The organism is Micromonospora sp. bgisy143 (assembly GCF_057708145.1).
Window position 1 is genome coordinate 509,355 of sequence record NZ_JBYIRN010000001.1, and the last position, 57,671, is coordinate 567,025.

A 57,671-nucleotide genomic window follows, 5' to 3' on the forward strand; every position below is an offset into this window, starting at 1 on the left:
GCGCGGGTCGTCCTCGGGGATGCCCTGCTCGACCTTGCCGACCAGGTCGGCGCCGACGTCGGCGGCCTTGGTGAAGATGCCGCCGCCGACCCGCATGAACATCGCCAGCAGGGCGGCGCCGAAGCCGAAGCCCTCCAGCACCGTCGGCGCGTCACCCCGGTAGACCAGGACGACGAGCGCGGCACCGAAGAGGCCGAGACCGACGGTGAGGAAGCCGACCACGCCACCGGTCCGGAAGGCGATCTTCATGGCCGCCTCGCGGCCACCCTGTCGCTCCCGGGCGGCGGCGGCCACCCGCAGGTTGGCGCGGGTCGCCAGCCACATGCCGGCACCACCGATGGACGCGCTGAACACGGCGCCCACCACGAAGAAGAGCGAGCGGCCGAGCTTCACGGCCATCTCGCTGCCGTCGGTGTCGTGCACCGGCAGCAGGAAGAGCAGCACCACGGCGACGACGACGAAGATCGCCAAGGTGCGGAACTGGCGGAGCAGGTAGGCCGAGGCGCCCTCCTGGACCGCCCCCGAGATCTCCTGCATGTTGGTGGTGCCCTTGCCGGCTGCCAGCACGGCCTTCGTCAAAGCGGCGGCGAAGACGAGCGCCACCAGCGCGATGACCGCGGCGATGACGACGTACGTGACATTGCTTCCGGTAAGGGAAAGCCCGCCGCCATCGGCGGCCAAGGTCTCGGACATCTGTGTCCTCCTGTTACCGAACACTCGCGTCGACGGGTGGAGACGCACCGGTCGACGCCTGGATGCGGACTCGCAAGCGCGCGCCAACCCACCCCAGCGGACCAGCGATGACCACCCATACCCGCTGGCTGCGGGTTGGATCACTTGCTGACAACCCGGGTACTGTAGCCCTCCACAGTGTTCGAGGTCACACGGAGGGGGCACCGTGTCTCGATGATCTTCGTCGCTGTGTTATGAAACGAAATCTGATATAGGGCCCGATCCATGACGACAAGGCCGCATCCCCGGCGGGACACGGCCTTGCTCTTATTCGGTTCGGCGGCCCTGACGGGTCAGCGGCCGACCGGCCACACCATCCGCACCTCGGTGCCGATGCCCTCGTCGACCGGTCGCACCTGGAGGTCCTCCACGAAGCCCGCGAGCAGGGCGAACCCGACACCGGTGGTGAGCGCCTCGTCGGTCAGCGACTCGTTCGCCAACTCGTCCGGCGGCAGCGCCGCCAGTCCGATGCCGGCCTCGATCGGCGCGCGGTCCACCACCCGCACCGCGTACGTGCCGCCGTCGGACATCTCCACCAGCACCGGGTCGGCCAGGCCGTACTGGCGGTGCAGGGCGACCGCCCGGGTGCACGCCTCACCGATGGCCAGGCGCACCTCGTCCAGCAGGTCCTCGCGGACACCGGCCCGCCGGGCGACGGCCACGCCGACCAGCCGGGCGGTACGCACGTGCACCGGGGCCGGAGAGAAGGAGAGCCGGACCGTCGCCATCACGCGTTGGCGCCGCTCGGGCCCGCGCCGGCCGCCGCCTCGACCGTGGCGTGCAGCGGGAACACCTGGTCCAGCGCCGTGATCCGGAAGATCTTGAGCAGCGGCTCCTTGTCGCAGACCAGGGCGAACGAGCCGCCGGCCGTCCGCAGCCGCTTGTGCGCGCCCACCAGCACGCCCAGCCCGGTGGAGTCGAGGAAGTCCACCCGCCCGAGATCGACGATCACGTGCCGGGCGCCACCGTCGATCAACTCGAGGAGGCGTTCGCGGAGCCGGGGCGCGGTGTAGACGTCCACCTCACCGCCGACCTCGAGCACCGTGTGCTCGCCCACGGTGCGCGTCGCCAGCGACAGCTCCATCGGTCCTCCTCGCCAGAGCCGTAAACTCTCCTGGGCATCTAACCACTACCGCCGGGACACCCTGCGGTCACCGGCGGCGGCTTTCCCTTACCCCCGGGCCCGGCTTTTCATCTCCGAACACCAGTGCGAGAGTGCAGGACGTGACTTCCTCCCCGCCGGTCGACCTGCTGCGCCGGCTGCGCGCCCGGGGCGCGGGCGACCCGGTCACCCACGTCGAGCGGGTGCCCGCCCGCGTCGGGGTGCCGGCACCGTGGCCGGCGTGGGCGCCACCGGAGCTACCGGCGGCGTTCGCCCGCCGCGGCGTGGTCGCGCCCTGGCAGCACCAGGCCGAGGCGGCCACCCTGGCGTACGAGGGCGGCCACGTGATCGTCGCCACCGGCACCGCGTCCGGCAAGTCGCTGGCGTACCAACTCCCGGCGCTTGCCACGCTGCTCGCCGACCCCCGGGCCACCGTGCTCTACCTGGCACCGACCAAGGCCCTCGCCGCCGACCAGCTCCGGGCCGTCGCCGGCCTGGAGCTGGAGGGGGTACGCCCCGCCTGCTACGACGGGGACACGCCACGCGCGGAACGGGAGTGGATCCGCCGGCACTCCCGCTTCGTGCTGACGAACCCGGACATGCTGCACCACGGCATCCTGCCCGGCCACGCCCAGTGGTCCGGTTTCCTGCGCCGACTGGCGTACGTGGTGATCGACGAGTGCCACACCTACCGGGGTGTGTTCGGCTCGCACGTGGCGCACGTGCTGCGCAGGTTGCGCCGGCAGTGCGCACGCTTCGGCGCCAGTCCGGTGTTCGTCCTCGCCTCGGCCACGTCCGGCGACCCGGCGACCGCCGCCACCCGCCTCACCGGCCTGCCGGTGACCGCGGTCACCGAGGACACCTCGCCCCGCGGCGGGGTGACCTTCGCGCTCTGGGAACCGCCGCTGCTGCCACCCGACTCGGGCTCCTCTTCCCCGGTTCCTCCGCAGCCGACAGGTGACCACGACGACCTCCGTCAGGTCCGCCGGTCGGCGCTGCGGGAGACGGCGGACCTGCTCGCCGACACGGTCGCCGAGGGGGTACGCACACTCGCGTTCGTCCGCTCCCGCAAGGGCGCCGAGGTGGTGGCGGCCAACGCGCGCCGGGCGCTCGACGACGCCGTGCCCGGGCTCGGCGACCGGGTGGCCGCCTACCGGGGCGGCTACCTGCGCGAGGAGCGGCGTGAGCTGGAACGGGCGCTGCTGCACGGTGACCTGCTCGGCCTGGCGTCCACCAACGCGCTGGAGCTGGGCGTGGACCTGGTCGGGCTGGACGCGGTGCTGATCTGCGGCTACCCGGGCACCCGGGCGTCGCTATGGCAGCAGGCGGGCCGCGCCGGACGTTCCGGTCAGGAGGCCCTCGCGGTGCTGGTGGCCCGGGACGACCCGCTGGACACCTACCTGGTGCACCACCCGGAGGCGATCTTCGGTGCCCCGGTGGAGGCGACGGTCCTCGACCCGGCCAACCCGTATGTGCTGGCCCCGCAGTTGGCCTGCGCCGCCGCCGAAGCCCCGCTGACCCCCGCCGACCTGGCGCTCTTCGGCGACGGGGCGAAGGAGGCCGTGGACGAGCTGGTGGCGACCGGGGCGCTGCGACAGCGGCCCACCGGCTGGTACTGGCGGCACCGCGAGCGTCCCGAGGTGGACCTGCGCGGCGAGGGCGGCGCGCCGGTGTGCGTGGTGGAGTCGGCCACCGGTCGGCTGCTCGGCACGGTCGACGGCGGCTCGTCCCACTTCCTGCTGCACCCCGGCGCGGTCTACCTGCACCAGGGTGTCTCGTACGTGGTCGACGAGTTGGACCTCGCCGACGGCTGCGCGCTGGTGCACGTCGAGGAGCCGGACTGGTCCACCCACGCCCGGGACGTCACGGACCTGTCCGTGGTGTCGGTGCGCTCCTACGTCGACGCCGGGCCGGTCGGGATGTTCCTCGGCGAGGTGGACGTCACCAGCCAGGTGGTGTCGTACCAGCGACGGCGGATCGCCACCGGCGAGGTGATCGACACCCGGCCGCTGGACCTGCCCGCCCGGGAGCTGCGCACGGTGGCGGTGTGGTTCACGCTGTCCGAACGGTCGCTGACGTCCGCCGGGGTGCAGTCGGCCGACGTGCCGGGTGCGCTGCACGCCGCCGAGCATGCCGCGATCGGCCTGCTTCCGCTGATGGCGACCTGTGACCGGTGGGACATCGGTGGCCTCTCCACCGCCCTGCACCCGGACACCGAGGCGCCGACGGTCTTCGTCTACGACGGGCACCCGGGCGGCGCGGGCTTCGCGGAGCGCGCCTACGGGACGGCGTCGGCGTGGCTGCGGGCCACCCGCGACGCGATCGCGGAGTGCGGCTGCGAGACCGGCTGCCCGTCCTGCGTGCAGTCACCGAAGTGCGGCAACGGCAACAACCCGCTCTCGAAGCCGGACGCGATCCGGGTCCTCGACGTGGTGCTGCGGAATCTGCCCTCCTGAGTCACCTTGCATGAATCCCGGTTGCACTGGGCACAATGGTGTGGGAGCGCTTCCATCGATGCTTGTGTTGTAGTTCGCCCCCGTGCCCGAGGAGAAGTTGTGGCCGACACGATCGCCGAGACCGTCGACCTGCTCTACACCATCGACCAGGACCATCTCACCCTCGACCAGCAGATCGCGCTCGGGAGCGCGCTGGCCGCGTTGGCTCAGGCCGAACGGCTGGAGCAGATCAACGAGCGGCTGCGCAGCATTCATCAGGTGCTCAATACCTGGTCGCTGCGCTCGACGGTGGACGGTCGCTGAATCCGCGTGACCGGTCCGGCGGGGCGGACCGGTCAGGCTGGACCGGCGCAGGTGAGTCGGTGAGCCTCGGCCCCTGGGCGTGGGCTGCTCGGGGTGAACCGGCCTGAGTGGCACGGGCCGGTCGGGGTGGCCGGGTGGGGTTGGTCGGTGTGGCCGGGCTGGCGTCGGTCGGTCGGGGTGGCCGGGTGGCGTTGGTCGGTCGGGGTGGCCGGGTGGCGTTGGCCGGTCGGGGTGGCCGGTCGGGGTGGCCGGTCGGGGTGGCCGGTCGGGGTGGCCGGTCGGGGTGGCCGGTCGGGGTGGCCGGGTGGCGTTGGTCGGTCGGGCACGGGCCGACGGGGGTTGCCCGGCTGTGCGAGACTCCGGCGCGACACCCCCTGAGGAGACCAGATGCAGCTCGACAACTTGCAGACCCTGCAGCAGTTCCACATCCGCCAGCGCCTGCGGATGATGGTCAACCAGTACGAGGTCCGGGCGGTCGCCCCGGACGGCAGCGAGGGCGAGCTGCTTGCCTTCGCGCAGCAGAAGCGCCTCGCCTTCAAGGAGCAGGTGACGATCTACACCGACGACTCCAAGCAGCAGCCCCTGCTCGGCTTCAAGGCCCGCCAGCGCATCGACCTCGGTGCCACGTACGACGTCACCGACGCTGCCGGCAACCCGATCGGCCTGTTCCGCAAGGACTTCGCGCAGTCGCTGCTCCGCTCCACCTGGCACGTCGAGCAGGCCGGCCTGCCGCAGGTGACGGGTCAGGAGCGCAGCCTGCCGGTGGCGCTGCTGCGCCGGTTCGTCGACTCGCTGTCCTGGCTGCCCTACCACTTCGACTTCACCGCCGGCGGCCAGCCCGTCTTCTCGGTGGTCAAGAAGTGGGGCCTGCGCGACAAGTACGTCGTCGAGGTGCAGAACCCGCAGATCGACCGCCGCCTCGTCATCGCCATGGCCGTCGCCCTCGACGCGCTCCAGGCCCGCTGACGTCCCGGCTGGCGTTTCGCCACCCCGCCCGCGATCTTGCACTTTGTGCGCCGGCATAGGCCACGAAAGCCACATCTCGTCGACACAAAGTGCAAGATCGGCGGTGCTGCCCCCTCAAGCCCGGCGCGCGGGGGCAGGGCGCAAAGCCCTGCCCCACCGCCCAGCGCTGCCCGGTCCAACCCGCCCAGGCTCGGCCGGGTTCTGTCGTTCAGCCGCGTACCGGGCCGGCGCGGGCCGTCGACGTCGCTACCCGGGTCAGCCCTGGAATCGGCGTGAACGTCACCTCGACGGTCACCAGCACGTCCAGCCCGTCGACGACGCAGCCCACCACCCGGCCGGCGTTGTCCCGCACGATGTCTGCGGCGAACGCGCACGCCGCCGGATCACCGTCGAGCACCCGGGCAGCCCCGGCCAGCGCGCCGAGATCAGCGGCCACCGCCGCCCGCTGGGCCGCCACCCCGGTTGCGGCGACGGCGGCACCGAATGTCCCGACCAGCACGAACACCAGCCCCAGCGCGAGCAGCAGGACGGTCGCACCACCCCGCTGCGGATCTGCTCGGCCGTCCCGGTCTCGCGCGATGTCAGGTCTGCGGCTACGGAACCGACCATGGCCCGGACCGATGCCATGGCTGCCGCTGTCACCGTCAGGTCTGCGGCTACGGAACCGACCATGGCCCCGACCGATCTCATTGCTGCCGCTGTCACCGCGTGGCCGTACCGTCGGTCGGGGCATCACCGGCTCACCTCCTGAGCGCCTGGTTCGACGGCGGCGACAGCGGTGGCTACCACCGTGATCCGTGGTAGCCGGCCGCCCAGCGCCCGGACGGGCGCACGGACCGTCGCCCGCGCCCGATCACCGTCGATCGACACGGATACCTCCGCCCCCGGCGGCGCGCCCGGTTCACCGTCCGCGTTGCTGGCACCCCGGGCGGCGGCGAGCGCGGCCTCCCGGGCGGTGTGCAGGCAACTCGCCTGCGTGCTGACGGTGTTAACCGCCGTCAGACCGGCGAGCAGGAGCAGGAGGAGCGCCGGCAGGCCGGCCGCGAGTTCGGCGGTGAAGGAGCCCCGCTCGCCGGCGACGGCGTGCACCCGCCGGCCGCCGACGGAGGCGCGCACGGGAGCGTCCGTGTTCCGCGTACGGTCGACCTGCCGGCGCCCGATCACTTGAGTGCCCGGTCGATGACCGCGGTCAGCGCCGACTGGACGTTGCCGGAGGTCAGCACCTTCAGCAGGATCCCGGCGAAGGCCACCGCGGCGAGCGTGCCGACGGCGTACTCGGCGGTGTTCATCCCGTCGTCGCCGTGCAGTCGGGCGATGAGTTTGCGCATGAATCTTCCCTTCCTCGATGGGTCAGAGCACGTCGCCGAGAACGGCGACGATCACCGGCACCAGGCCGGCGAGAATGAACGCGGGCAGGAAGCAGAGCCCCAGTGGCAGCACGATGAGTACGCCCGCCCGACGGGCCGACGCCTCGGCGGCGGTGGCCCGGTCGGCCCGCAGGTCGTCGGCGAGACGGGTCAGCGCACCGGCCAGCGCCGCGCCGCTGTTGGCTGAGCGGAACGCCGCCGCGGCCATCCGATCGGCTCCCGGCACACCGTCCAACGCCGACCATGCCTCTGCCTGGCCACCGCCGAGGAGCAGTGTGCGGCCGACCCGGGCCAGTCGAGTGGCCAGCGGGCCGTCCAACGCCTCGGCGACCGCCAGGACAGAGCGGTCCATCGGCGCACCGGCACGCATCGCGGCCGCCAGGAGATCGGCGGCGAGCGGCAGATCAGCAGCCTCCCGGAGCCGCTGGTGACGGACGGCAGGAGTTTCGATCCGCCGCAGCAGCAGATCCAGCAGGACGGCGACCGGAACCGCTCCCAGCACACCGAACCAGCCCCCGACGACCACTGCCACGGCCAGCCCGGCCAGACCAGCGGCGATCCGGATCGCATCCGGACGACGACGTAGGCCCGCGGCCCAGCCGACAGGCAACGCCGGAGGCATCAGGCCGCCCGCCCGGGCCCAGCGCCCAGCCGCTCGGCCCAGAACAGGCCGACGACCTGCAGGGCGACCGCGAGAACCGCGCACACCCCACCGACCGTGCTGTGCAGGAGCACCGCCAAGGGATCGACGCCGATCCCGTACCCGAGCCCGATCCCGCCCATCGGCAGAGCCGCCAGCAGCCAGGCAGTGGCCCGTGCGCCAGCCGCCTGTGCCGCTGCGGCGGCCAGCCCACGGTCGGTTGCCCGGGCGTCCGCCTCGATCCGCTCGATCAGCTCCGCGAGTGGCGCGCCGGTCCGATCCGCCAGCCGCACGGCGGCTGAGGTCAGGTCGCCAAGCCGGTCGACGCCGGCCGCCGAGGCTCCCGTGCCGGAGGCGACCTCCATGGTCGACGGGACGGGCAGACCCGCCCGGAGGTCCGCCGCCAGGCCGCACAGCAGGTCCAGGCCGCGCCGTCGGATCAGTTCAGCCTGCCGATTCGCCCTCCAACGCAGCAGCGCGCGGGCAGCGAGCGTGCCGTAGCCGGCGATCGCCACCGCCGCCACCGGCCCGCCGGACAGGGTGCCGACACCGGCTCCCGCCAAACCGACAAGCAGGAGTACCCGACGCGGTGACCGTCGGGCGCGTACCGCAGGGGTCGAGGACCGGCCGCCGACCCGGTGCTCCGCCGCGTTCGCCACCGGCCTGCCGGCATCGCGGTCCGACTGGTCCCCGAACAGCCCGCCGTGACCCGCCTGGTCAGCGAGCAGTCCGCCGTTTCCGCCGTGACCCGCCTGGTCGGTCAGCAGCTCGCCAGTCCCGTGACCCGCCGGTTCCGTGGAAAGCTCGCCGGCCGCGTGGTGCGGCGAGTCGACGGCCGCCCGGGTCGCGACCTCCGGCCCGGCGACGGCGGTGGGCCGGCGCGGGTCCCGGCGGGTCGGCGGACGTGCCGGGCCGGCGGGTCGGGTGGGCCCTGCCGCTCGGGTGGGCCCCGCCGGCCGGGTGGGCCCTACCGGGTGGGTAGGCCCTGCCGCTCGGGCGAGCCCCGCCGGCCGGATGGGCCCCGCTGTTCCATTGGTTGCCCTCGAACGACCGGGGTTGTCGTCCAGGTCCCGGGTGGACCAGGCGACGACCGCCCGCCCGCTGCCGGGCGTCGACTGCGCCAGCAGGCCCGGTTGGGCCGGGGCCGCCGCGCCGCCGAACTCGTCGGTCGGCCGGTCCGGCCCGCGAGCGAGGTCCCTGATCCACTCGACCAGGGCGTCGTCCGGGTCGACACCGACGGCGCGCCGGGCCGGCGTCAGCACCCGACGTCGGCGGTCCCGGACGCTCCTCACCCGCCAGATCACCAGGATCGCGGTGGCCAGCAGCAGCACCGCGACCAGCATCATCGTGAGGTTCATGCCGGACCTGCCGATCCGGGCCAGGGCTCGCTCAGGATCGGCGGGACCGGGACGCCCCGGTCCCGCAGCAGCGCGCCGAACGCACGGGCGGCCAGGCCCAACCCTCGTCCACGTACCCAGGCGGGCACCACGGTGGCCAGTCGCTCCGGACCTTCGGGGAGCAACAGACAGATCGATTCGAGGACACGGCCCTGATCACCGCGACGTACCTGGAGCAGCACCTGAAGCGCCGCGACCACCTGGGCGTGCAACGCGGCGCGGGGCAGTCCGCCGAGCAGGCCGAGCGCCTCCAGCCGGGCCGGCACGTCGGACGGGGTGTTGGCATGCAGCGTGCCGGCGCCGCCGTCGTGGCCGGTGTTCAACGCGGCCAGCAGGTCGACCACCTCGGCGCCCCGGCACTCCCCGACCACCAGGCGGTCCGGACGCATTCGCAGCGCCTGCCGAACCAGGTCGCCGAGGCTGACCACGCCCGTCCCCTCGACATTGGCGGTGCGGGCCTGGAGCCCGACCACGTGCGGATGCCCCGGCTGTAGCTCCGCCGCGTCCTCCACCAGGACGATCCGTTCGGTGGCCGGCACCAACCCGAGCAACGTGTTGAGCAGGGTGGTCTTGCCCGAGCCGGTGCCTCCCGTGACCAGGTACGCCAGCCGGGCCGCGACGACCGCGGTGAGCAGCGGTGCCACCGGTCGCGGCACCGTTCCCTGGCTCACCAGCTCGTCGAGGGTGTACGGGCGGTGCCGGAACGTCCGCAGGGACAGGTAGGGGCCATCGGTTGCCACCGGCGGCAGCACGGCGTGCAGGCGGGTGCCGTCGGGCAGTCGGGTGTCCGCGTACGGGGCGCCGTCGTCGAGCCGCCGACCCGCGCTGGCGATCAGGCGTTGCGCCAACCGGCGGACGTCCTCGACCGATCCCACCGGGATCGCCACCTGGCGCAGCCCCGCGCCCCGGTCCACCCAGACGCGAACGCCGTTGACCAGGACGTCGGTCACCTCCGGATCGGCCAGCAGCGGAGCGAGCGGCCCGGCGCCGACGAGGTCGTCGTGCACCCGGTCGGCGATCCGCAGGACGGCGGTGTCGCCCAACACCGCAGCGGTGGGCTCGGCGCGTACGGCGGACACGATCGCCGCCGGGGTGACCGGGTCGGTGGCGGCCACGATCCGCTGCCGCACCCGCGCGGCGAAGGAGGTGTCCCCCGGCCGGCCGCTCATGCCGCACCGGTCGCAGCGCCGGTGAGGTCCGCGACGATCCGCTGGCACAGGGCGGCGAGCGGACCCTTGCCGGCCGCCGCCGGAGCCTCGCCCCGTTCCAGGCCACGGCAGAGCCCCGGCTCGGGACGCAGCGTGCCGGCGAGCGGAAGACCCAGTGCCCGTGCCACCTCGGTCGCGCGCAGGCGACCCGGGGCGGGCCCGCGCACCACCACCGAGAGCGCGTCGCAGTGTGGTGCGGCCACGGCCACCACCCGGGCGGCGGCCGCGGTGGCACGCAACTCCGCCGGTACGACGACGAACGCCTGGTCGGCCGCCTGCAACGCGACCACGGCCGCATCGTCGAGCTGCCGGGGCAGGTCGATCACCACGAAGTCCCGGCCCCGGTGGGCGGCGTCGACGGTCGCCGCCATCGCGGCGGCGGGCAGGGCCAGCATCTCGCCGCGGTCCCAGGAGAGCACCACCAGGTCACCTCGACTGGGCAGGGCCTGGACCAGCGCGGGGGCGTCCACCCGCCCGTCCGCGCTGGTGAGCGACGGCCAGCGCAGCCCCTCCAACTGTTCCCAGCCGAGGACGAGGTCGAGCCCGCCACCGAGCGGATCGGCGTCGATGAGCAGGGTGCGCAGTCGGGCCCGCGCGGCGGTCACGGCGAGCCCGCCGGCGAGCACACTCGCCCCCGCACCACCCCGGCCCCCGAAGAGCGCGACGACCCGCGCGCCCGGGCCGTCCGGCTGGTCGGGGCCGTGCTCGGCCAGGCGGTCCACGAGCCACGGCTCGGCGGCGGGCAGCGCGGCGACGTGTTGGGCACCGATCAGCTCGGCGATCTGCCAGCCGGGGTCGATCTGACCGGCCCTGCCCACCAACACCAACCGGGGCCGTTTCGGTAGTCGGGCCCGCAGGCACGCCTGCGCCTGGTCGACACCGAGCAACACCAGCGGCGCGGCGGCCCACCGGGTGCGCGCGGCGGCCGGATCGGGGGCGAGTTCCACCTCGGTGCCACCGGCGGCGGCGAGCCGGAGCAGGTCGTCGAGCAGGTCGCCGTCCCCGGTGACGACCAGTGGGAGCCGTCGGATCGGCGGAACGGAGGTACGGGGTGCCATCGCGGCCTCCAGCGGTCGGGATCGGATGCACCGCCGACCCTGCTCGCCATGAGCCCGCGCCGCGCCCGGCAACGGGCCGCCTGTGGACAACTTCGGGGCCTGTGGACAACGCCCGCCGAGGCTCTCGATCTGCTATGCGCACGGGCATTCGTGCAGCTAGCGGCGCTGCCCTGAAATCGCGGTGGGGTCGATCCCGACAACCTGGTCGCAGAAAATCGTCGCCACACCGGCCCGACCCGCTCGGTCGATCACCGGTCGCCGGTCGCCGGTCACCGGTCGCCAACAAGCGACACCGACCAGGTGGATGGAGGCGGTCCCCCCGCCAGCGGGCCCGACGGTCAGGACGGCCGGCGAGCGGGACGTACGCTCCACCGCCCGGGCGCACGGCCGATCCGGTCCCACGCCCCGCACGACGGTCCGGCGGATAGCGCGATTTCTCCTCGTTCGACATTCCCGGCCGGTAGGGGATGTCGACAAGCATTTCCGATGCCCTTCGATGAGAACAAATTTTCGAGGCCGGGCCGGCGACCTTCGAGAACCAAGGGTGATCGCCAACGTCAGCGGAGGCCGCGCGGGAACTGTCCGAACATACTAAAACTGCGGGACGACGACGCCGATCTAAAGATGAGTCGATCGAAGGGGTCGATGAGGTCGGGACGGACTGCACTCTTCACCTGATGGACATGGGCGATCAGAACGGCATTTGGGCAGCCCAGACTGGTCATCGCCGAGATCGACAGACGCAGCAAACATTGGTCGCCGCAACGGCAAGCCCTGGGACGGCGCAGCCGACATATCTGAGTTTGAACGGTGCGAAGTAGCAGGAAGAAACGGCGTCGAGGTGCCGTTTCAGGATCGCTCCGGTCGACCTTCGAGCGCATTGCCGACGAGGTGCTTCGAATCACGCCCCTCGTCCATTCCGGCCGGAAGCTTACTCAATCTCGCCTCGTGAAATCGACGCGTTCGGCGAGCCGGGAGGGCGCTGGACGGGCCCCAGACGGTCCGGAGCCACCAACCCGGGAGCGCTCCCCAACAAAGGGACGACCCCCGTCGGGGGGAGACGGGGGTCGTCAACGGTTCGGCTCCGGGGGGGTCGAGCCGAACCACTCAGCGGTCACGGGGGGTGCAACCGCCGAGGGTCTGTCTGTTTCGGGATGTGAAAGCGTGTCGTGCGGACAAGTCTGCCTGAGCGGGCCCGTCACGTCGAGTGGTGTTCACTCCACTCAGCGCGAAAATCTCCTCGCCGAATGTGAGCACGGTCACGCTGAGCGGTGGTGGGGGTACCCGTCCGCAGGTCCAAGGGGTGGCCTGACCCCGGGCACCCGCCGACGATAGACCATCCGGCTAGACTTTCGCGCCGTGGGCCGAAGTGCCGCTTTCTTCGATCTGGACAAGACCGTCATCGCCAAGTCGAGCGCCCTGGCGTTCGGTCGGCCGTTCTACCGGGACGGGCTGATCACTCGGCGTGACGTGGTCAAGTCGGCGTACGCGCAGCTGATGTTCCGGCTGGGCGGCACCGACGAGCAGACCATGGCCCGAACACGGGACTACCTGGCCGCGCTCTGCAAGGGCTGGCAGGTGGAACAGGTCCGTCAGATCGTCGCGGAAACACTCCACGAGCTGATCAACCCCTATGTGTACGCCGAAGCCGCCGCCCTGATCGAGGAGCACCAGGCGGCCGGACGGGACGTGGTGCTGGTGTCGGCGTCCGGCGAGGAAATGGTCCGCCCGATCGGCGAGTTGCTCGGGGTCACCGACGTGATCGCCACCCGGATGACGGTGCGGGACGGCCGATACAGCGGTGAGGTCGAGTTCTACGCGGCCGGTCCGAGCAAGGTCGAGGCGGTCACCGAGTTGGCCGCCGTCCGGGACTACGACCTGGCCGACTCGTACGCCTACTCCGATTCGTACAGCGATCGTCCGCTGCTGGAGTGCGTGGGGCACCCGAGCGTGGTCAACCCGGATCGACAGCTACGCAAGCTGGCCTCGGAGAACGCCTGGCCGGTGCTGGAGTTCCGGCACCCGATTCCGCTGGGCCGCCGGTGGCGGGAGCGGCCGGCCGTCCCGGTGGCGGCGGCAGCTCTCGGGGTCGGCGTGGGGGTGGCCATCGGCATCGCCTGGTACGGCCGGCACCGCCGCACCCGGGCCGCCGCCACCACGGCCTGACCCACCTCCCGTCCGGAAACCGGACGACGACCGCCGCCGCCCGACGAGGCACAGCGGCACCCTGTCAGCCTCTCTGACGCTCACCCCGGACGACGACCGCCGCCGCTCCGACGACGCCCGTCGGGCGCCGCCCCCAGCAGCCGCAGCACCACGGCCCGCAACAGGCTGCGCACACCGGCATCCAGGCAGCCCCTTTCGCCGTCGCGCCCGCACGTCGAGTGGCTTCGAAGTTTGTCTATCACTATTTGACGATTATCCCCGCCTGCACGCGCTCTTGAGCGATCGCTCAAGAGCGCGTACCCTCCGCTTGAGCGATCGCTCAAACACGGGGGAGATCAGCATGACCGACGACGTTGAACCGACACCGCGCAGAACACGGGCGCACTGGACCCTGGCCGGCTTGATCACCGTCTTCGGGGCGATCGTCTTCGTCCTGGTGGTGCGGGAGGGCCGGGCCGACAGCGCGGTGCTCTTCGTGGCGCTCCCGGTGCTCCTCGCCGCCGCCCTCGCGCTCGCACCCCAGCGGACGGCCCACGGCAGGGTCTTCGCGATCACCACGGTGGCCCTGCTGGTGGCGTCGGTGGCCCTGCACGAGGGCGCGATCTGCGTTCTGCTGGCCGCCCCACTGGTCTATGGGGTGGCGCACGGCACCACCGCGCTGGTCCGCGCCCTGCGGGAGGCGAACCGCCCGTACGCCCTCGTGGCCGTACCCCTGCTGCTCCTGCCCGGCCTGGAGGGCAGCGGCATCGCCCCCCGGGTGGCGCCGGAGCAGACGGTCGAGGTGACCCGCGTCGTCGGACTCCCGGTGGACCAGGTGGCCGAACGTCTCACTGCCGGCCCCCGCCCGACCGACGTCCGGTCGGTGCCGCTGCGGGTCCTGGGGGTGCCCACGCCCGGGCAGGTCAGCGGCGACGGGCTCGACGTCGGTGACCGGTGGATGTTCGGTTACCACGGCAGCGCGCACGGACCGGGCGGCCACCTGCTCGCCACGGTGGAGAACGCCGCACCGGGACGGGTGGACTTCGGGTTCGTCGAGGACACCTCCATCACCGCGCGCTGGTTCACCTGGCGGCACGCCGAGCTGAGCTGGCGGGCGGTCGACCCCGGCCAGACCGAGATTCGGATCCGGGTTGACTACACGCGGGGCCTGGACCCGTCCTGGTACTTCGGCCCGGTCCAGCAGGTGCTGCTCGGCGCCGGGGTCGGGCACCTCCTCGACATGCTGGCCCTCGAATGACCGTCGCCCGCTGGCTGAGCCTGGTCGTGCCGTTGGCGGCCGTGCTGGCCGTCGGCGCGCGGGAGCGGGACCGGTCCGTCCGGGCCGCGGGGCTGCTGGCGTTCCTGGCCGCCGGGATCGGCATCGCCGCGCTGCACGAGGTCGCCCGCCGGACCGGCTGGTACGCCTTCGCTCCGGTCGACGGCGCGTACCGGGGCATGCCGGTGGACCTCTGGATCGGCTGGGCGGCCCTCTGGGGACCGTTGCCGGTGCTGCTCCGCCGGGCGCTGCCGCTGCCGGTCACGCTGGGCCTGCTGCTCTGGGTCGACGCGGTGGCGATGCCGGCGCTGCACCCGCTGGTCGACCTCGGTCCACACTGGCTCGTCGGGGAGATCGTCGGCCTGCTCACGGTGGCGCTGCCCGCCCAACTGCTCGGTCGCTGGTGCGCCGACCGCCGGCACCTGGGCGCCCGGGCGCTCCTCCAGGTGGGAGTCTTCGCGGCCCTGCTGCTCTGGCTCGTCCCCACCGTGGCGTTCGAGGCCGGCGACGGGTCGTGGGCCGGGCTGCTCGGGCTGGACCGCACCGGGATCCTGGTCGTCGCGCAGGTGGCGCTGCTGCTGGCCGTACCGGCGCTGGCCGCCGTCACGGAGTTCGCCGTACGGGGTGGCGGCACGCCCTACCCGTGGGATCCGCCGCGCCGGCTGGTCACCACCGGCCCGTACGCGTACCTGGCGAACCCGATGCAGCTCGCCGCCGTACTGCTGCTGCTGTTCACCGCGACGGTGACCGGAAGCGGCGCCCTGGCGCTGGGCGCGGTGTCGGCGACGGCGTTCGGCGTGGCGGTGGCCGGCCCACACGAGCACCACGACCTGCGCACGCGGTACGGCGACTCCTGGCGGTCCTACCGGCGGCAGGTACGCGACTGGTGGCCGCGCTGGCGGCCGTACCCCTCGGAACCGCCGGCGGTGCTGTGGCTGGACGACGACTGCGGACCCTGCGCGGCCATCTGGCGGGCGGTGGCCCGGCGGCATCCGGTCAGCCTGCGGATCCGGGCGGCCCGGGAGCACGAGCACGTGCTGTGGCGGGCGGAGTACGTGGGCGGCGACGGCCACACGGAACGGGGGGTGGCCGCCGTCGCCCGCTCGCTCGAACACGTCCATCTCGGCTGGGCCCTGGTCGGCTGGACACTACGGCTGCCCGGGGTCGCCTGGCTGGCACAACTGGTGACCGATGCGATGATCGCACCGCCGCATCCGGCCCGTCCGAGAGGAGAGCCATGTCCGACACCAAGCAGCGTCTCCTCGACGGCGCCATCGCCGCCATCCGGGAGCACGGCATCGCCGGCGTCTCCGCCCGTACCATCGCCGCCGCCGCCGGCGTGAACCAGGCGTTGGTCTTCTACCACTTCGGCACGGTGGACGACCTGCTGGCGGCGGCCTGCCGGGTCAGCACGGCCGAACGGGTCGCGCACTGGTCGGCACGGCTGGCCTCGACCGGTTCGCTGCGCGAACTGCTCGCGGTCGGGCGGGCGCTGCACGAGGAGGAGCGCCAACTCGGCAACGTCACCTTCCTGGCCCAGATGTTGGCGGGGGCACAGGCGGACCAGCGGATGGCCGCCCCCACCGCCGGCGCGCTCCAACTCTGGGTGGACGAGATCGAGCAGGTCCTGCGGAGACTGCTCGCCGGCTCCCCGTTCGCCGAGGTGGCCGACGTGCCCGGCCTGGCCCGCGCGGTCTCGGCCGCGTTCATCGGGCTGGAACTCTACGACGGGGTGGACCCTGCGGGCGCGGACCGGGCGATGGCCGCGCTCGACCAGCTCGCGCTCCTCATGGAGATCGTCGACGATCTCGGACCGATCGCCCGCCGCGCGCTACAGGCCAAGGTCAACCGGGCGACGCGTCGGGACTGACGCACCGCTCACGCGGCGGCGAGGATGTCGTCGCCGATGGTGGTGAGCTGGTCGGCGCCGACCTCGACGGCCGCCATGTAGTGCCGCAGCCAGGAGCGCAGCCCGTCCGGGGTGCCGGTGGCGAAGGCGCCGGCCGAGCCGACGTACTCGGGCTCGCGGTCGGCGTGCCCGACGTCCACGGCGAGCAGGCCGCGCGGGTCGAGACCGCTGGCGAGCAGTACCAACCGAGCGGCGCCCCGCGCCACCACGCCGGACGGCCCGGCGAACGGGCGCAGGTTGAGCAGTTCCCCGTGGACGACGGCGGCCAGGACCAGCGGGGACACCTTCGTCCCGCCGGCCACCAGGGCGGCCAGCCCGTCGAGGCGGGCCGCGACCACCGGGTCGGCGACCGGACGACCCAGCTCGGCCTCCGGCACGATGTCCCGGGCGGCGAGGACGTGCAGCCGGGCGAGGGCCTGCCGGGGCGCCTTCGGCCAGAGTTCGCTCAGGCCGGGCAGAGCACCGGCGACCCGCAGCGCCCCCTGGAGCACCGGCTCGGTCACCGTGCCGGCGCGTACCTCCTCGCGCTCGTGGACGGCCCCTTCCAGCGCGGCGCTGGCCACCGCCGAGCGCAGGCTGACCTCGGCCGCGACCTGGCCGCCGTGGCGGCGCAGGGCGCGGTGCCCGAGCGCACGGTCGAAGCGTTCGCGGGCCCGGTCGACGGCGGCGGCGATGTCGGCGAGCGCGAGCAGCGGGGCGAGCGGGTCGGTGGTCACCCCGCCACGCTAGCGAGCCGACCGGGCCGATCGGCCCACACCCGCCTGCAAGGCGACCCGGACCACGCGGCCACGGGCCAGGGGTCACGGGCTGGCCAGGGGCTGGCCACGCAAGATCGACACGACTTCACCGAAGTGGGGCTATCAGGCGGCCCGGATACCCCGACTGCGGCGATGTCGTGTCGATCAAGCGGCCGGCGCCCGCTCGCACCAACCCGCGCCCGCCCACACCGACCCGTGTTGGCGCGCACCCGGCCGCGCCGGGCCGTCGGGCGCGTGGCGGCGTCCGCTCGGCGCGATGAGGTGGGCAGCGGTCGCCTGCCGGTGGACCCGCGACTACCCTCGTGCCCATCGAGACGCAGGTCACCCCGAGGACGAGGAGTCACGGCATGAGCGAGGCATTGGCCAATCTGCTGAACGAGACGCGCCAGTTCCCCCCGCCGGCCGAACTCGCCGCGCACGCCAACGTCACCGTCGACGCGTACGCCGAGGCGCAGGCCGACCGGCTCGCCTTCTGGGCGAAGCAGGCCGACCGGCTGGCCTGGTCGAAGAAGTGGGACGAGGTGCTCGACTGGTCGAACCCGCCGTTCGCGAAGTGGTTCGTCGGTGGGCAGCTCAACGTGGCGTACAACTGTCTGGACCGGCACGTCGAGGCGGGCCGCAGCGACAAGGTGGCCATCCACTGGGAGGGCGAGCCGGGTGACACCCGAACCCTCACCTACGCCGACCTGCACGAGCTGACCTGCCGCGCGGCGAACGCGCTCACCGACCTGGGGGTGACCGCCGGCGACCGGGTGGCGATCTACCTGCCGATGATTCCGGAGGCGGCGGTTGCCATGCTGGCCTGCGCCCGGATCGGCGCGGCGCACAGCGTGGTGTTCGGCGGGTTCTCGGCCGACTCGTTGAGCAACCGCATCCAGGACGCCAGCGCCAAGGTGGTGATCACCGCAGACGGCGGTTACCGGCGGGGCAAGCCGTCGGCGTTGAAGCCGACCGTGGACGAGGCGGTGGCGAACTGCCCGTCGATCGAGCACGTGCTGGTCGTCCGCCGTACCGGCGAGGACGTGGCGTGGTCGGAGAAGGACCACTGGTGGCACGAGACGGTCGAGACGGCGTCGGCCGAGCACACCGCGCAGCCGTTCGACGCCGAGCACCCGCTGTTCATCCTCTACACCAGCGGCACCACCGCCCGCCCGAAGGGCATCCTGCACACCACCGGCGGATACCTCACGCAGGCGTCGTACACGACGCACGCGGTCTTCGACCTGAAGCCGGAGACGGACGTCTACTGGTGCACCGCCGACATCGGCTGGGTCACCGGCCACTCCTACATCGTGTACGGGCCGCTCTCCAACGGCGCCACCCAGGTCATGTACGAGGGCACCCCGGACACCCCGCACAAGGGCCGGTTCTGGGAGATCGTCGACAAGTACCAGGTGAGCATCCTCTACACCGCGCCCACGCTGATCCGCACGATGATGAAGTGGGGCGAGGACATCCCGGCCGGCTTCGACCTGTCGTCGCTGCGCCTGCTGGGCAGCGTCGGCGAGCCGATCAACCCCGAGGCGTGGATGTGGTACAGGCAGCACGTCGGCCGGGGTGAGCTGCCCATCGTGGACACCTGGTGGCAGACCGAGACGGGCGCCATCATGATCTCCCCGCTGCCGGGGGTGACGGCGACGAAGCCGGGTTCGGCGATGGCCCCGCTGCCGGGCGTCGTCGCCGACGTGGTGGACGACCAGGGCCAGTCGGTGCCGAACGGCGGTGGCGGCTACCTGGTGCTGCGCGAGCCGTGGCCGTCGATGCTGCGGACCATCTGGGGTGACGACAACCGGTTCATCGAGACGTACTGGTCGCGGTTCGGTGCAGGCGCCGGAGGCGTCGAGTCTGGGCGGGAGGCGGGGGCCGAAGGCCACCGCGGGTGGGTGTACTTCGCCGGCGACGGGGCGAAGAAGGACGACGACGGGCACATCTGGCTGCTCGGTCGGGTGGACGACGTGATGCTGGTGTCCGGGCACAACATCTCGACCACCGAGGTGGAGTCGGCGCTGGTGTCGCACCCGTCGGTGGCCGAGGCGGCGGTGGTGGGCGCGACCGACCCGACCACCGGCCAGGCGATCGTGGCGTTCGCCATCCCGCGCGGCAGCACGGACATCAGCGGTGAGGCGGGTGAGCAGCTCATCGCGGACCTGCGCAACCACGTGGCGAAGACGCTCGGCCCGATCGCCAAGCCGCGGCAGATCATGCTGGTGCCGGAGCTGCCGAAGACCCGCTCCGGCAAGATCATGCGGCGGCTGCTGCGGGACGTGGCCGAGAACCGCTCACTCGGCGACGTCACCACCTTGCAGGACTCCTCGGTGATGGAGCTGATCTCCTCCGGGATGAGTGGCACGAAGTCCGACGAGGACTGACGACAGACGTACCCCGACGGTGGGTGATGGTCCGCGCGGACCATCACCCTCCGTCATCTTTTGTGGACCCTCCACCGTCCCGCCCGACCTTGGCGGACGGTTCTGCGGATAACGCCTGCATCACGTTCCTGTTGTTCGGCTGGATTCTCATTTAGTTTCACGAAGGTCGGTTGGCCCTCGACGCGACGCTGCGTGCCCGGTGTCTGCCGGCTTCCCTCGCCCATGCCCGAGAAACGGAGCGGCATGAACAGAAACTCCCATCCGGGGTCGCGCCGACGACTACTCGTCGCGCTGCCCGTCATCGCCCTCGCGGCCACGTCACTGACCGTGAGTGGCAGTGCGGCGGCACAGCCGTCCACCACCCCCCGGGCGGTGATCGGGGCTGACGAGTACTACATCAACTACGCCGAGCCCGAGGTGCAGCCGGACACCACCGGCCGCGAGGTCAAGGGCAAGAACGGCGTCTACACCCCCGCTGTCGACGACGCCCGCGCGTTCGACCAGAAGCACGCGCGCGGCAACCCGGTGACCGCCCGCCAGCTCGCGCAGATCGAGGCCAAGTCGATCAAGACGGGCAAGAGCCCGCGCCAGATCAAGCAGGCGCCCACCACGCAGACGGCGAAGCTGCTGACGCTGCTGGTCGAGTTCAACGACAAGGCCAACGACGACTTCACCAACGTGATGGTCCCGAAGACCGTGTTCGAGGACCGGACCTGCGTCCCCGGCACCGTGCAGAACGGGCCGAAGCACAACAAGCTCCCGGACCCGGCGCGGCTCCCGCACGAGGACAACAACACGTTCTGGGTGCCGGACTTCTCGCCGTCGCACTACAACAAGATGCTGTACAGCAAGAAGGGCATCACCGAGCGGGTCCGCAAGGACCTCAAGGGCCCGGACGGCAAGAAGGGCATCGACATCTCCGGTCGCACGATGCACAACATGTACCTGGAGATGTCCAAGAACGCGTACACGGTCGACGGGCAGGCCAGCCCGTGGATCACCGTGCCGCACTCCGAGGGCTGGTACGCGGCCAACCGCTGCACCCAGGACGAGAACGGCAACTGGGTGCCCGGCCGCGAGCAGTCGATGAACGGCCACCCGGACAACCCGGCCGGCGCAGGTCGTCTGGCGACCGACGCCATCGCGGCGCTCGCCGCCAAGGACCCGACCTTCCCGTGGGCCGACTACGACAAGGAAGACCAGGCCGACCGCGACGGTGACGGCAACCTCTTCGAGCCGGACGGTGTGATCGACCACCTCGTGCTGGTGCACGCCGGCAAGGGCAAGTCGAGCGGCGGCGGCGACCAGGGCGTGTACGCCGTCTGGGCGCACTCCTCCTCGGTGCCGGGTGGCTACACCATCCCGGGCACCAGCCTGAAGGTGTCGAACTACATCGTGCAGCCGGAGGACGCCGGCGTCGGCGTCTTCGCCCACGAGTTCGGTCACGACCTCGGTCTGCCGGACCTCTACGACACCTCCGGCAACGCCGACTCCGACGTGGACTTCTGGGACCTGATGGCCTCCGGTTCGCACTCGGGTGAGGTCTTCCAGGCGCTGCCGACGCACATGGGCATCTGGGACAAGTGGGTGCTCGGTTGGGCCGACCCGCTGACCATCCGCCCCGGCTCCAACCCGCGTGAGGTCAAGCTCGGGCAGACCTCCCGTACGCCGATCGACGCCGAGGACGGCATCAAGGTCGACCTGCCGGACAAGGTGACCGTCCTGGCCACCCCGCACAGCGGCACCAAGATGTGGCACAGCAACAACGACCAGAGCTGGGCCGACGTCAAGCTCAGCCGCTCCGTCGACGTGCCGAACGCCGCGGACGCCAAGTTCTGGATGTGGAACAACTACATCATCGAGGAGGACTGGGACTTCGGCTTCGTCGAGCTGTCGACCGACGGCGGCGCCACCTGGTCCGAGCAGAAGGTGTACGCCGAGGGCGGCACGGTCGTCACGACGCCGGACAACTACGGCGACCCGAACGGCCGGATGAACGACTTCGGTGGCAAGAAGTACGGCCTGACCGGCAGCACCGAGGGCTGGCGTCACGACTACGTCGACCTGTCGGCGTACGCGGGCCAGACCGTCCAGGTGCGACTGCGGCTGGCCACCGATGAGGCGTTCGAGGAGCGCAACTGGTTCGTCGACGACTTCTCGGTCACCGGCGGCGGCGCCACCACCTGGAGTGACGACGTCGAGGGCGGCGCCAACGGCTGGCAGACCAGTGGCGGCACCTTCGTCGACACCACCGGCGCGGGCTGGAAGGTGTCCGGCGGCACCGAGGTGCACGCGCAGTACTACCTGGCCGAGTGGCGCAACTTCGACGGCTTCGACAAGGGCCTGAAGTACGCCTACGACACCATCTACTCGCGCGACGCGTGGAAGGTCGACCGGATCTCCTACAACGCGCCGGGCATGCTGGTGTGGTACCGGGACAGCGCGCTGGGCGACGTCAACCACGTCACCGGGCAGATGACCGCGCTGCCCAGCTACGGCGCCAAGGGCGGGCTGCTCATCGTCGACTCGCACTTCCAGCCGTACCGGCGTACCGGCACGGCGGCCGAGAAGGACCCGTCGGTGACGGACAACCTGCCGAGCCGTCCGCAGTCGTCGAACGCGGCCTTCTCGCTCCAGAAGACGTACCCCTTCACGGAGTGCCTGGAGGCGGCGGGCGAGCCGTACAGCGCGTACTGCACGAAGTTCAAGGCGCAGGCGCCGGTGAAGGGCTTCACCGACGCCCAGGGCTGGTACCCGGGCATCGAGATCCGCGACGGTGCCGCGTACGCCCGGGACAACGACGCCTCCGTCGTGGTGCCGTCTCGTGGCAACGCGCCGTACACCACCCGGGTGACCAACCCGGACGGTAGCCCGGCGCCGGAGTTCTACGGCGTGACGCTGGGCGGCGGCGCGATCGTGCTCGGCACGGGCAACCCGGCCGACGCGGGCGTGCAGAACGGCGTCTCGCTGACGATCCGTAAGGCCGCGAAGGACAACTCGTCCGCCACGATCTACGTCACCCCGGCGAAGAAGTGACGGTGTAACGGGTTCGTCCACGTAACAACTGAACGGCCCGTCCGGAGTCATCAGACTGCCGGGCGGGCCGTTCTGCATCTGCCAGCGGCCCGCGTACACCTCTTCGAAGCCGGTCCCGGGCGATTCCGATGGGCTCCGCTCAGGGTAGACAGAGCTGGGGCCGTTCGGTGCCCTCAGGAAGAAACTATCGGTCGACGGTCGAGACGGCTATGACAGCATGCAGGCCATAGTTAGCATGGGACTTCTCGACGGACTGCCACCCCGCCAGGGCGGTGTTCTTCCCACAGGCAGTGGGAGCAGAAATTGGCCGGACAACTTGAGCAGCCCACAACGTAGGAGCACGATGAGAGCGAAGCGCTTTCCAGCTACGAGCAGGATCGTTGTTCTGGCAGTTCTCCTCGTTGCCTCCGGATGCACTCAACCCAAAGGTAATTCCGCGGAGCCCGACCAGGAGGAGGTGGCAGCGGTTTCGAGCGAGGTAACCGAATTGCTTGAGTCGAACCCGGCTGCGACCACCAGTCTTTTCGGCCGTACGCCCGACCGGATCGCCTGCGTGAGCAAGGCATTCGGCTTACCCAAAACCTCGTCCGGACCGAGCGGTGGGAAGTCGCTCTTCTCGCACGTCTACTGTGCCGCCGTGGACCCTGGGGTCGCCTTCGGCGATGCGAGCATCTTCAGTGGCCCTATTGCCATTGCGCCAGGTCCGCCGATCGAAATCAAAGTTCCTCAGGACGGAGCAGAGTACGAGACGAGCATACGTCGGATTTTCCCAGACGAACTCGAGGAGGCGGCAATGGACAGCGTGGCTGACGAGGGGATGAAGAGAGCGCTTGGTCAACGATACGCCGCCCGTCAAGGCTGACGGGCGGCGACACGCTCAATTTATTTCGCTCAGATCGCCAAACCCAACATCAGGGAGCGATTGACCGATAGCCTCGACCTGGCTTCAGGATGTTTTTCCGTTGGGCGGAAGTGCGCGTGCTGAACATGTAAGTCCACTTGGTGATTCTACCCACCGAGTGTTGTGCGTACTCGTCGTAACCCTTGCTCCAACCGACGTTGATGGCAGCGTGGAACCAGGACGCCTTCGAGGAACTGTCGCCACTATCGAAGATATAAACCTCACCGAGCCCGGACGGCGAATACTTGTACGTCAGTGCGGTCTCACCCTGAATGTATTTGTATGATGAGCCGTTGTTGTACCAGTAGGACCTGAAGTCTTTGACACGGATCCACGATGGCGTCGGGTACGGCAGGTACGAGGATCCGCTTCGGGCAGTCTTGTAATACCACTTATCGCCACCCGTGGTGTCCATCGAAACGTCACCCGCGTACCACGACTGACTGACGAAGTTCGTGCAGTCTCCGCCCTTGTTGTTGTAGTTCGCGTAATTCGAGTTGTAACTGTAGGCGTACGCTTTGGCGTAGTTGGCAGCGAGCGTGGCCCTGAACCCAGCCGCTTCCGCTCGTTGAGCCGGAAGGGTGATGAACGAGGCGACCAACGCCAGGATCAGAAATGCAGCCCTGTTCGCCCCCCTTGAAGCGCTGTGGCCAACAGGCAAGGTTGATGCGTTCACGTAAACTTCCTTAGGTTGGTCAGCAGGATCAGGGATCAGCTTGGTGAAGGGCCAGGCTCGACGGCCTCGGGCAAGTCCGAGAAGAAGTCGTCAACGGCTTGACCATCACGGCTCACGAGGCGCCACTTGTTGTCCGAAAGGCTTTTACCCATCTTGAGCTGCCACTGCTGAGAGGGATCCGTATGACAAGTTAGCTCCTGGAATTCCCCACCCTGGAAGCATGTTTCATAGGCGCCTAGAAGAACCGCCTTTGCACTGACCCTGCTGGTAACAGTTACCCCTTGCCACTGTTCGAGAATGAAGCGGCTCGACACCAGGGATGGCATGCTCGGGTTCTGGGCATCGTGGAGGAGTTGTGCCGCCACCTCACTACCTTCACTCATTGCGAAAGACGGCGCTAGCGTTTCGACCAGATCTTTCCGGAACTGAGAGGCCTGGGTGCCGTCCGGCCGACTGCCATCCGGACTGGCCTCATTTACGAAAGCGTCGGAACCTCTTTGGATGGCCGACTGAACGTCCGCGTTGATTTGGGATGCGACAGCAACGCGCTCTGCCTGCCCGACGGGCAAAATTTGCATGTCATTGAACCGGTTCATTCCCGTCATTGCTGCATTCTTGACATGCACAATGTCGTTGACCATGGCAGAAGGAGCAGAGTCTGGGGTTGCCGGTACAATTGGGAATGATTCGCTTCCCGTGCTGTCATCGACATCGTTGCCGGAGCCCGGGGGCGCGGCCAAGACGGCCGCCTTCTCCGGAGGCACCCCGTCGTCCGCCGAGCCTACTGCTTGAAAGGCCACCACGGCGGCAACGACGGACACCGAAGACAGGGCCAGGGATGCAGCAACGCTCGGCTTTCTGAACACGGCTCTTTGCGCACCTTTTCGTAGCACGATCCTCATTCGGATCCCTTCGATTGGAGGGCCCGAATCGTATGCAGCTTCAACGCTGACCGTGTTACCCCCACGACAAATCGGGGCCAATCAATTATTTCCTACTTAGGCGTGCTCAAATTAGGCGATGAAAGAGCTTTATTACCAATGTCGGGGCATTCAAGCTGGCGTGGCAACTTCGGCCGGAAGCGGTGCCACCTGAGAGACACGCGCACGAACGCGCTGGCGAATCTTCGGCCGGTGACGTCCGCGCTGAACAGCAGGTTCACACCGTGCCGCTCGCGCGCGCCTGGGCGGCACGGCCGCCAAGCCGGCAATTAGGTCGATCCGGATCAGTGCATCCAGGTTGGCGGGTAGCAGCCGTCCGACTCGGCCCACCGCGCAGCCAGGCCGTCGACGACCGCGGCGAGTGGCCGATGGCTTCCCCGCGCAGGGCGCCGTGCGGTGGCAAACCTGGTGCGAGGCGTACAGGTCACCGACGCCATGTGGGTCAGGACGAGCGGCACCTGGCGACTGCCGTCTGACCAGGAACCTCACCCTCATCGAATCCGGACCCGGCACATGCACTCCGGGTTGCATCGCCAGTCGGAAGAGGTCTCGCCGTCGTACGGCCAATCACATTGCCTCGACGCGCATCCACATGAGCCCGGGTGAGGGTGGCCTCCCGTGGTGTCTGCCGGCGATGCGGCCACGCGGTCTCCCGCAGATGGATCGCGGAAGCCACCACCCGGGGGCGTAGGGCCTACGAGACGTGAAGTTTCGCGCAGAGCGCTGGCGGCGGGAACGGCGCCGGCCCCCGGTTGTATCGCCCGATCTTCTTGATCGAAGTACATCGTTCGGAAGGCTGCCGCCGGGCCCCATCCTTCCTCGATCGCAGATGAAGCGCGGGGGTGTGACGGTGAAAAGCGTTCCCAACAAAATCTTGCAACAAATCGACGCGCACATCTTCCCACCCGTCCCAGCAGTGTCTATGTTCACCATTGGTCCCACTAGTGGGATCGATCTATCACCGGCCCGTACCCCCGTTGGGTCGGTTCCCTCACACCGGAGGTACCACGTGCGCAAAGTCGCAGTGGGTCTGCTCGGGCTTTCGCTGACGGCGACAGGGCTGGCGTTCGGACCGTCCGCCAGTGCCGCGCCGCAGCCGAAGTTGCCGACGGCCGCTCCGTCGGTCGCCGAGCCCGCCCTTGCCGACCACGACCTGCCGAACCCGCTGGAAGACAAGCGGCGAGCGCTGCGCCAGGAGGGCCTGAGCAAGGTCCTGTCCGGCAAGGCCAAGGCAGAGCGGATCAACGGCAGCACGGTCGTCAAGGTCGGCAAGACCCAGTCCGACGGGGCCGCCGCCCGCACCGCTGGTGCAGGTACGGCCCAGACGGAAGACCAGTACGTCGAGCTCTCCCGCGAGCGGACCGACAAGATCTTCGTGATCCTTGCCGAGTTCGGCAACGAGCGGCACCCGGACTACCCGGACAAGAACATCGATCCCAACACGGCGGGGCCGACCAAGTTCGACGGGCCGCTGCACAACGAGATCCCGGCGCCGAACCGGTCGGTGGACAACTCCACCGTCTGGCAGCCGGACTACACCGCCGACCACTACCGGCAGCTCTACTTCGGCACCAACCCCGGCGACGAGTCGCTGAAGCAGTACTACGAGGCCCAGTCCTCGGGTCGCTACAGCGTCGAGGGCGAGGTCACCGACTGGGTCAAGGTCAAGTACAACGAGGCCCGGTACGGCCGTTCCGACGACCCGATCGCGGACGACGACACCGCCAACCCGGCCAACGACCCGGCGGTCTGCGACAGCAACGTCTGCGACAACACCTGGGACCTGGTCCGCGACGCGGCCAACCAGTGGGTCGCCGACCAGAAGGCCGCCGGCCGCACCGACGCGCAGATCGCCGCGGACGTCAAGTCGATGGACGAGTACGACCGGTACGACTACGACGGTGACGGCAACTTCAACGAGCCGGACGGCTACATCGACCACTTCCAGATCGTCCACTCCGGCGGCGACCAGGCCGACGGTGACCCCAACCAGGGTGAGGACGCCATCTGGAGCCACCGCTGGTACGCCTTCGCCTCCGACCAGAACAGCACCGGTCCGGACACCTTCCTCGGTGGTGGCACGGAGATCGGCAACACCGGCGTCTGGATCGGTGACTACACCATCCAGCCGGAGAACGGTGGCCGGAGCGTCTTCTACCACGAGTACGGCCACGACCTCGGTCTGCCGGACGACTACAACGTCATCAACGGTGGCGACAACAACAACGAGCACTGGACCCTGATGGCCCAGAGCCGGCTCGGCGCCAAGAACGACGGCGGCATCGGCGAGCGCGGTGGCGACCTCGGCGCGTGGAACAAGCTTCAGCTCGGCTGGCTCGACTACGAGACGGTCGTCGCGGGGCAGAAGAAGACGCTGGTCCTCGGCCCGCAGGAGTACAACTCGCCCGAGGCGCAGGCCGCGGTCGTCGTACTCCCGAAGCGGGACTACACCTTCTCGAACGGCGCGCCGTTCGAGGGCAGCAAGCAGTTCTTCAGCGGCAACGAGGACAACATCAACAGCACGATGACCCGGACGTTGGACCTCACCGGGAAGTCGTCGGCCGCCCTGACCATGAAGGGCCGCTACAACATCGAAGCCAACTTCGACTACCTGTTCTTCGAGGCGTCGACGGATGGCGGCAAGACCTGGGCGACCCTGCCCGGCACGGTCAACGGCAACCCGCTGAAGGAGATCTCCCCCGGGCGTTTCGCCCTGGACGGCTCCAGCGGTGGCAAGTGGGTCGACGTCAACATCCCGATGAACTCGGCCGCGGGCAAGGTCGTGCAGTTCCGGCTGCGCTACCAGACCGACGGCGGCGTGTCCCGGGGCGGCTTCTACGGTGACGCGATCACCGTGACCGCCGACGGTCAGACCGTGTTCACCGACGGCGGCGAGAACGGCGCCAACGGCTGGACCTTTGCCGGCAAGTTCGAGATCGCCTCGGCGACCTACACCAAGAAGTTCGACAACTTCTACATCGCCGGCACCCGGTCGTACACCTCGTACGACAAGTACCTCAAGACCGGCCCGTACTACTTCGGCTACCAGAACACCCGCCCGGACTGGGTCGACCACTACGCGTACCAGGAGGGTCTGCTGATCTCCTACTGGAACACGCGGTGGGCGGACAACGACACGTTCGAGCACCCGGGTGAGGGTCGCAACATGATCATCGACGCCCACCCGGAGCCGTCCTACAACCTGACCGGCGCTCCCTGGCGGGCCCGCGTCCAGGTCTACGACGCGCCGTTCAGCCTGAAGAAGGCGGACTCGTTCACGCTGCACATCAACAGCCAGGCCCAGTACGTCCGTGGCCAGGCGGCGCAGCCGCTGTTCGACGACACCAAGCAGTACTGGTTCCCGGAGCTGCCGAACCACGGCGTCAAGCTCCCCGCCACCGGCACCAAGATCAAGGTCATGTCGCAGGACGGCATCAACACCACCGTCCGCTTCAGCTGATCCTTCGATCAGGCACCACCCGCACCACGGCGATGCCCGGGCAGGTCACCTGCCCGGGCATCGCCCGTTCCAGGGAACCCCGACCGGGCCCCGCACGTCCGACAACCGTGCAACCGCGAACCCGCTCCACCCTGGCCGGCGTCGGCCTGGCCACCCTGCTGACGCTCACCGGCTGCGCCGGAACACGGAACGAAGGAGGCGCCGTGTCCGCCGAGCAGACACCGTCCGGCACTCCCTCGCCCGACGTGCCAGCGTCCTCCGCCGCGCCGACGACGCCCAGCGACCCGACGCCGAGCGACCCGACGCCGACCGGCCCGATGCCGAGCGACCCGACGCCGTCGTCCCCCGCCGGGCGACCACCGCGCTCGCAGACCCCGCTGCCCACCCTGCGCCCACCGACCGGACCGCCGCGCAAGCCGACCGACGCCCGCCGGGCCAACGCCCTGGCCGGACGGATCAACCGGGGCGGCGCCGGCCCCTGCTACGGCCTCGTCACCGACGACGGTCGGCAGTACGCGCTGCACGGCACCGGCAAGGGCACCTTCGCCGTCGGCACGACGGTCCGGGTGACCATCGGCCCCGCCGACCCGGCCGCCGACTGCGGCCCGGGCATCCCGGCCACCATCGTCGACATCAGCCCGGTCGGCTGACCGCCGAGGCCGGACACGGGCCGGCGAAGCGGTCCCCTCCCGACGGGGTCCTAGGCTGTCAACCATGACCGACCAGCGCGGCGAAGCCGTCGACGAGTCCTGCGTCCTCACCGAGGGGCCGTGGACGCACCGTTTCGTCGGCGCCAACGGCAGCCGCTTCCACGTGGTCGAGGCCGGCACCGGCCCGATGGTGCTCTTCCTGCACGGCTTTCCCGAACACTGGTGGGCCTGGCACCAGATGCTCCCCGCGGTCGCCGACGCCGGCTTCCGCGCGGTCGCGGTGGACCTGCGCGGCTACGGCGCCAGCGACAAACCACCCCGGGGGTACGACGGCTACACCCTCGCCGCCGACATCGCCGGCCTGATCCGGGCCCTCGGTGAGCGCTCGGCGACGCTCGTCGGCAGCGGCGTCGGCGGCATGGTCGCCTGGACGGTGGCGTCGTTCCACCCGACCCTGGTCCGTCGGCTGGTGGTCCTGGGCGCACCTCACCCGCTACGACTACGCGCCGCCATCTTCGCCGACCCGCGCGGGCAGTTCGCCGCCTCCACGCCGGCATTGAAGTTCCAGCTCCCCCGCTACGAGCACGTGCTCACCAGGGACGGCGCGGCGGGCGTCGGGGAGATCCTGCGCCGCTGGGCCGGCCCGCGTTGGGCCGCCAGCGCGGACTTCGAGGCGTACGCCGAGCGCTGCCGGGAGGCGATGCGCATTCCGCAGGCCGCGTTCTGCGCGCTGGAAGGCTATCGCTGGGCCTTCCGGTCGGTGCTGCGGCTGCACGGCTACCGATTCGTGCGCCTCATGCAGAAGCCGCTGGTCACCCCGACCCTGCAACTGCACGGCGCGGCCGACATCGCCGCCCTGCCACGAACAGCCCTCGGCTCCGGCCGGTACGTCGTCGCGCCGTACGAGTGGCGGCTGCTGGACGGGGTGGGGCACTTCCCGCACCTGGAGGCGCCGGAGTTGGTGCTCGGCGAGGTCCTGCGCTGGGCGAAGTCGTGACCGGTCAGACCCGTTGCTCGCGGAGGTCGGTGACCTCGGCGGCCGGCGCCCAACCCTGGTAGACGCCGAAGTCGAAGACCTCCAACCGCATCGCCTCGGCCACCGGCCAACGACCACCCGTGTACTCGACGCGCAGCCAGGCGTCGTGCTCGCCGAGCACGATGAACGGCTGCCCCTGCCAGGTGCAGGTGGTCCGCACGTACGCCAGATCCTCGATCTCGCTCGCCGGCAGCACCCGGACGTAACGGCCCGCGCGGACCTCCTCGAAGCCCTCGCCCGGCTCGGGCTGGTAGAGGCGGATGTCGTCGCCGTCCGGGCTGGCCTGGTACTCCCGGCCCTGCCAGCGGGCCACGTAACCGTCGCGCATCACTCCTCCGGAACCCGTCGCCAGGTGACCGCGTCCGTGTCGAGCACCGCGACCACCCGTTCGGTGCCGTCGTCGCCGATCCGCCAGAGCTGGGCGCCGTGCGGGAGGCGGGCGCTGTCCACCTTGAACTCCGCCACCACGTCGCTGCTCTCGCCCGGGGCGAAGCCGTTGCCCCGGAACGGCGGGCGTTCGATGACCCAGCCCTCCATGGCCCGCATCGCTGCCTCGTTCTGCCCGCCGTACGGGATCCGGTAGAGGCTGGGCCGGTGCGCCGGCCAGCGCAGCACGTAGATCTCCTCGGCGTCCCGCACGAACGGCGAACCGGGGTAGTTCAGGCCCAACGCGTCGTGCAACTCGGCCGGCGTGGTCAGGTGGGCCAGCTCGCCGGCCCGGTGCACGAAACCCGAGACCCGGTCGTATCCCCGCTCCAGGTAGTACGCGAGCTGGCTGGGCGCGATCGCCTTCTGCATGACGGTCGGGCGGGCCGGGTCGACCGCCGCCGGGGCGTACCGGGGACGGGCGGCGGGTTCCGCCTCGGCCGCCGGCTCCACCGGGTCGACCTCCAGGTCGTCGCCGAGACCCACCTCGGCGGCCCAGTTGGCCAACGCGACGATCTGGTCACCGGGCAACTTCGCGCCGACCGGGGTGCCCGGGTTGACGGCGAACGACCAGTCCTCGTCGGGCCAGCGCCGGATCAGCTGGGCGAACTTTACCCGGACCGTGTCGACCTCGGTCTCGATGTGGTCGGCGAGACGTTCCGGCGACGTGTAGACCACCACGTACGTCTCGCCGTCGAGGCGGGCCGTGCGCCAGACGAAGCCCGGGTCGCCGGGACGGCTGCCCCGCCTCGAGTCCGCCGCCGCCGGCAGCAGCACGCGGGCCAGCAGCAGAGTGGACAGGAAGGTGTCCGTGCTGCCGGCACCGGCGGCGCCGAGCAGGTCCTCCTCGACGGTGTTCGCCGGCTGGAACTGGGGTACCGCCGGCTCGTCGGCCGGTCGGCGATCGGCGGCATCCGCGTCGGAGCCCGGGCGGGCCGGCTCGGGTTCGTACCCCGGCCGGGACCAACCGGAGTCCCGGCCACCGGCGGCGGCGTCGCTGCCCAGACCCGGGTCGGCCAGGCCGGCGTGGCTGCTCGGACCGGGGCCGGCCTGGCCGGCATCACTGGCCAGTCCGGGGCCACTCGGGCCGGCGTAGCTGGACAGGCCGGGTCCGGCCAGGTCGGCGTCACCGGTCGGGCCGGGTCCGGCCAGGTCGGCGTCACCGGTCGGACCGGGACCAACCAGGTCGGCGTCGGTGGTCGGGGTGACGGCGGGTGGATCGAGCAGGTCCGCCGCGTTACCGGCGGCGGCCGAGGCAGCGGGCTCCGGCGCGACCGGACCGGGCATTGCCGGGCCAGCCGCAGACCGGCCCGGGGCAGCCGGGCCGGGCACCGGCGGGCTGAACGGTGGCGGGGCGGTGGCGGTCGGGCCGGGTCGCCGTGCGGTGTCGAAGAAGGGACCGACCTCGTCCGGATCGAGGAGGTCCCGGGACTCGATGATGGTGCCCTCGATGACGATGGGCGTGAACCCGCGACGGGGGGCGGGCGGGCCGGAGACCGGTTCCGCGACCGACGGCGGCAGCTCCTCCACCGGGTCGAACGGCCGCTCGGCGGGTCGGCTGTGCGGGATCGCCTGGGTCTCGTCCGCCGCGGGCGTCGGCTCGGCGGCGCGGGTCGGTGGCGGCGCACCGTTGACGGGCCCGGGCACCCGGAACGCACGGGTGGGCTCCTCGGCCAACGGGTCAGGCCGCCGCGGCGGCAGCGGCTGGGTGGCCTCGTCGTCGGACAGCGGCGCTCGTACCACCCGGGAAGTGCCCAGGTCGGCGGCGGGCGGCCACGCCCCTCGGCGGGCGTCCGGCGGGGGCATGGCGAATGCCTGGGTCGCGTTGTCGCCGCCCGGCGCGTCGGCGGGCCGGCGGCGCGGGAAGGGCTGACTGCCGCGCCCGAACCGCGACGGCGGCACGGCCCGGTCGCCCGTCCGACCGTCGCCCGGAGGCAGGCCCGACGTACGACCGGACGTCGGCTCGAAGAAGGAACGCCGACCGTCCTGGTTGGGGCCGTCACCGGCGGCCGGACCGGCGGCCTCGCCGGCTGGCCGGGTGGCGGACGATCGGCCGGCGCGGGGAATCGGCTGCTCGGTCGACGGGGTGTGGGTGCGGTCGGCGGCCAGGGGCGCGTACCGGGACGCGGCGGCGCGACTCGCGCCCGGCCCGAGATCGGCGCCCGGCCGGACGGTGCGGGGCGGTTCGGTCGGCTGTCGTGCCCCGGTGGCCGGCATGTCCGCCACGCCGGATCGGTGCGGCAGGTCACCCGGGCCGGGTGAGCGGCGGGGCCGGCCCGGGGCGGGCGGCGGACCCACCGGAGGAGGCGTGCCCCTCGGCGCGGGTCGTGCGGGCGACGCCGCCTCGGGGACCGGCGGCGCGGGCGGTACGAACCCGGCGGCGGGCGAGGCATCCCGACCGGTCGTGCCCGCCCGGAACCGGGACAGGGTCTCGGCCCGCTCCAGCCGGGCCCGGGCGCCCATGGCGCGGCCCGGCAGCCGGACGTCACCCCGGGAGAGCTGGGACACGAACCAGGACGGCAGGTACCCCTCGACGGGGAGCCCGGGGTTGACCGCGAGCCACCACTCGTGGTTCGGCCAGCCGAGTGCGAGTTCGGTGAACGGGACCCGCCGGTGGGTGCCCCCGTGCTCGCCGAGGCAGGCCCGCAGCGCGGCGGCGGAGGTGAAGGCCAGGACGTGCGTGCGGCCACCGGTCGTCCAGGTGCCCCAGCCGGCGGCCTGCCCGGACGAAGCGGGAGTGGAGACGGGCAACAGCAGATCGGTCCGGGACAGGAGGCGGAAGTAGAGCTCCTGGTCGTTGGCGCGCAGCGCGTCCCGCATCGCCACCTCGGCCTCCGTGGCCGGCTCCCATTCGGTCACGGCCACCTCTCCTCCCGAGAACAGGCCACAGGTATCGCGTACAACCTACAAGGTGGCATCAAGATCACAATGGCTGGCTGGCGGCGGTCCGCCCCGGCGACGGCGAGGCGATAACATCCCGTTCCGGAGCCGACACGATACGGAGGCCGTCGATGTCCCGGTCGATTGCGCGCCCGGTCCTGGCTGGTCTGGCGGTCGCGCTGCTGACCGGTGCGACAGGTCCGGCCGTCGCCGCCGGAGCGCTCGGTTCGGCCCCCGCCTGCGCGACCCCACTGGCACCCGTCCGACCGGTCGAGGCCACCCCCTGGCCCCAGCAACGGTACGACCCCGCGCGGCTCGCGCCGCTGACCACCGGCGCGGGGGTGACGGTCGCGGTCGTCGACTCCGGGGTGGACCGCGCACACCCCCAGTTGGCCGGACGGGTGCTGCCCGGCACCGACCTGCTCGAACCGGGCGGGGACGGCGGCCGGGACTGCGCCGGTCACGGCACCGGTGTGGCGAGCATCATCGCGGCGGCGCCACGGCCTGACGTCGCGTTCCACGGCCTGGCGCCGGCCGCCCGGATCCTGCCGGTACGCGTGAGTGAGCAGCAGGTGGTGCAGGGGCGGGAGTCGGGGCGTACGGTCAGCGCCGGTGAGTTCGCCCGCGCCATCCGCTGGGCCGTCGACCACGACGCCGACGTGCTGAACCTCTCCGTGGTGCTGTACGCCGACGACCCGCAGGTCCGTTCCGCCGTCCGGTACGCCGTCGATCGGGACGTGGTGCTGGTCGCCGCCGTGGGGAACCTGCACGACAGCGGTGACCCGCGCCCGTTCCCGGCCGCGTACGACGGGGTGCTCGGGGTGGGCGCGATCGGGGCGGACGGGGCGCGGGCGACCTTCTCGCAGACCGGCTCGTACGTCGACCTGGTAGCCCCGGGAAGCGAGGTGCTGGTCGCCGCGCCCGCGCAGGGCCACCAGCGGGTCGAGGGCACCAGTTACGCCGCGCCGTTCGTGGCCGCCACCGCGGCGCTGCTGCGCGCGTACCGGCCCGAGCTGACCGCCGCCGAGGTGGTGGAACGGATCGTCGCCACGGCCGATCCGGCCCCCGGCCCGGGACACGGCGGCGGGTACGGCGCCGGCGTGCTGAACCCCTACCGGGCGGTCACCGAGACGGCCGGTCGGTCGGGTGGAACCCGGTCGGTCGCCGCGCTCGCCGACGACCGGGCCGATCCGGCGGCGCTCGCCCGCCAGGCCCGCCGGGCTACCGCCCGGGACCGGGCCCTGGTGGCCGGCGCGGTGATCGGCCTGACGGCGGCCGCCGTGGTGGTGCTGGCCCTCGTGCTGCCCCGGGGCGCACGCCGACGTTGGCGACCGGCCGAGCCGGCCTGACCTGACCCGGTCGCCACCGTGGCTCTCGCCCGGGCGTGGCCGGGACGCCGACGCGGGCATGGTCAGCGCTCCCGGCCCACCGACGTCACTGGAACAGCCCGGTGTTCTTCTTCTCCGTGTCGAGATAGTCGGCAGCGGAGTCGTCCACCGCCACCTTGATGGCACGCAGCATCGCCTGCAGGTCCTGGGAGGCGGAGCGCCACCGCGCCTGGCGCTGCTCGTACGCCTGGCGGGCGTCGCCGGACCAGGCCGACACCAGTGGCGCGGCGTCCCGTTCAAGCTGGCCGAGCTGCGAGTCGAGCGTGTTCAGCGCCCGCTGGATGTCCGCGCCGGCCTGTTGCAGCGCGGCGAAGTTGACGACCAGCACACCGTTGTCCATCGGAACACCTTTCCGGCAGGTCAGAGCGGCAGCTGGATGCCGCCGCGGTTGGTGCCGGCAACCCGGCTGGCCGCCTCGTCGTCCGAGACGTCGTACTGTCGGCCGGCGGTACGGATCGCACCGGCGGTCTCCCGCAGCGCGCGGTGCAACGCCGCCTGGTCATCTGCCCACTGCCGCTTGACCTGCTCGAACGACCGCCCGCCGGCGCCGCGCCAGGCCTGCTGCAACACTTCCAACTCGGCCAGCAGGCCGGTCAGCATGGACTGCAACGACTGGTCCACCTGCTCGAACTTCGTGGCGGTCTGCTTCATCACCGCCGCTTCTGCCTGGGTCTGGGACACCCGGACGTCACCTCGTCTCCTCGGTCGTGCCTGGCTGTCAATGCGCCCGCGGTGGGGGCGCACCGCTCGCGGGCCCGCTCGACGAGCATGGTCGGACACGGGTCAGCGATGAACTTCGTGGCTGACGGTAGCGGCCCGGTAGCGGTTCTGCTACCCCACGGCTCTCCCCTGTGGACAACCACGGCAGCCATCGGTCGCCTACGATGTGCGGCAGCCCCGTTGCCGGGCGTGACGGGCATCCGGAGGCGGTCGACCGCCGGGCAGGTCCAGACTGGTCGAGGAGGCGCGGTGCCGCCGATCACCACCTCAGGCGCGCAACCGGCGAACCACGCCGGGTGGGGCCCGAGCGCCGCTGCCCCGCCAACCGGGCCGGACACCCCCGCCGCCTCGTCGGTCGACACCGTGCCGGGCATCGGCTCGCCCATGGCCGATGCGGGCGCACCGAGTTCTCTGGACGTGACCGCGCCCGGAGCAGACGTACTCCGTCGACGATCCCGCGTGCGGTGGGCCACGATCGGTCGACCCGGTACGGGCATACGCGCGGGCCAACTGGTCACCGGCCAGGTCGCCGTCGCGGTCGTGCTCGCCGCCCTCGGCCGGGGCGGGCCGGCGATGACCGTCGCGCTGCTGGTGGCGGCGCTGCTCGTGGCGGCCGTGTGCGTCCGCGTCCGGGGCCGGTGGCTCTTCGAGTGGCTGGGCACCGCCACTGGGCACGTCACCCGCCGTCGAGGGTTGGGCGAGCGGGCCGGCCCGGCCGACCTGCTCGACCTGGTCGCCCCGGGCGCCGTGGTCGGCTCGATCGAGTTGTCCGGCGGGCCGGCGGCGGTGCTGGAGGACATCGGCGGCCTGGTGGTGCTGCTGGAACTCGGCGACCCCGGTGACCTCATCGGCGACGCCGCCCGGCCGATTCCCGCGCCGTCCACGCTGCTGCCGACACCCGGGCCGGACGTGCCACCGGTGCGGATCCAACTCCTCCTCACCGGGACACCGGCACCCGTACCGACCGCCGGTGGCACGGTAGGGACCTCGTACCGGCAGCTCACCGACGGCCGCCTCGTCGGACGGGAGCGAGCGGTGCTGGCGGTCCGGGTGCTCCGGGCGGACGGGTGGACGCCGGAGGCGCTGCGCCAGGCGCTCGCCGGCACGGTCCGCCGGATCATCCGTCGGCTCGGGCCGCTGACCGCCCGACCGCTCGGCGTACCCGCGGCGCTGCGGGTGCTCGGCGAGCTGGCTCATCACGACGGCGAGCCGGTACTCCCGGCCTGGCCGGCGCTGCGCACCGGCGCTCTGGTCCAGGCCACGTTCCGGCTGGTCCGCTGGCCGCAGGCGGCGGGTGCGCGGCGGCTGGTACCCCGGCTGCTGGCGCTGCCGGCGACCGCGACGACGGTGTCGCTCTGCGCCGGACCGGCCGCTGGTGGCGGCGACGCCGCGGTGACCGAGCTGACCGTACGCCTGGCCGCCACCTCGCCGGCCGAGCTGACCCTTGCCGTCGACGCGCTGGGCCGCCTCGTCGACGGCGCGGGCGGGGAGCTGCGGCGGCTCGACGGGGCGCACCTCGACGGCCTGGCCGGCACGCTGCCGCTGGCGCTCATTCCCACCGGACGGCCGGCGGGTGCGCTGGACGACTGGGAGCTGACCCTGGGCGAGTCGGGGATGATGGTCGGCACCAACCGGCACGGCGGCGCGGTCACCGTACGGCTGTTCCGGCCGGAGGGCACGCGGGTGCTGTTGGTGGGCGGGGTGCGCGCCGCTCAGCTCGTCGCGGTGCGTGCGATGGCCCTGGGAGCGCTGGTGGTGGTGCAGACGGCACGACCGCGCGCGTGGGAGCCGTTCGTGCGCGGCGTGGGCGCACCGGGTGGGACGATTCCGCTGATCCCGCCGGGTCGGCCGGTCGCCGACTCGGCCGGCGCCGCGCTCCGACCGTTGCTGTTGGTCGTCGACACCGGACCGGTGCCGGCCGAGACCGAACCCGGGCCGGCGTGGCGGGCCACCCTCGTGGTGCGCGACGAGCTGACACCGGCCGATGTGGACGCGTTGAGCCGCGCCGACCTGGCGGTGCTCCAGCGGCTGCACCCGGCGGAGGCGACGCTGGCCGGCGTGGCGCTGGGACTGGGCCCCTCGGCCGACTGGCTCACCCGCGTGCGCGACGACATGGTGGCCGTCGTGAACCGTCGCGCGCTGCGGTGGGCGCTGCTCGCTCCGACTCCGATCGAGACTCAGCTGATCGGCCGGCCGGCGCGGGCCTGAGCCGGCCAAGGCCGAACCCGTCGCGGTGGTCGACCGGCGGGTTACGCCCGTGGATCGTCCGTGGCACGATCCCCGCCATGGGTTTTCTGAAAGGGTTGCTGATTCGGCTGGCCACCACGGCACTGGCCTTCTGGTTGGCCACGCTGCTCATTCCGGGTATCGACCTGGAGTCGACGTCCGCCGTCCAGACGGTCACCACGCTGATCCTGGTGGCGGCGATCTTCGGCGTCGTCAACGCGGTGCTCCAGCCGGTCATCAAGACGGTCGGCTGCGGCTTCTACCTGCTCACGCTCGGCCTCATCGCGCTGGTGGTGAACGGCCTGCTGTTCCTGCTCACCAGTTGGATCGCCGACCAGGCAGGGCTGCCGTTCTCGGTGGACGGGTTCTGGCCGGCCGCCGTTCTCGGCGCTCTGTTCGTGAGCATCGTGACCTGGATCCTCGGGGCCGTCCTCGACCGGGACTGACCGACCACCACCGTCCCGGACCGTCCGGCCCCGACCGGCCGGGCGGTCCGGTGACCAGAGTTCGGGAATTGGCCGGCCGACGGACCATCCGGGTCGGTTAGCGTCGCCGACGTGTACTCCCTGACGCGGGCCGACGGCCACCTGCTCAGCACCGATCCCGCCCGGCTCGACCTGGACCGCGTGCACCACTGGCTCTCCACCGACGCGTACTGGGCCCTGGGGCGCGACCGGGACACCCTCGTACGCGCCTTCGCCGGGTCACTGCCGTTCGGCATCTACCGGCCGACGGACGGCAGCCAGGTCGCGGTGGCCCGCGTGGTCACCGACCGCGCCACCTTCGCCTGGCTCTGCGACGTGTACGTCGACCGGGCCGCGCGCGGGCTCGGACTGGGTACCTGGCTGGTGGGCGCGGTCCGCGACCACCTGGCCGACCTGGGCGTACGCCGGATCCTGCTGATCACCAACGACGCGCACGAGGTGTACGCGCGGGCCGGCTTCACCCCGTTGGACGTTCCCGAGCGGTGGATGAACCTCGACCGGCGGCCGCCGGTGACGCCCGTCACCGGAAAGGGATAAAACGGAGGTTCACCCATTACGGTGGAGGCGTGACGCCACTCCGCCTGGGATACCTCTACGGCATCGGCGCGTACCTGCTCTGGGGTTTCTTTCCGCTCTACTTCAAGCTGCTGCGGCCCACCGGCCCGCTGGAAATCCTGGCCCACCGGATCGTCTGGTCGGTGCTCTTCGTGGCCCTGCTGCTCGGCGCGCTGCGCAACATCGGCTTCCTGCGGGCGCTGCTGCGCCGTCGCGGGGCGCTCGCCGGGATCGTCGCCGCGGCGGCGCTCATCGCCGTCAACTGGGGCACCTACATCTACGGGGTCAGCGCCAACCGGGTGGTGGAGACCGCGCTGGGCTACTTCATCAACCCCCTCGTGGTGGTGCTGCTCGGGGTGACGGTGCTACGGGAGCGGCTACGGGCCGCGCAGTGGGCCGCACTGGGCATCGGCGGATCAGCTGTCGCGGTACTCGCCGTCGACTACGGCCGACTGCCCTGGCTGGCGCTGACCCTGGCGTTCAGCTTCGCCGGCTACGGCCTGATCAAGAAGCAGCTCGGACTGCCCGCCGCCGAGGGACTCTTCGTCGAGTCGGCGGTGCTGGCGCTGCCCGCCCTGGGTTACCTGGCCTGGCTGTCCCGGCACGGCGGGCTGACCTTCGGCCATGTCTCGGCCGGGCACACCGCGCTGCTGGTGCTGGCCGGCGCGGCCACCGCGATCCCGCTGCTGCTCTTCGCGGGGGCCGCCAACCGGCTGCCGCTGACCGGCCTCGGCATGATCCAGTACCTGGCGCCGATCCTCCAGCTCGCCTGCGGCGTGCTGATCTTCCACGAGCCGATGCCGCCGGCCCGCGTCGCCGGCTTCGCGCTGGTCTGGCTCGCCCTGGTCGTCTTCACCGCCGACGCCATCCGCGCCGCCCGCCAGTCCCGCAACACCCCCGCCCTCGCCACCCCAGTCCCAACCCCATAACCCCGACCCACCCCACCCCACCCCGGCCCGGCCCACCCCGGCCCGGCGATCTTGCAGTTTCTGTTGTCGATTTGTCGGGCTACACCCGGTATGACGCGACAGAAAGTGCAAGATCGGCGAGACACAGGGTGAGGGGGCGGGGAGGGTTAGGGGACTGCGTAGGTCAGGAGGGGGGTGCCGTCGGCTCTCTGGAGTTCCACGCTGACCAGTTCCGCGTCGGTGAAGCGGGTCATGCCGGTGAACACCAGGTCGTCGCCGGGCGCGGCGAGCCAGGAACCGATCTGTTCGCTGGCGCCGCTGGGACCCTTCGCCACCAGCCGGAACGGGTACGCCTTGCCGTAGCTCGTCCGCGCGTCGTACCCGCAGTGCATGGTGATCTCGGTGCCCCACTTGCTGCCGGCCAGCCCGATGTCGGCGTGCACCGGACCGGCGAGCGCCACCGGCCGCATGGCGACCATCGACACCTGCGGCGCGGGGCGGGAGGTGCCCCGGGCTCCCGGGTCGGGCGGCGGGGCGGCCGGTCGGGGCAGCAGCGCGGCCGTTCCGACGCCGACCACCAGGGCCAGCGCGGCGGCGGCCAGCGTCGTCAGGGCGTACCGACGACGGGTCCTGGCCCGGTCGCGGCGCCGGCGCGCCCGGGCCTCCTCGAGCAGCGCGGGCGCCCGGGGTGCGGTCGGCGGCGGCAGGAACTGTTCCAGGCCCGCCGGGTCGAGGCGGCCGAGCAGTCCCGGTAGGACGGCGATCTCGGCGACGGCGTCCCGGCAGGAGGCGCAGCCACCGAGGTGTCGCTCGTAGGCCGCCCGCTCGGCGGGGGCCAGGGCACCCAGCACGTACGCGCCGTCGTCGTGCGCGAACTCGCACCGAGTCATCCCGTCACCCCCATCTCGGCCAGGACCAACCGTAGTGAGCGCAGCGCATAGTGGGTACGTGACTTGACGGTGCCCGGCGGCACCCCCAGCCGCGAGGCCGCCTCCGCCACCGACCGCCCCTGGTAGAAGCACTCCACCAGGACCTCACGGTGGGTCGGGCTGAGCCGGTTCAACGCCTCGGCGACGGTCCACGCCTCCACGGCGCGCTCGGCCTCGTCGACGACCTCCGGCGGCTCGGGAATCTCGTCGGTGAACACCTCGCCGACCCGGGTGGAGCGTCGTCGCCAGGCGTCGATGGCCAGGTTGCGGGCGGTCGTGAACAGCCAGGCCCGTACGGAGCCGCGGCGCGGGTCGAGGGACTCGGGGTGCCGCCAGGCCCGCAGCAGCGTCTCCTGCACCAGGTCCTCGGCCCGCTGCCGGTCGCCGTTGACCAGCCGCAGGGCGTGTGCGTACAGCGCCTCCGCGTGCTCGTCGTGCAGCGCCCGCAGCAGTTGGGCGTCATGGTCGCTGATGGCGGTCTCCTCACTTCCGGCGCGGGTCCGGCGGTGCGTCCGCCCGGGAATACGTGCGGTGACACCGAACGGTTCAGCCCGAGGTCAGACCGCTGGCGGCCGCGCAGGTGTTCACGCCTGGTTCACATCGCGGCCGACGACCGCTCACCGCGTCCTCCTAGCGTCCGGCTGGTACGCCGCCTGTCGTGCCACCCACTTCTCTGGAGGCCACTCCCATGAGCGACCGTCCCCGGCTGCTCCCCCTGTTGACCGGCAAGCGCCACGGCACCCGTGACGCCATGACCTGCCTGTACCGCTGCGGCAACGCCTGTGACCACCCGGTACCGAACACGTCCGACAACGCGTACTTCGGCGACGTGGTGGACGCGGAGGTCTCCCGGCGCGGCGTGGTCCGGGCCGGCGCGGTCGGCGCCCTGGTGCTCGGCTTCGGCGGCGCGGCGGCCGGCGCGCTGGCCGGCGCGGCTCCCGCCGCCGCGGCCCCCACGGCGCCGGAGGTGCCGGAGAACTTCGGCTTCGGCCGGCCCACCACGGGTGTCGGCAACGGCGCGCTGACCTTCAAGCCGATCCCGCCGAACAAGCTGGACACCCTGGTCGTGCCGAACGGCTACGACCACGCCGTGGTGATCAAGTGGGGTGACCCGGTGCTGCCGGGCGCGCCCGCGTTCGACCTGCACCACCAGAGCGCCGCCGCGCAGTCGAAGCAGTTCGGCTACAACAACGACTTCGTGGGCGTGCTGCCGCTGGACAAGCAGGGCAGGCGGGCGCTGCTCGTGGTCAACCACGAGTACACGAACGAGGATTTGATGTTCCCGGGCTTCCCCGGCCTGGACGGGCTCTCCGTGGAGCAGTTGCGCACCGCCATGGCCGCGCACGGCATGTCCGTGGTGGAGTTGGAGCGGGTCGCCGGCACCGGCCAGTGGAAGCCGGTGGGCAACGGCCGCCGCCCGTACAACCGGCGGGTCACCGCGCTGAGCACCAAGTTCGACCTGACCGGTCCCGCCGCCGGCTCGGCGTGGCTGAAGACCGCCGCCGACCCGAAGGGTCGTACCGTCGTCGGCACCCTGAACAACTGCTCCGGTGGGGTCACCCCGTGGGGCACCGTGCTCTCCGGCGAGGAGAACTTCAACCAGTACTTCGTGGGCGCGGACGCCGCGCCGGCCGAGCTGAAGCCGAAGCTGGACCGGTACGGCATCAGCACCGCCAGCCGCTACCCCAGCGGCAGCCGCAAGTGGGAACGCGCCGACGAGCGGTTCGACCTGGCCAAGCACCCCAACGAGGCGCACCGGTTCGGGTGGGTCGTCGAGATCGACCCGTTCGACCCGGAGAGCCGTCCGCGCAAGCACACCGCGCTGGGCCGCTTCAAGCACGAGGGCGCGAACGTCATCGTCGCCAAGGACGGCCACGTGGTCGCGTACATGGGCGACGACGAGCGGTTCGACTACCTGTACAAGTTCGTCTCGGACAAGAAGTTCCTCAAGGGCAACTCCTGGGCCGCCCGCAAGCACAACCTCACTCTGCTGGAGTCCGGCACGCTCTACGTGGCGAAGCTCGACCAGAGCAGCGCCGCCGAGATCGACGGCTCGGGCACGCTGCCCACCGACGGCGCGTTCAACGGCCGGGGCCGCTGGATCAAGCTGGTCAGCGGCAAGAGGTCGTTCGTCGACGGGATGACCGCCGCCGACGTGCTCACCTTCACCCGGCTGGCCGGGGACAAGGTCGGCGCGACCAAGATGGACCGTCCCGAGGACGTCGAACCGAGCCTGCTCACCGGCAAGGTGTACGTGGCGCTGACCAACAACACCGACCGTGGCAAGGCCGGCAAGGCGGCGGCGGACGAGGCCAACCCGCGCAACGCCAACAAGCACGGGCAGATCCTGGAGCTGGTCGAGGACCGCAACGACAACACGGCCGAGACGTTCGCCTGGTCGCTGCCGATCGTCTGCGGCGACCCGACCGACCCGTCGACCTTCTTCTCCGGGTACGACAAGACCAAGGTCTCCCCGATCTCCTGCCCGGACAACGTCGCCTTCGACGCCACCGGCAACCTGTGGATCTCCACCGACGGCAACGCGCTGGGCAGCAACGACGGCCTCTTCGCCACCGCCGTCGAGGGGCCGGAGAAGGGTCACCTCAAGCAGTTCCTCACCGTGCCGATCGGCGCGGAGACCTGCGGCCCGTTCATCACCGGCGACAACCGCTCGGTGTTCGTCGCGGTGCAGCACCCGGGCGAGATCACCGGCGCCTCGGTGGAGAACCCGGCCTCGAACTGGCCGGACGGCGACTACGCCAAGCCGGGCGTGGTGGTCACCTGGCGCCTCGACGGCGGCCCGGTCGGCAGCTGACGTTGCCCCCGCGGCCGGCAGGCCGCTGACGTTGCCCTGGCGGTTCGGCGCTGGACCGCCCCGAGCGGCCCTCTCCCAGCCTGGGAGGGGGCCGCTCGGTGTTCGGGCGGTCAGTGGTCGGCGGCGATGCCGTCGGCGACCGTACGGGCGACGGTGAGCAGCTTCGCGCGGACGACCCGGGCGGAGGTCATCATCTCGCTCGCCGGCAGGGCGCAGGCCAGCACGACCCGACGTTCCATGTCCTTGTCCGGCGCGACGAGCACTGCCGCGCACGCGACCCCCTGGCGGAACTGCCCCAGCTCCAGCTGCATGCCTCGGCGGTCGCCGGCGGCCAGGTCGGCCTCGAACGCCTCGCTCGTGGTCAGCGTGGCGCCGGTGAACGGGCGCATGCCGTACTCGCGGAGATAGCGGAAGCGCTGCTCGGTGGTCAGGGTGGCGAGCAGGGACTTGCCGAGAGCGGTCGCGTGCGCCCCCTCGTCGAAGCCGGGTACGAGGTCTTCCAGGTAGGGCGAGCGGTGCCCCTCGGCCACCGCCGTGATGGCGACCTGACCGCCGACGAAGCGGCCCAGGAAGTGGCTGTACCCGGTGTCGACGGCGGCGCGGCGCAAGGTCTCACCGACCACCGGCGGCCCCCGGAACGCGGTCACCAGCTCGCGGTAACGATCGGCCACCTCAAGGCCCACGATGTACGTGCCGTCCTCGCGACGGATCACGTAACCCTCGTACGCGAGGGTGCGGACGAGGTGGTAGGTGGTGGCCACGGTCAGTTCACACCGTCGGGCGATCTGCTTGACGGTCAGGCCCTTCGGGGCGCGACCGACCGACTCGAGCACCCGCAGTGCTCGGGACACGCTGCGGATCAGGTCCGAAGGTTCTGCCAAGGGGTCGCGCACAACCACCTCCGCCGCCGGGGACTTACACCATATGAAAAACAGGCCGCGTGCGAAATGCCTGTTCGGGTCGAGGATGCCAGATCACCATCCACTCCTCGTACACCAGCGGTCACCAGGAGTTGCCCGAGCGTGACTCGCGTAGGTTTGCCACACGATGACCCACACCGCCCTCACCCCCGCCCGCGACCGGACCCGCCCGATCCGGGCCAGCGCCGGTGCCGTGGCCACCACCGTGGCCTGCGTACTGCCCGTCTTCCTGCTCGGCGGCCTCGCCGTCCAGATGGGGGAAGACCTCCGCTTCTCCCCCGCCGGACTTGGCTTGGCCGTCTCCGTCTACTTCGGCGTGAGCGCGCTGGCCTCGGTGCCCTCCGGACGCCTCGTCGAGCGGTACGGCCCGGCGCTGGTGGCCCGCTGCGGCATCGTGCTGTCCGCCGGGTCGATGCTGGCCGTGGCAGCGCTCGCCCGCTCGTACCCGGTGCTGCTCGCCCTGCTGGCGCTCAGCGCCGCCGCGAACGCCCTCGGCCAGTTGGCCAGCAACGCGGCGCTGGCCGAGCACGTCCCGCCCCGGCGGCAGGGGCTGTCGTTCGGCGTCAAGCAGGCGGCGATCCCGGTCTCCACCCTGCTGGCCGGTGCGGCGGTACCCACCATCGCGCTCACCGCCGGCTGGCGCTGGGCGTTCGTGGTCGCGGCCGTCGCGGCGCTGACGACGCTGCCGGCCGTACCCCGGCAGGTGTCCGGCCGGGCCCGGCGGACCGACGCGGCGCGCGCGGGCCGGGCCACGACGGCTCTGGTGGTGGTCGGCGCGGCGGCGACGTTGGCGTCGGGCGCGGCCAACGCGCTCGGCACCTTCCTGGTCGACTCGGCCGCCGCCCGGGGTCTCTCACCGGGTCTCGCCGGCCTCACCCTCACCCTGGGCAGCGCGGTCTGTGTCGTCGCCCGGGTGGGTGCCGGTGGGCTGGCCGACCGGCGGGCCAGCGGTCACGTCGCGCTCATCGCCGCGATGCTGGTGGTCGGGGCGGTCGGGCTGGGCCTGCTCGCGGTCACCGGCCCGGTCCCGCTGGTGGCGGGCGTGGTGCTCGGGTTCGGCCTGGGCTGGGCCTGGCCCGGCCTGATGAACTTCGCGGTGGTCCGGCTGCACCCGCAGGCACCGGCCGCCGCCACCTCGATCACGCAGACCGGAGTGTACGCGGGTGGCTGCCTCGGCCCGCTGAGCCTCGGCCCGCTCGCCGCCCACCTGGGCTACCCGGCGATGTGGACCACGGCCTCGGTGGCGATGCTCCTGGCCGCCGCCCTCATGCTGACCGGCAGCCGCCTCCTCACCGCAACCCACCCCTGACCCGGCCGCCCCAACCCCGGCCGGGTGATCATGAAGTTATTGCTCGATCACTCGGCGTGTCGAGGCGATAACTTCATGATCAACGCGCACCGGCGGGGGGGGTTAGCTGGTGCGGTCGGCTATGTAGTCGCAGAGCGACTCCAGGGCCTGGCGGGACGAGCTGGCTGGGAGCGGGGCCAGGCACGCGCGGGCGTCCTCGGCGTAACTGCGTACGGTCTCCCGGGCACGCTTGAGCGCCGGGCTCTCCCGCAGCAGCCCCAGGGCCTCGGCGTGCAGCGCGTCGTCGGTCAGCGGGCCGGTCGCCAGAATCTCCCGCAGCCGCACCGAGGAGGCGTCGGAGTCGTCGGCCGCCCGGGCGTAGAGCACCGGCAGCGTCGGGACACCCTCGCGCAGGTCCGTACCGGGCGTCTTGCCCGACTGCACCGACTCGGACGCGATGTCGAGCAGGTCGTCGGAGAGCTGGAAGGCGACGCCGATCGTCTCGCCGTACCCGGCGAGGGCCTCGACGTGCTCCGCCGGCGCGCCGGCGAACATGCCGCCGAAGCGGGCCGACGTGGCGATCAGGGAGCCGGTCTTCTCGGCGATCACGTTCAGGTAGTGGGCGACCGGGTCGTCGTCGGCACGCGGCCCCACGGTCTCGGCGATCTGACCGTGCACCAGCCGGGCGAAGGTGCGCGCCTGCAGCCGGACGGCCTCCGGGCCCAGGTCCGCCGCGATGTCCGCGGCGCGGGCGAAGAGGTAGTCACCGACCAGGATGGCGACCGAGTTGGTCCATCGCGAGTTCGCGCTCGGCGCTCCCCGCCGCACGGCCGCCTCGTCCATCACGTCGTCGTGGTAGAGGGTGGCCAGGTGCGTGAGCTCCATCACCACGGCCGCCGGGACCACCTGCGCGCTGGTGGGATCGCCGAACTGGGCGCCGAGCGCCACCAGCAGCGGCCGGAACCGCTTGCCACCGGCGTCGAGAAGGTGCCGGGCAGCCTCGGAGACGAACGGGTCGGCGCTGGCCACACTGGCGCTCAGCTCGACCTCGACCGCTTCCAGCAGGCCCAGCACGGATGCCTCGACGCGGGGATCGGCGAGATGAAGGCCGAGCGCGCCGAACTGACTCATGCTCGCCCGACCCCGGCGACCGCCGGAACCGGTGGCACCTGAACGCTCGCCAGCCGGAATCACCACACCATCAACCATGCCACACCCGTTCTACCTGCTCCGGGTCGGGGATACGCACCGGGGGCCGGCACGCTGTCGCGCGCCGGCCCCCGGTGGTCGAGCCACATCTCACCGCACGAATTCGGCGGCTCCGGTAGCCAGGTCGAGCAGCGGGGCCGGAGCGACACCCAACGCCAGGGTGGCCAGCACGCCGATCATCAGCGCGGCGGAGGTGAGCCCACCCGGCACGGTGACCGTCGGCGTCGACTCGCCCGGCTCGGACAGCCACATCATCACCACGACCCGCAGGTACGGGAAGGCCAGCACCATGCTGGTCAGCACACCCGCGATGACGAGCCAGGCCTGACCACCGTCGAGCGCCGGACCGAAGACCGCGAACTTGCTGGTGAAGCCGCTGGTGAGCGGGATACCGGCGAACGCCAGCAGGATGAACGTGAACAGCCCGGCGAAGAACGGCGACCGGCGACCCAGACCGGCCCAGCGGGACAGGTGCGTGGCCTCACCGTCGGCGTCCCGTACCAGGGTCACCACCGCGAACGCGGCCAGCACCGAGAAGCCGTACGCGACGAGGTAGAACATCGTGCCGGACAGCCCGTCCCGGCTCGGCGCCAGCACGCCGACCAGCAGGTAGCCGGCGTTGGCGATCGACGAGTACGCCAGGAGCCGCTTGATGTCGGTCTGGGTGACCGCGAGCACCGCGCCGACCAGCATGGTCAGCACCGCCACCGCGCCCAGGACCGGGGTGAAGTCCCAGCCGCCACCCTCGAACGCGACGTGGAAGACGCGCAGCAGCGCCCCGAACGCGGCGACCTTCGTGCAGGCGGCCATGAACCCGGTGATCGGGGTCGGCGCGCCCTGGTAGACGTCCGGCGTCCACACGTGGAACGGGGCCGCCGCGGCCTTGAAGAGCAGACCGATGGCGAGCAGCGCCATGCCGGCGAAGAGCAGCACCGGGCTGGCCGGCGACTCGCTCACCGCCGCGTTGACGGTCGCGAAGTCGACACCGGCGGAACGGCCCGGAACACCCGCGGTGAAGCCGTAGATCAGGGCCACCCCGAACAGGAAGAACGCCGAGGCGTACGCGCCGAGCAGGAAGTACTTCATCGCCGCTTCCTGGCTCAGCAGCCGCCGGCGGCGGGCCAGCGCACAGAGCAGGTACAGCGGGAGGGAGAAGACCTCCAGCGCGATGAACATGGTCAGCAGGTCGTTCGCCGCCACGAAGATCAGCATGCCGCCGATCGCGAACGTGATGAGCGGGTACACCTCGGTGAGGCCGTTGCGGCCCTCGGCCTGTTTCCGGTCGTCGGCCGACTCCGCCGTCACGGCGGCCTGGGCGACGAACGCGCCGCCCCGCTCGACGGTGCGGTCACCGATCAGGAGCAGCGCCATGGCCGCCAGCACCAGGATCGCGCCCTGGAGGAACAGCGTCGGCCCGTCCACGGCGATGGCCTGGCCGGCCGTGATGAGCCGGTCGTCGGCGTTCAGGACCACCATGGTCAGCGCCGCGAGCACGGCCAGCAGGGCCAGCGTCAGTTGCACCAGGTGCCGCGCCCGCCGGGGCACGAACGCCTCGACCAGCACACCGAACAACGCGGTACCCAGCATGATCAGGATCGGGGCGAGCGCCGCGTAGTCCAGCGACGGCAGTTTCAACTCGGTCACTTTGCCGCCTCCTGGACGGTGCCGCCCACGGACGGCGCGGGGTCGCTCTTGCCGATGTCGTCCATGGTCGCCTGGACGGCCGGGTTGATCACGTCGGTGACCGGCTTGGGGTAGAAGCCGAGCAGCACGATCAGCGCGATCAGCGGGGCGATCACGACCTTCTCGCGCAGGTTGAGGTCCCGGCGCATGCCGTCGACCTCGGTCAGCGCCGGGTTCAACGTGCCCTGCGTGGTGCGCTGCACCATCCACAGCACGTACGCCGCCGCCAGGATGATGCCGAGCGTGGCGATGACCGCCACCGGCTTGTTCACCGTGAACGTGCCGATCAGCACCAGGAACTCGGAGATGAACGGCGCGGTTCCGGGCAGCGCCAGCGAGGCCAGACCGGCGAAGAACAGCACCCCGGCGAGCACCGGGACGAGCTTGCCGGCCCCACCGAAGTCACTGATCAGCGCCGAGCCGCGCCGCGCGACCAGCATGCCCACCACGAGGAAGAGCAGGCCGGTGGCCAGACCGTGGTTGAGCATGTAGAGCACCGCGCCGGTGCCGGCCTGGGTGGTGAACGCGAAGATGCCCACCCCGATGAACCCGAAGTGCGCGATCGAGGTGTACGACACCAGCCGCTTCAGGTCGTTCTGACCGACCGCCAGCAGCGCCGCGTAGATGATGCCGATCACGCCCAGCGCCAGCGCCCAGGGCGCGAACCACTTCGACGCCTCGGGGAACAGCGGCAGGCAGTAGCGCAGGATGCCGAACGTGCCGACCTTGTCCAGCACACCGACCAGCAGCGCGGCGGCACCCGCCGGAGCGGCGCCACCGGCGTCCGGCAGCCAGGTGTGGAACGGGAAGAACGGGGCCTTGATGGCGAACGCGAGGAAGAAGCCGAGGAACAGCCACCGCTCGGTGCCGGTGCTGATGTCGACCTGCGACAGCGCCTGCCAGTCGAACGTCTTGCCGCCGACCACCCAGAGGCCGATCACCGCGGCCAGCATGAACAGGCCGCCGACCAGTGAGTAGAGGAAGAACTTCACCGCCGCGTACTGCCGCTGGTGGCCGCCGTAGCTGCCGATCAGGAAGTACATCGGCACGAGCATGACCTCGAAGAACACGTAGAACAGGAAGACGTCGGCGGCGGCGAAGACGCCGATCATCGTGCTCTCGAGGATCAGCAGCAGCGCGAAGTAGACCGGGATGGACCGCTTCGACGACTCGGCGTCGTGCCAGGAGGCCAGGATCACCAGCGGCACCAGCACCGCGATCAGCATCAGCATCACCAGCGCGATGCCGTCCGCGGCGAAGGTGAAGCTGACGCCCCAGTTCGGGATCCAGGTGTACGACTCCCGGAACTGGAACCGGTCACCGCCGGCGTTGAAGCTGACCCACATCACCACCGAGAGCACCAGCACCAGCAGGGACCAGGCGAACGCCACCTGCTTGGCCAGCTCCGGGCTGCGGCGCGGCAGGAAGGCCACCACCAGAGCGCCCACCAGGGGCGCCACGGTGAGCACCGAGAGGAACGGGAAGTTGGACATTATGCGGCCTTACCTCCGTCGTGGATGCGTGGTCCGCCGGCGGGGGCGGGCGTCTTCAGGTCGGTCACGCCAACCACCCCGCCTGCACCGCGAGGAACGCCGCCATCACCAGCAGCGCGCCGGCCAGGATCGAGGTGGCGTACGAGCGGACGAAGCCGGTCTGCATCCGCCGGAGTCGGCCCGAACCACCGCCGACGGCGGCGGCGAGCCCGTTGACCAGACCGTCGATGCCCCGGTTGTCGAGGAAGACCAGTGCCCGGGTGAGGAAGATGCCCGGCTTCTCGAAGACCGCCTCGTTGACGGCGTCGGTGTAGAGGTTGCGTCGGGCGGCGGTGACCAGGACCCCGGCCGGCTGCGGCGCGGTGGCCGTACCGGCCCGGAACAGGAACCAGGCCAGCCCGGCACCGAGCACGGTGACCAGCAGCGACAGCGTGGTGATCACGAGGTGCGAGAGGACCGGCTCGTGCTCCGCGTGCTCACCGCCCAGCCCGGCGGTGGAGGTCAGCCAGTCCGGCACCGAGGTGGAGAGCAGGAAACCGGCCCCGACCGAACCGATCGCCAGGAGGATCAGCGGGACGGTCATCAGCTTCGGCGACTCGTGCGGGTGCTCGATGTCCTCGGTCCACCGCTTCGGGCCGTGGAAGGTCAGCACGAACAGCCGCGTCATGTAGAAGGCGGTCAGCCCGGCACCGAGCAGCGCGGCACCACCGTAGAGCCAGGCGGTCCAGTCCTCCCGCTCGAAGGCCGCCACGATGATCGGCTCCTTGGAGAAGAAGCCGGAGAACGGGAACATGCCGATGATGGCCAGCCAGCCCATCATGAACGTCAACCAGGTGACCTTCATGTACGACGACAGCCCACCGAAGCGCCGGATGTCCACCTGGTCCTTCATGCCGTGCATGACCGAGCCGGCACCCAGGAACATGTTGGCCTTGAAGAAGCCGTGCGCCAGCAGGTGCACGATGGCCAGCGCGTACGCCCCGCCGCCGAGACCGACGCCGAGGAACATGTAGCCGATCTGGCTCACCGTCGACCAGGCGAGCACCCGCTTGATGTCGTCCTTGGCCGCGCCGATGATGCAGCCCATCAGCAGGGTGAGCGCGCCCACGCTGACCACCACGAGTTGGAGCGTCGAGTTCGCGGAGAAGATCGGGTTGGACCGGGCGATCAGGTAGACACCGGCGGTGACCATGGTGGCGGCGTGGATGAGGGCCGACACCGGGGTCGGGCCCTCCATCGCGTCCGGCAACCACGCCTGCAACGGGAACTGACCGGACTTGCCGGCCGCGCCGAGCAGCAGCAACAGGCCGAGAACCAGCACCGTGGTGCCGGTCAGCGAGCCGACGCCGTTGAAGACCTCGTCGTACTGGGTGGTGCCCAGGGTGGCGAACATGATGAAGATGCCGATGGCCAGGCCGGTGTCACCGACCCGGTTCATCAGGAACGCCTTCTTGCCGGCCGTGGCGGCGCTCGGCCGGCCGTACCAGAAGGAGATCAGCAGGTACGACGCCAGGCCGACGCCCTCCCAGCCGAAGTAGAGCATCACGTAGTTGTTGCCGAGCACCAGCAGCAGCATGGCCGCGACGAACAGGTTGAAGTACGCGAAGAACCGGCGACGACCCGCGTCGTGCGCCATGTACTCGACGGCGTACAGGTGGATCAGGAAGCCGACGCCGGTGATCAGGAGCACGAAGACGGCGGCCAGCGGATCGAACAGCAGACCGAAGTCGACCCGCAGGTCACCGACCGCGATGAAGTCCCAGAGGCTCAGCTCGACCGACTTGTTCTCCAGGCCCCGCAGCTGGAAGAAGGACGCCAGCCCGAGCACGAACGCGGCACCGATGGCCGCGACGCCCAACCAGTGCCCCCAGCGGTCGGCCCGCCGGCCGAGCAGCAGCAGGATGGCCGCGCTGACCAGCGGGATCGCCACCAGCAGCCAGACGCCCCCGAGCAGCCCCGTGGCCTGGGCGTATTCCACAGTCTCTTCCACCGGTGGACCCCTTTAGTACTTCAGCAGGTTGGCGTCGTCGACGCTCGCCGAGCGTCGAGTCCGGAAGATGGCCATGATGATCGCGAGGCCGACCACGACCTCGGCGGCGGCCACCACCATCACGAAGAACGCCATGATCTGGCCGTTGAGGTCACCGTTGATCCGGCTGAAGGTGACCAGCGCCAGGTTGGCCGCGTTGAGCATCAGCTCGACACACATGAACAGCACGATCGCGTTGCGCCGGACGAGCACCCCGGAGGCGCCGATGGTGAACAGCACCGCGGCCAGCACGAGGTAATGATTGGGCGTCACTGGTCGGTCCCCTTCAGGGTGGTCTCCTGCGCGGTCAGCTCACGCACCGGCAGGATGTCCGGCGTGCTCCGCTCGGTGAGCCGGCCGTCCGGCAGTCGCGCCGGGGTGGCCACCGAGGAGGAGGTAGCGAAGACGCCGGGGCCCGGCTTGGGGCCCGGGTAGTTGCCCGGCGCGAAGCGCGCCCGCATGGTCGCCGGCTGGTCCATCTTGTCCTGCTTGCGCCGCTCGATGTGCGCGAGCACCATGGCGCCCACCGCCGCCGTGATCAGCAGCGCCGAGGTCAGCTCGAACGCGAAGACGTACTTGGTGAAGAGCAGCCGGGCGATGCCCTGCACGTTGCCCTCCGCGTTGGCCTCGTCCAGACCGACCGCCGTGGTCTTCTCCATGGCGTTGTAGACGGCGGTGCCGACCAGGCCGGCGAAGCCCAACCCCAGGACGATCGCGGCGACCCGCTGGCCGCGCAGGGTCTCGATCAGCGAGTCGGTCGAGTCCCGACCGACAAGCATCAGCACGAACAGGAAGAGCATCATGATCGCGCCGGTGTAGACGATGATCTGCACCATGCCGATGAACGGCCCGGCCTGGAGCACGTAGAACACGCCCAGGCAGAGCATGGTCAGCACCAGCCAGAGCGCCGAGTGCACCGCGTTGCGGGCCGCCACCATGCCGATCGCGCCGATCAGCGCGAGCGGCGCGAGGATCCAGAAGGTGACCTGCTCGCCGCCGGAGACCCCACCCGCCGCGGCCAGCACCGTAGACGTGGTCATGCGCCCTCTCCCTTGCCGGCCGCCGCACGCTGGGCGGTCTGCTCGGCGCCCGGGAACGTCACGCCGGGGTGCTCCTCGACCTGGTAGCGGCCGGGCCCCATCGGGGACGTCTCGGCCCCGGCGGAGGTGCCCGGGTTGTCCAACGCGCCGACGTAGTAGTCCTTCTCGCTGTCACCGAGCCGCATCGGGTGCGGCGGCTGCTCCATGCCCTCCAACAGCGGGGCGAGCAACTGCTCCTTGGTGAAGATCAGGTCCTGCCGGTTGTCCCGGGCCAGCTCGTACTCGTTGCTCATGGTGAGCGAACGGGTCGGGCAGGCCTCGATGCAGAGCCCGCAGAAGATGCACCGCGCGTAGTTGATCTGGTAGGTGCTGGCGTACCGCTCACCGGGCGAGAAGCGCTGCTCGTCGGTGTTGTCGCCGCCCTCGACGTAGATCGCGTCCGCCGGGCAGGCCCAGGCGCACAGCTCGCAGCCGATGCACTTCTCCAGACCGTCCGGGTGCCGGTTGAGGATGTGCCGCCCGTGGTAGCGCGGCGCCGACACCGGCGGCTTGAACGGGTAGTCGGTGGTGACGACCTTCCTGAACATGTGCGAGAAGGTGACACCGAAGCCCTTGAACGTTCCGGTGATCGCGCCCACGTCACACCTCCCTGGTGTCCGAGCCGGCGACGATGTTGGCCGGCTCCCGCTCGGCGACCACGCGCGTGATACGCGGGCTCGGCGGTACCTGTAGATCCATCGGCGGCAGCGGGAAGCTCCCGTACGGCCGGCTGTCGACCCGCTCCTGCATGGTGGGCTTCGGTTGCGGCTTCCGGCTCGGCCAGAACAGCGTGGCGATCAGCAGGAGACCAGCGGGGACGCCGACCGCGATGATCTTGCCCTTGGTGTCCCAGTCCTCGATCGAGCGCAGGCCCGACAGGACCAGGATCCAGACCAGGTTGATCGGCAGCAGGACCTTCCAGCCGAAGCGCATGAACTGGTCGTAGCGCAGCCGGGGCAGCGTGCCGCGCAGCCACACGAAGACGAAGACCAGCGCGATCACCTTGCCGAAGAACCAGAGCATCGGCCACCAACCGGAGTTGGCGCCCTCCCACAGGGTGATCGGCCACGGCGCACGCCAGCCGCCCAGGAACAGCGTGGTGGTGACCGCGGACATGGTCACCATGGCGACGTACTCGCTGAGCATGAAGAGCGCGAACTTCAGCGAGCTGTACTCGGTCATGAAGCCGGCGACCAGCTCGGACTCGGCCTCGGGCAGGTCGAACGGCGCCCGGTTGGTCTCACCCACGGTGGCGATGAAGAAGATGATGAAGCTGGGCAGCAGCAGGATCGCGTACCATCCCGGCGCCGGGATCTCGGTGCCGAAGATGGTCAGTCGCGTCGCGTCGCCCTGTGCGGCGACGATCCCGCTGGTGCTCATCGTGCCGGCGGTCATGAAGACCGCCACGATGCTCAGACCCATCGCGACCTCGTACGAGATCATCTGGGCGCTCGACCGCAGGCCGCCGAGGAGCGGGTACGTCGAGCCGGAGGCCCAGCCGCCCAGGACGATGCCGTAGACGCCCATGGAGGAGCAGGCCAGCAGCAGGAGCACGGCCACCGGCACGTCGGTGACCTGCAACGGCGTGTGGTGGCCGAAGATGCTCACCATCGGACCGAACGGCACCACCGACAGCGCGGTGACCGCGCAGATCACCGAGATCGTCGGGGCGAAGAAGTAGACGACCTTGTCGGCCGCCTTCGGCAGGATGTCCTCCTTGAAGGCCATCTTCAGGCCGTCGGCGAGGGTCTGCAGCAGGCCGAGCGGGCCGACCTGGTTCGGGCCGGGCCGCACCTGCATGTAGCCGACCACGCGCCGTTCGAACCAGACGCCGAGGAGGGTGGCCAGCAGACCGAACGCGAAGGCGAAGACAATCTTGCCGAGAACCAGCCACCACGGGTCCCGACCGAAGTCGGCGAGCGTCGGGTCCTGAGCCAGGACGATCGAGTTCACTGGTTACCCCCAGAACTGAGGATGGTCTCGTCGGCCGCCACGCGTCCGGCCGGGATGGCCGTACCCGATGCGGGGACGGAGATCCGGACGACCGTGCCGGACGTCGCCCCGAGGCTGCGTCGCACGGTCGAACCGGGTGAGTTCGTCGGCAGCCAGACCACGCCGTCCGGCATCTCGGTGAGCTCCGCCGGCAGGGTCAGCGCACCCCGGTCGGTGCCGACCGTGACCGCGTCACCGTCGACGACGCCCAACGCCTCGGCGGTGCCCTTGCCCAGGCGGACCACCGGCGGACGGGCGGTACCGGCCAGGTGCTCGTCGCCCTCGGTCAGGGTGCCGAGGTCGACCAGCTGGTGCCAGGTGGCCAGCACGGCCTCTCCGGCGCCCGGGTGCGGGACCGTGCCGGGCGACACCGACGGCGCGGACGGCCGGGACGTCCGGGTGGCCGGCAGCGAGCCCAGCTCACGGCGCACGCTCGGCACGTCGGCGGTGCCGAGGCGTACGTCGAGGAGCGCGGCCAGCGCGTCGAGCACCCGCCCGTCGGTCATCGCGGCGGTGTTCAGCACCGCCTCGAACGGGCGCAAGCGGCCCTCCCAGTCCAGGAAGCTGCCGGCCTTCTCGACCACCGGCGCGACCGGCAGCACCACGTCGGCCCGCCGGGTCACCGCGCTGGCGCGCAGTTCCAGGCTGACCAGGAACGGCACCGCGTCCAGCGCGGCCTCGGCCAGCCGGGGGTCGGCCAGGTCGGCCGGGTCGACACCGCCGACCACCAGCGCGCCGAGCTGCCCGTTGGCCGCCGCCGCGAGGATGCCGTCGGTGTCCCGACCGGCCTGGCTGGGGATGACCCCGGCCGGAATGTCCCACGCCTCACCCAGCTCGGCCCGCGCGGCCGGCTCGGTGACCAGCCGGCCACCGGGGAGCAGGTTGGGCAGGCAGCCCGCGTCGACCGCGCCTCGGTCACCCGCGCGCCGCGGCACCCAGGCCAGCTTCGCGCCGGTACGCCGGGCCACGTCCGCCGCCGCGGAGAGCCCGCCCGGCACGGTGGCCAGCCGCTCGCCGACGATGAGGATCGCGCCGGGCGCGCTGAGCGCCTCGGTGACCGTGGCGTGCTCGGCGAGCACGCTCGCCTCCTCGCCGGGCACCACCCGGGCCAGCTTGGCGCCGAGCTTCTCCAGGCCGCGCGTGGCGAACGGCGCCAGCGCGTACACCGTCAGGGTCTTCTTGAGGTACGCCTTGCGCAGCCGCAGGAAGAGGATCGGGCACTCCTCCTCCGGCTCCAGGCCCACCAGCACCACGGCCGGCGCGTTCTCCACGTCGGTGTAGGTGACGTCGGTGACCCCGGCGACCGAGCTGGCCAGGAAGTCGGCCTCCTCGCGGGAGACCGGCCGGGCCCGGAAGTCGATGTCGTTGGTGTTCAGTGCGACCCGGGCGAACTTCGCGTACGCGTAGGCGTCCTCGACGGTCAGCCGGCCGCCGGTGAGCACCGCCGTGCCCTGGCCGCCCTCGCGGGCCGCGTGCAGCCCCTCGGCGGCCCGGGTCAGCGCCTCACTCCAGGACGCCTCCCGCAGCTCACCGGTCTGCTCGTCGCGGACCAGCGGGTTGGTGAGGCGCTCGGCGGCCCGGGTGTACTGGAAGCCCCACCGGCCCTTGTCGCAGTTCCACTCCTCGTTCACCGCCGGCTCGTCACCGGCGAGCCGGCGCAGCACCTTGCCGCGTCGCCAGTCGGTGCGCTGCCCGCAGCCGGCGGAGCAGTGCTCGCAGACGCTCGGGCTGGACACCAGGTCGAACGGGCGGGCCCGGAACCGGTACTGCGCGCCGGTCAGCGCACCCACCGGGCAGATCTGCACGGTGTTGCCGGAGAAGTAGGAGTTGAACGGGACGTCCCCGTCGTCGCCCTGCTCGCCGTACGCGTCGTCCCGGTAGATGTTGATTTCCTCGGCGGACGACCGGCCCATCAGGTCGATGAACTTGTCGCCGGCGATCTCCTCGGAGAACCGGGTGCAACGCTGGCAGAGCACGCAACGCTCGCGGTCCAGCAGCACCTGGCTGCTGATCGCCATCGGCTTCTCGTACTCGCGCTTGTGCTCGTGGAAGCGTGAGTCGGTGCGGCCGGTGGACATCGCCTGGTTCTGCAGGGGGCACTCGCCGCCCTTGTCACACATCGGGCAGTCGAGCGGGTGGTTGAGCAGCAGCAGCTCCATCACCCCCTCCTGCGCCTTCTGGGCGACCGGGGAGGTGAGCTGGGTCCGGACGACCATGCCGTCGGCGACGGTCTGGGTGCAGGAGGCGACCGGCTTGCGCT

Annotated in this window: 49 protein-coding genes (2 of these 49 cut by a window edge); 20 read left to right on the forward strand and 29 right to left on the reverse strand. The window is 71.3% G+C overall.

Features of this window, described 5'->3' with window-relative positions; genetic code table 11:
• From AC3EN4_RS02425 to AC3EN4_RS02435, 3 genes are all read right to left on the reverse strand, one after another.
• Positions 1–693 carry the 5' end (the start) of a sodium-translocating pyrophosphatase gene (locus AC3EN4_RS02425; RefSeq protein WP_421474154.1) on the reverse strand. Its footprint begins 1,656 nt before the window's first position, so the window shows 693 of its 2,349 coding nt (coding positions 1–693); the start codon lies at positions 691–693; its stop codon lies beyond the left edge, outside the window.
• 332 nt (positions 694–1,025) lie between these two features.
• Positions 1,026–1,460: an ATP-binding protein gene (locus AC3EN4_RS02430; RefSeq protein WP_234584146.1), complete on the reverse strand. Its 435-nt coding sequence runs from the start codon at positions 1,458–1,460 to the stop codon at positions 1,026–1,028.
• A complete protein-coding gene (locus tag AC3EN4_RS02435; protein ID WP_355049272.1) occupies positions 1,460–1,816 on the reverse strand; it encodes an STAS domain-containing protein in 357 nt (118 codons plus the stop codon). Before AC3EN4_RS02435 ends, AC3EN4_RS02430 begins: the two co-directional genes overlap by 1 nt.
• 131 nt (positions 1,817–1,947) lie before the next feature.
• Here AC3EN4_RS02435 and AC3EN4_RS02440 point away from each other — a divergent pair, with 131 nt between their 5' ends.
• The 3 genes from AC3EN4_RS02440 (at position 1,948) to AC3EN4_RS02450 (ending at position 5,559) form a co-directional block, all read left to right on the forward strand.
• Positions 1,948–4,290, forward strand: a complete 2,343-nt coding sequence (locus AC3EN4_RS02440) for a DEAD/DEAH box helicase (RefSeq protein ID WP_435204309.1) — start codon at positions 1,948–1,950, stop codon at positions 4,288–4,290.
• Between the two features lie 99 nt (positions 4,291–4,389).
• Positions 4,390–4,593, forward strand: a complete 204-nt coding sequence (locus AC3EN4_RS02445; RefSeq protein ID WP_422737884.1) for a hypothetical protein — start codon at positions 4,390–4,392, stop codon at positions 4,591–4,593.
• A gap of 387 nt (positions 4,594–4,980) precedes the next feature.
• Positions 4,981–5,559 (forward strand): LURP-one-related family protein, encoded by a 579-nt coding sequence (locus AC3EN4_RS02450; protein WP_422737883.1) that lies wholly within the window; start codon positions 4,981–4,983, stop codon positions 5,557–5,559.
• A 208-nt stretch (positions 5,560–5,767) separates the two neighbouring features.
• Here AC3EN4_RS02450 and AC3EN4_RS02455 read toward each other — a convergent pair whose 3' ends face one another.
• The 7 genes from AC3EN4_RS02455 to ssd all read right to left on the reverse strand — a co-directional run bounded on the left by AC3EN4_RS02455 (position 5,768) and on the right by ssd (position 11,229).
• Positions 5,768–6,292, reverse strand: coding sequence for an Rv3654c family TadE-like protein (locus AC3EN4_RS02455; RefSeq protein WP_435204310.1), 525 nt, complete (start codon positions 6,290–6,292; stop codon positions 5,768–5,770).
• Positions 6,292–6,675 carry a TadE family type IV pilus minor pilin gene (locus AC3EN4_RS02460; RefSeq protein ID WP_435204311.1) on the reverse strand — a complete coding sequence of 128 codons (384 nt, stop codon included), beginning with the start codon at positions 6,673–6,675 and terminating at the stop codon, positions 6,292–6,294. Before AC3EN4_RS02460 ends, AC3EN4_RS02455 begins: the two co-directional genes overlap by 1 nt.
• A gap of 44 nt (positions 6,676–6,719) precedes the next feature.
• A complete protein-coding gene (locus AC3EN4_RS02465; protein WP_109818247.1) occupies positions 6,720–6,887 on the reverse strand; it encodes a DUF4244 domain-containing protein in 168 nt (55 codons plus the stop codon).
• A gap of 22 nt (positions 6,888–6,909) precedes the next feature.
• Entirely contained in the window at positions 6,910–7,548 is a 639-nt protein-coding gene (locus AC3EN4_RS02470; RefSeq protein ID WP_435204312.1) for a type II secretion system F family protein, read from the reverse strand.
• Positions 7,548–8,294, reverse strand: a complete 747-nt coding sequence (locus tag AC3EN4_RS02475) for a type II secretion system F family protein (RefSeq protein WP_435204391.1) — start codon at positions 8,292–8,294, stop codon at positions 7,548–7,550. Before AC3EN4_RS02475 ends, AC3EN4_RS02470 begins: the two co-directional genes overlap by 1 nt.
• 626 nt (positions 8,295–8,920) lie before the next feature.
• Positions 8,921–10,132 carry a TadA family conjugal transfer-associated ATPase gene (locus tag AC3EN4_RS02480; protein ID WP_435204313.1) on the reverse strand — a complete coding sequence of 404 codons (1,212 nt, stop codon included), beginning with the start codon at positions 10,130–10,132 and terminating at the stop codon, positions 8,921–8,923.
• Positions 10,129–11,229, reverse strand: coding sequence for a septum site-determining protein Ssd (gene ssd / locus AC3EN4_RS02485; RefSeq protein WP_435204314.1), 1,101 nt, complete (start codon positions 11,227–11,229; stop codon positions 10,129–10,131). The genes AC3EN4_RS02480 and ssd overlap by 4 nt, the downstream gene beginning before the upstream one ends.
• 1,359 nt (positions 11,230–12,588) lie before the next feature.
• Between ssd and AC3EN4_RS02490 the strand changes: the two genes are divergently transcribed.
• The 4 genes from AC3EN4_RS02490 (at position 12,589) to AC3EN4_RS02505 (ending at position 16,520) form a co-directional block, all read left to right on the forward strand.
• Complete coding sequence (locus tag AC3EN4_RS02490; protein ID WP_422737877.1) at positions 12,589–13,395, forward strand: HAD family hydrolase; 807 nt, start codon at positions 12,589–12,591, stop codon at positions 13,393–13,395.
• Positions 13,396–13,735: 340 nt separating this feature from the next.
• Positions 13,736–14,632: a hypothetical protein gene (locus AC3EN4_RS02495; RefSeq protein ID WP_435204315.1), complete on the forward strand. Its 897-nt coding sequence runs from the start codon at positions 13,736–13,738 to the stop codon at positions 14,630–14,632.
• On the forward strand, positions 14,629–15,993 hold the full coding sequence (locus AC3EN4_RS02500; RefSeq protein WP_435204316.1) for an isoprenylcysteine carboxylmethyltransferase family protein: 1,365 nt from the start codon (positions 14,629–14,631) through the stop codon (positions 15,991–15,993). Before AC3EN4_RS02495 ends, AC3EN4_RS02500 begins: the two co-directional genes overlap by 4 nt.
• Complete coding sequence (locus AC3EN4_RS02505) at positions 15,888–16,520, forward strand: TetR/AcrR family transcriptional regulator (protein WP_422737874.1); 633 nt, start codon at positions 15,888–15,890, stop codon at positions 16,518–16,520. Before AC3EN4_RS02500 ends, AC3EN4_RS02505 begins: the two co-directional genes overlap by 106 nt.
• Before the next feature lie 8 nt (positions 16,521–16,528).
• On the opposite strand, the gene AC3EN4_RS02510 is transcribed toward AC3EN4_RS02505, so the two are convergent.
• On the reverse strand, positions 16,529–17,275 hold the full coding sequence (locus tag AC3EN4_RS02510; protein WP_435204317.1) for a Fic family protein: 747 nt from the start codon (positions 17,273–17,275) through the stop codon (positions 16,529–16,531).
• Positions 17,276–17,664: 389 nt separating this feature from the next.
• On the opposite strand from AC3EN4_RS02510, the gene acs reads away from it, so the two are divergent.
• The 3 genes from acs (at position 17,665) to AC3EN4_RS02525 (ending at position 23,584) form a co-directional block, all read left to right on the forward strand.
• A complete protein-coding gene (gene acs / locus AC3EN4_RS02515) occupies positions 17,665–19,686 on the forward strand; it encodes an acetate--CoA ligase (RefSeq protein WP_435204318.1) in 2,022 nt (673 codons plus the stop codon).
• 243 nt (positions 19,687–19,929) lie between these two features.
• Positions 19,930–22,722, forward strand: coding sequence for an immune inhibitor A domain-containing protein (locus AC3EN4_RS02520; protein WP_435204319.1), 2,793 nt, complete (start codon positions 19,930–19,932; stop codon positions 22,720–22,722).
• 343 nt (positions 22,723–23,065) lie between these two features.
• A complete protein-coding gene (locus AC3EN4_RS02525) occupies positions 23,066–23,584 on the forward strand; it encodes a hypothetical protein (RefSeq protein WP_435204320.1) in 519 nt (172 codons plus the stop codon).
• 49 nt (positions 23,585–23,633) lie between these two features.
• On the opposite strand, the gene AC3EN4_RS02530 is transcribed toward AC3EN4_RS02525, so the two are convergent.
• Both AC3EN4_RS02530 and AC3EN4_RS02535 read right to left on the reverse strand, forming a co-directional pair.
• Positions 23,634–24,299, reverse strand: a complete 666-nt coding sequence (locus tag AC3EN4_RS02530; protein WP_435204321.1) for an amidase domain-containing protein — start codon at positions 24,297–24,299, stop codon at positions 23,634–23,636.
• Between the two features lie 35 nt (positions 24,300–24,334).
• Positions 24,335–25,165, reverse strand: a complete 831-nt coding sequence (locus AC3EN4_RS02535) for a hypothetical protein (protein ID WP_435204322.1) — start codon at positions 25,163–25,165, stop codon at positions 24,335–24,337.
• Positions 25,166–26,264: 1,099 nt separating this feature from the next.
• On the opposite strand from AC3EN4_RS02535, the gene AC3EN4_RS02540 reads away from it, so the two are divergent.
• From AC3EN4_RS02540 to AC3EN4_RS02550, 3 genes are all read left to right on the forward strand, one after another.
• Complete coding sequence (locus tag AC3EN4_RS02540) at positions 26,265–28,700, forward strand: immune inhibitor A domain-containing protein (RefSeq protein ID WP_435204392.1); 2,436 nt, start codon at positions 26,265–26,267, stop codon at positions 28,698–28,700.
• 203 nt (positions 28,701–28,903) lie between these two features.
• Complete coding sequence (locus AC3EN4_RS02545) at positions 28,904–29,350, forward strand: hypothetical protein (RefSeq protein ID WP_435204323.1); 447 nt, start codon at positions 28,904–28,906, stop codon at positions 29,348–29,350.
• Between the two features lie 64 nt (positions 29,351–29,414).
• Positions 29,415–30,347 carry an alpha/beta fold hydrolase gene (locus AC3EN4_RS02550; RefSeq protein ID WP_435204324.1) on the forward strand — a complete coding sequence of 311 codons (933 nt, stop codon included), beginning with the start codon at positions 29,415–29,417 and terminating at the stop codon, positions 30,345–30,347.
• 4 nt (positions 30,348–30,351) lie between these two features.
• Here AC3EN4_RS02550 and AC3EN4_RS02555 read toward each other — a convergent pair whose 3' ends face one another.
• On the reverse strand, positions 30,352–30,717 hold the full coding sequence (locus AC3EN4_RS02555; protein WP_030486287.1) for a hypothetical protein: 366 nt from the start codon (positions 30,715–30,717) through the stop codon (positions 30,352–30,354).
• Positions 30,714–33,671: an SseB family protein gene (locus tag AC3EN4_RS02560; RefSeq protein ID WP_435204325.1), complete on the reverse strand. Its 2,958-nt coding sequence runs from the start codon at positions 33,669–33,671 to the stop codon at positions 30,714–30,716. The genes AC3EN4_RS02555 and AC3EN4_RS02560 overlap by 4 nt, the downstream gene beginning before the upstream one ends.
• Positions 33,672–33,823: 152 nt before the next feature.
• On the opposite strand from AC3EN4_RS02560, the gene mycP reads away from it, so the two are divergent.
• On the forward strand, positions 33,824–35,041 hold the full coding sequence (mycP, locus tag AC3EN4_RS02565; RefSeq protein WP_435204326.1) for a type VII secretion-associated serine protease mycosin: 1,218 nt from the start codon (positions 33,824–33,826) through the stop codon (positions 35,039–35,041).
• Between the two features lie 85 nt (positions 35,042–35,126).
• On the opposite strand, the gene AC3EN4_RS02570 is transcribed toward mycP, so the two are convergent.
• Positions 35,127–35,420 carry a WXG100 family type VII secretion target gene (locus AC3EN4_RS02570; protein WP_422737865.1) on the reverse strand — a complete coding sequence of 98 codons (294 nt, stop codon included), beginning with the start codon at positions 35,418–35,420 and terminating at the stop codon, positions 35,127–35,129.
• A gap of 20 nt (positions 35,421–35,440) precedes the next feature.
• Positions 35,441–35,761 (reverse strand): WXG100 family type VII secretion target, encoded by a 321-nt coding sequence (locus AC3EN4_RS02575; RefSeq protein ID WP_422737864.1) that lies wholly within the window; start codon positions 35,759–35,761, stop codon positions 35,441–35,443.
• Between the two features lie 423 nt (positions 35,762–36,184).
• Between AC3EN4_RS02575 and eccE the strand changes: the two genes are divergently transcribed.
• The 4 genes from eccE to rarD all read left to right on the forward strand — a co-directional run bounded on the left by eccE (position 36,185) and on the right by rarD (position 39,995).
• Entirely contained in the window at positions 36,185–38,008 is a 1,824-nt protein-coding gene (eccE, locus tag AC3EN4_RS02580) for a type VII secretion protein EccE (protein ID WP_435204394.1), read from the forward strand.
• Between the two features lie 77 nt (positions 38,009–38,085).
• Complete coding sequence (locus AC3EN4_RS02585) at positions 38,086–38,472, forward strand: phage holin family protein (protein ID WP_422737863.1); 387 nt, start codon at positions 38,086–38,088, stop codon at positions 38,470–38,472.
• Positions 38,473–38,583: 111 nt separating this feature from the next.
• A complete protein-coding gene (locus AC3EN4_RS02590) occupies positions 38,584–39,048 on the forward strand; it encodes a GNAT family N-acetyltransferase (protein ID WP_422737862.1) in 465 nt (154 codons plus the stop codon).
• 29 nt (positions 39,049–39,077) lie between these two features.
• Entirely contained in the window at positions 39,078–39,995 is a 918-nt protein-coding gene (rarD, locus tag AC3EN4_RS02595) for an EamA family transporter RarD (RefSeq protein WP_435204327.1), read from the forward strand.
• A 146-nt stretch (positions 39,996–40,141) separates the two neighbouring features.
• On the opposite strand, the gene AC3EN4_RS02600 is transcribed toward rarD, so the two are convergent.
• Positions 40,142–40,864, reverse strand: a complete 723-nt coding sequence (locus AC3EN4_RS02600; RefSeq protein WP_435204328.1) for an anti-sigma factor family protein — start codon at positions 40,862–40,864, stop codon at positions 40,142–40,144.
• A complete protein-coding gene (locus AC3EN4_RS02605; RefSeq protein ID WP_357124632.1) occupies positions 40,861–41,376 on the reverse strand; it encodes a sigma-70 family RNA polymerase sigma factor in 516 nt (171 codons plus the stop codon). The genes AC3EN4_RS02600 and AC3EN4_RS02605 overlap by 4 nt, the downstream gene beginning before the upstream one ends.
• 215 nt (positions 41,377–41,591) lie before the next feature.
• Here AC3EN4_RS02605 and AC3EN4_RS02610 point away from each other — a divergent pair, with 215 nt between their 5' ends.
• Positions 41,592–43,718 carry a PhoX family protein gene (locus AC3EN4_RS02610; protein WP_435204329.1) on the forward strand — a complete coding sequence of 709 codons (2,127 nt, stop codon included), beginning with the start codon at positions 41,592–41,594 and terminating at the stop codon, positions 43,716–43,718.
• 110 nt (positions 43,719–43,828) lie between these two features.
• Here the strand turns inward: AC3EN4_RS02610 and AC3EN4_RS02615 are convergent, their stop codons facing one another.
• Positions 43,829–44,611: an IclR family transcriptional regulator gene (locus AC3EN4_RS02615; protein ID WP_422737858.1), complete on the reverse strand. Its 783-nt coding sequence runs from the start codon at positions 44,609–44,611 to the stop codon at positions 43,829–43,831.
• Between the two features lie 154 nt (positions 44,612–44,765).
• Between AC3EN4_RS02615 and AC3EN4_RS02620 the strand changes: the two genes are divergently transcribed.
• Positions 44,766–45,947, forward strand: coding sequence for an MFS transporter (locus AC3EN4_RS02620; RefSeq protein ID WP_435204330.1), 1,182 nt, complete (start codon positions 44,766–44,768; stop codon positions 45,945–45,947).
• 102 nt (positions 45,948–46,049) lie between these two features.
• Here the strand turns inward: AC3EN4_RS02620 and AC3EN4_RS02625 are convergent, their stop codons facing one another.
• From AC3EN4_RS02625 to AC3EN4_RS02665, 9 genes are all read right to left on the reverse strand, one after another.
• Positions 46,050–47,135 carry a polyprenyl synthetase family protein gene (locus AC3EN4_RS02625; protein ID WP_435204331.1) on the reverse strand — a complete coding sequence of 362 codons (1,086 nt, stop codon included), beginning with the start codon at positions 47,133–47,135 and terminating at the stop codon, positions 46,050–46,052.
• 90 nt (positions 47,136–47,225) lie between these two features.
• On the reverse strand, positions 47,226–48,779 hold the full coding sequence (gene nuoN / locus AC3EN4_RS02630) for an NADH-quinone oxidoreductase subunit NuoN (protein WP_435204332.1): 1,554 nt from the start codon (positions 48,777–48,779) through the stop codon (positions 47,226–47,228).
• On the reverse strand, positions 48,776–50,311 hold the full coding sequence (locus tag AC3EN4_RS02635; protein WP_435204333.1) for an NADH-quinone oxidoreductase subunit M: 1,536 nt from the start codon (positions 50,309–50,311) through the stop codon (positions 48,776–48,778). Before AC3EN4_RS02635 ends, nuoN begins: the two co-directional genes overlap by 4 nt.
• 64 nt (positions 50,312–50,375) lie before the next feature.
• A complete protein-coding gene (gene nuoL, locus AC3EN4_RS02640) occupies positions 50,376–52,301 on the reverse strand; it encodes an NADH-quinone oxidoreductase subunit L (RefSeq protein WP_422737853.1) in 1,926 nt (641 codons plus the stop codon).
• A 12-nt stretch (positions 52,302–52,313) separates the two neighbouring features.
• Complete coding sequence (nuoK, locus tag AC3EN4_RS02645; protein ID WP_422737852.1) at positions 52,314–52,613, reverse strand: NADH-quinone oxidoreductase subunit NuoK; 300 nt, start codon at positions 52,611–52,613, stop codon at positions 52,314–52,316.
• The gene (locus AC3EN4_RS02650; RefSeq protein ID WP_422737851.1) at positions 52,610–53,380 is read right to left on the reverse strand and encodes an NADH-quinone oxidoreductase subunit J; all 771 of its coding nucleotides are present in this window, start codon (positions 53,378–53,380) and stop codon (positions 52,610–52,612) included. Before AC3EN4_RS02650 ends, nuoK begins: the two co-directional genes overlap by 4 nt.
• Positions 53,377–54,018, reverse strand: a complete 642-nt coding sequence (nuoI, locus tag AC3EN4_RS02655; RefSeq protein ID WP_393044704.1) for an NADH-quinone oxidoreductase subunit NuoI — start codon at positions 54,016–54,018, stop codon at positions 53,377–53,379. Before nuoI ends, AC3EN4_RS02650 begins: the two co-directional genes overlap by 4 nt.
• Before the next feature lies 1 nt (position 54,019).
• Entirely contained in the window at positions 54,020–55,372 is a 1,353-nt protein-coding gene (nuoH, locus tag AC3EN4_RS02660) for an NADH-quinone oxidoreductase subunit NuoH (RefSeq protein WP_435204334.1), read from the reverse strand.
• Positions 55,369–57,671 carry the 3' portion of an NADH-quinone oxidoreductase subunit G gene (locus AC3EN4_RS02665; protein ID WP_422737849.1) on the reverse strand. The gene runs 190 nt beyond the window's last position, so the window shows 2,303 of its 2,493 coding nt (coding positions 191–2,493); its start codon lies beyond the right edge, outside the window; it ends in the stop codon at positions 55,369–55,371. The genes nuoH and AC3EN4_RS02665 overlap by 4 nt, the downstream gene beginning before the upstream one ends.

Coding starts and splice junctions, on each gene's coding strand:
- AC3EN4_RS02495 (WP_435204315.1), top strand. CDS start 13,736: ATGACCGACGACGTTGAACCGACACCGCGCAGAACACGGGCGCACTGG.
- AC3EN4_RS02600 (WP_435204328.1), bottom strand. CDS start 40,864: ATGACTCGGTGCGAGTTCGCGCACGACGACGGCGCGTACGTGCTGGGT.
- AC3EN4_RS02430 (WP_234584146.1), bottom strand. CDS start 1,460: ATGGCGACGGTCCGGCTCTCCTTCTCTCCGGCCCCGGTGCACGTGCGT.
- AC3EN4_RS02610 (WP_435204329.1), top strand. CDS start 41,592: ATGAGCGACCGTCCCCGGCTGCTCCCCCTGTTGACCGGCAAGCGCCAC.
- AC3EN4_RS02625 (WP_435204331.1), bottom strand. CDS start 47,135: ATGGTTGATGGTGTGGTGATTCCGGCTGGCGAGCGTTCAGGTGCCACC.
- AC3EN4_RS02450 (WP_422737883.1), top strand. CDS start 4,981: ATGCAGCTCGACAACTTGCAGACCCTGCAGCAGTTCCACATCCGCCAG.
- mycP (WP_435204326.1), top strand. CDS start 33,824: ATGTCCCGGTCGATTGCGCGCCCGGTCCTGGCTGGTCTGGCGGTCGCG.
- AC3EN4_RS02520 (WP_435204319.1), top strand. CDS start 19,930: ATGAACAGAAACTCCCATCCGGGGTCGCGCCGACGACTACTCGTCGCG.
- AC3EN4_RS02480 (WP_435204313.1), bottom strand. CDS start 10,132: ATGAGCGGCCGGCCGGGGGACACCTCCTTCGCCGCGCGGGTGCGGCAG.
- AC3EN4_RS02470 (WP_435204312.1), bottom strand. CDS start 7,548: ATGCCTCCGGCGTTGCCTGTCGGCTGGGCCGCGGGCCTACGTCGTCGT.
- AC3EN4_RS02635 (WP_435204333.1), bottom strand. CDS start 50,311: ATGTCCAACTTCCCGTTCCTCTCGGTGCTCACCGTGGCGCCCCTGGTG.
- AC3EN4_RS02455 (WP_435204310.1), bottom strand. CDS start 6,292: ATGCCCCGACCGACGGTACGGCCACGCGGTGACAGCGGCAGCAATGAG.
- eccE (WP_435204394.1), top strand. CDS start 36,185: ATGGCCGATGCGGGCGCACCGAGTTCTCTGGACGTGACCGCGCCCGGA.
- AC3EN4_RS02550 (WP_435204324.1), top strand. CDS start 29,415: ATGACCGACCAGCGCGGCGAAGCCGTCGACGAGTCCTGCGTCCTCACC.
- AC3EN4_RS02465 (WP_109818247.1), bottom strand. CDS start 6,887: ATGCGCAAACTCATCGCCCGACTGCACGGCGACGACGGGATGAACACC.
- AC3EN4_RS02435 (WP_355049272.1), bottom strand. CDS start 1,816: ATGGAGCTGTCGCTGGCGACGCGCACCGTGGGCGAGCACACGGTGCTC.
- AC3EN4_RS02620 (WP_435204330.1), top strand. CDS start 44,766: ATGACCCACACCGCCCTCACCCCCGCCCGCGACCGGACCCGCCCGATC.
- AC3EN4_RS02650 (WP_422737851.1), bottom strand. CDS start 53,380: ATGACCACGTCTACGGTGCTGGCCGCGGCGGGTGGGGTCTCCGGCGGC.
- AC3EN4_RS02525 (WP_435204320.1), top strand. CDS start 23,066: ATGAGAGCGAAGCGCTTTCCAGCTACGAGCAGGATCGTTGTTCTGGCA.
- AC3EN4_RS02505 (WP_422737874.1), top strand. CDS start 15,888: ATGTCCGACACCAAGCAGCGTCTCCTCGACGGCGCCATCGCCGCCATC.
- AC3EN4_RS02500 (WP_435204316.1), top strand. CDS start 14,629: ATGACCGTCGCCCGCTGGCTGAGCCTGGTCGTGCCGTTGGCGGCCGTG.
- acs (WP_435204318.1), top strand. CDS start 17,665: ATGAGCGAGGCATTGGCCAATCTGCTGAACGAGACGCGCCAGTTCCCC.
- AC3EN4_RS02585 (WP_422737863.1), top strand. CDS start 38,086: ATGGGTTTTCTGAAAGGGTTGCTGATTCGGCTGGCCACCACGGCACTG.
- AC3EN4_RS02570 (WP_422737865.1), bottom strand. CDS start 35,420: ATGGACAACGGTGTGCTGGTCGTCAACTTCGCCGCGCTGCAACAGGCC.
- ssd (WP_435204314.1), bottom strand. CDS start 11,229: ATGGCACCCCGTACCTCCGTTCCGCCGATCCGACGGCTCCCACTGGTC.